The 57,375-nt window shown below is 68.8% G+C and carries 51 protein-coding genes (2 of these 51 running past the window's edge); 28 read left to right on the top strand and 23 right to left on the bottom strand.

Going from position 1 to position 57,375, the window contains the following annotated elements:
* Positions 1–854 carry the 3' end of a pyruvate, phosphate dikinase gene (locus LTV02_RS38510; protein WP_233036386.1) on the top strand. Its footprint begins 1,555 nt before the window's first position, so the window shows 854 of its 2,409 coding nt (coding positions 1,556–2,409); the start codon falls outside the window, past its left edge; the stop codon is at positions 852–854.
* Entirely contained in the window at positions 844–1,641 is a 798-nt protein-coding gene (locus tag LTV02_RS38515; protein ID WP_233036387.1) for a tyrosine-protein phosphatase, read from the top strand. Before LTV02_RS38510 ends, LTV02_RS38515 begins: the two co-directional genes overlap by 11 nt.
* 340 nt (positions 1,642–1,981) lie before the next feature.
* On the opposite strand, the gene LTV02_RS38520 is transcribed toward LTV02_RS38515, so the two are convergent.
* Complete coding sequence (locus LTV02_RS38520; protein ID WP_233036388.1) at positions 1,982–2,179, bottom strand: hypothetical protein; 198 nt, start codon at positions 2,177–2,179, stop codon at positions 1,982–1,984.
* 227 nt (positions 2,180–2,406) lie between these two features.
* Positions 2,407–3,498, bottom strand: a complete 1,092-nt coding sequence (locus LTV02_RS38525; RefSeq protein WP_233036389.1) for a winged helix DNA-binding domain-containing protein — start codon at positions 3,496–3,498, stop codon at positions 2,407–2,409.
* Between the two features lie 84 nt (positions 3,499–3,582).
* Between LTV02_RS38525 and LTV02_RS38530 the strand changes: the two genes are divergently transcribed.
* From LTV02_RS38530 to LTV02_RS38540, 3 genes are read left to right on the top strand one after another with little or no spacing between them, the layout of a single operon-like run.
* The gene (locus LTV02_RS38530; RefSeq protein WP_233036390.1) at positions 3,583–4,440 is read left to right on the top strand and encodes a glycoside hydrolase family protein; all 858 of its coding nucleotides are present in this window, start codon (positions 3,583–3,585) and stop codon (positions 4,438–4,440) included.
* A gap of 47 nt (positions 4,441–4,487) precedes the next feature.
* Positions 4,488–5,906, top strand: coding sequence for an L-fucose/L-arabinose isomerase family protein (locus LTV02_RS38535; RefSeq protein WP_233036391.1), 1,419 nt, complete (start codon positions 4,488–4,490; stop codon positions 5,904–5,906).
* A gap of 1 nt (position 5,907) precedes the next feature.
* Positions 5,908–7,383, top strand: coding sequence for an FGGY-family carbohydrate kinase (locus LTV02_RS38540; RefSeq protein WP_233036392.1), 1,476 nt, complete (start codon positions 5,908–5,910; stop codon positions 7,381–7,383).
* Between the two features lie 55 nt (positions 7,384–7,438).
* Here the strand turns inward: LTV02_RS38540 and LTV02_RS38545 are convergent, their stop codons facing one another.
* Positions 7,439–7,600: a hypothetical protein gene (locus tag LTV02_RS38545; RefSeq protein ID WP_233041930.1), complete on the bottom strand. Its 162-nt coding sequence runs from the start codon at positions 7,598–7,600 to the stop codon at positions 7,439–7,441.
* 95 nt (positions 7,601–7,695) lie between these two features.
* Here LTV02_RS38545 and LTV02_RS38550 point away from each other — a divergent pair, with 95 nt between their 5' ends.
* Together LTV02_RS38550 and LTV02_RS38555 are read left to right on the top strand one after the other, a co-directional pair.
* Positions 7,696–8,184 (top strand): SRPBCC family protein, encoded by a 489-nt coding sequence (locus tag LTV02_RS38550; RefSeq protein WP_233036393.1) that lies wholly within the window; start codon positions 7,696–7,698, stop codon positions 8,182–8,184.
* Between the two features lie 77 nt (positions 8,185–8,261).
* Positions 8,262–8,432 (top strand): ribbon-helix-helix domain-containing protein, encoded by a 171-nt coding sequence (locus LTV02_RS38555; RefSeq protein ID WP_157762149.1) that lies wholly within the window; start codon positions 8,262–8,264, stop codon positions 8,430–8,432.
* Here LTV02_RS38555 and xylB read toward each other — a convergent pair.
* The 5 genes from xylB to LTV02_RS38580 form a co-directional block, all read right to left on the bottom strand.
* On the bottom strand, positions 8,423–9,811 hold the full coding sequence (gene xylB / locus LTV02_RS38560) for a xylulokinase (protein ID WP_233036394.1): 1,389 nt from the start codon (positions 9,809–9,811) through the stop codon (positions 8,423–8,425). The two genes, LTV02_RS38555 and xylB, sit on opposite strands and share 10 nt — an antisense overlap.
* Before the next feature lie 15 nt (positions 9,812–9,826).
* Positions 9,827–10,837: a zinc-dependent alcohol dehydrogenase family protein gene (locus tag LTV02_RS38565; RefSeq protein WP_233036395.1), complete on the bottom strand. Its 1,011-nt coding sequence runs from the start codon at positions 10,835–10,837 to the stop codon at positions 9,827–9,829.
* A gap of 79 nt (positions 10,838–10,916) precedes the next feature.
* Positions 10,917–11,921, bottom strand: a complete 1,005-nt coding sequence (locus LTV02_RS38570) for a glycoside hydrolase family 172 protein (protein ID WP_218028344.1) — start codon at positions 11,919–11,921, stop codon at positions 10,917–10,919.
* 104 nt (positions 11,922–12,025) lie between these two features.
* A complete protein-coding gene (locus LTV02_RS38575; RefSeq protein WP_233036396.1) occupies positions 12,026–12,958 on the bottom strand; it encodes a tyrosine-protein phosphatase in 933 nt (310 codons plus the stop codon).
* Between the two features lie 141 nt (positions 12,959–13,099).
* Entirely contained in the window at positions 13,100–15,484 is a 2,385-nt protein-coding gene (locus LTV02_RS38580; RefSeq protein WP_233036397.1) for a PEP-utilizing enzyme, read from the bottom strand.
* A 167-nt stretch (positions 15,485–15,651) separates the two neighbouring features.
* Here LTV02_RS38580 and LTV02_RS38585 point away from each other — a divergent pair, with 167 nt between their 5' ends.
* The 6 genes from LTV02_RS38585 to LTV02_RS38610 all read left to right on the top strand — a co-directional run bounded on the left by LTV02_RS38585 (position 15,652) and on the right by LTV02_RS38610 (position 24,494).
* Positions 15,652–17,223, top strand: a complete 1,572-nt coding sequence (locus LTV02_RS38585; RefSeq protein WP_233036398.1) for an FAD-dependent oxidoreductase — start codon at positions 15,652–15,654, stop codon at positions 17,221–17,223.
* Between the two features lie 131 nt (positions 17,224–17,354).
* Positions 17,355–19,289, top strand: a complete 1,935-nt coding sequence (locus LTV02_RS38590; protein ID WP_233036399.1) for an alpha/beta hydrolase — start codon at positions 17,355–17,357, stop codon at positions 19,287–19,289.
* Between the two features lie 102 nt (positions 19,290–19,391).
* The gene (gene hsaA / locus LTV02_RS38595; RefSeq protein WP_233036400.1) at positions 19,392–20,555 is read left to right on the top strand and encodes a 3-hydroxy-9,10-secoandrosta-1,3,5(10)-triene-9,17-dione monooxygenase oxygenase subunit; all 1,164 of its coding nucleotides are present in this window, start codon (positions 19,392–19,394) and stop codon (positions 20,553–20,555) included.
* Positions 20,556–21,410, top strand: a complete 855-nt coding sequence (locus tag LTV02_RS38600; RefSeq protein WP_233036401.1) for an alpha/beta fold hydrolase — start codon at positions 20,556–20,558, stop codon at positions 21,408–21,410.
* 221 nt (positions 21,411–21,631) lie between these two features.
* Positions 21,632–22,561 (top strand): family 2A encapsulin nanocompartment shell protein, encoded by a 930-nt coding sequence (locus tag LTV02_RS38605; protein ID WP_067710807.1) that lies wholly within the window; start codon positions 21,632–21,634, stop codon positions 22,559–22,561.
* Complete coding sequence (locus LTV02_RS38610; RefSeq protein ID WP_233036402.1) at positions 22,536–24,494, top strand: family 2A encapsulin nanocompartment cargo protein cysteine desulfurase; 1,959 nt, start codon at positions 22,536–22,538, stop codon at positions 24,492–24,494. Before LTV02_RS38605 ends, LTV02_RS38610 begins: the two co-directional genes overlap by 26 nt.
* Before the next feature lie 160 nt (positions 24,495–24,654).
* Here LTV02_RS38610 and LTV02_RS38615 read toward each other — a convergent pair whose 3' ends face one another.
* Positions 24,655–25,482, bottom strand: coding sequence for an NADPH-dependent oxidoreductase (locus tag LTV02_RS38615; protein ID WP_233036403.1), 828 nt, complete (start codon positions 25,480–25,482; stop codon positions 24,655–24,657).
* A gap of 161 nt (positions 25,483–25,643) precedes the next feature.
* Here LTV02_RS38615 and LTV02_RS38620 point away from each other — a divergent pair, with 161 nt between their 5' ends.
* The 3 genes from LTV02_RS38620 to LTV02_RS38630 are packed head-to-tail and all read left to right on the top strand — an operon-like array spanning position 25,644 to position 29,918.
* Positions 25,644–27,149: an MFS transporter gene (locus LTV02_RS38620; protein ID WP_233036404.1), complete on the top strand. Its 1,506-nt coding sequence runs from the start codon at positions 25,644–25,646 to the stop codon at positions 27,147–27,149.
* 38 nt (positions 27,150–27,187) lie between these two features.
* Entirely contained in the window at positions 27,188–27,892 is a 705-nt protein-coding gene (locus LTV02_RS38625) for a flavodoxin family protein (protein WP_067710811.1), read from the top strand.
* Positions 27,893–27,935: 43 nt separating this feature from the next.
* The gene (locus LTV02_RS38630) at positions 27,936–29,918 is read left to right on the top strand and encodes a S9 family peptidase (RefSeq protein ID WP_233036406.1); all 1,983 of its coding nucleotides are present in this window, start codon (positions 27,936–27,938) and stop codon (positions 29,916–29,918) included.
* A 1-nt stretch (position 29,919) separates the two neighbouring features.
* Here LTV02_RS38630 and LTV02_RS39450 read toward each other — a convergent pair whose 3' ends face one another.
* Positions 29,920–32,223 carry an ATP-binding protein gene (locus LTV02_RS39450; protein ID WP_269821596.1) on the bottom strand — a complete coding sequence of 768 codons (2,304 nt, stop codon included), beginning with the start codon at positions 32,221–32,223 and terminating at the stop codon, positions 29,920–29,922.
* A 183-nt stretch (positions 32,224–32,406) separates the two neighbouring features.
* Between LTV02_RS39450 and LTV02_RS38645 the strand changes: the two genes are divergently transcribed.
* Positions 32,407–32,772 carry an MmcQ/YjbR family DNA-binding protein gene (locus tag LTV02_RS38645; protein WP_233041900.1) on the top strand — a complete coding sequence of 122 codons (366 nt, stop codon included), beginning with the start codon at positions 32,407–32,409 and terminating at the stop codon, positions 32,770–32,772.
* A gap of 2 nt (positions 32,773–32,774) precedes the next feature.
* Here LTV02_RS38645 and LTV02_RS38650 read toward each other — a convergent pair whose 3' ends face one another.
* Complete coding sequence (locus LTV02_RS38650; protein WP_233036407.1) at positions 32,775–33,479, bottom strand: carbon-nitrogen hydrolase family protein; 705 nt, start codon at positions 33,477–33,479, stop codon at positions 32,775–32,777.
* 238 nt (positions 33,480–33,717) lie between these two features.
* Here LTV02_RS38650 and LTV02_RS38655 point away from each other — a divergent pair, with 238 nt between their 5' ends.
* On the top strand, positions 33,718–34,908 hold the full coding sequence (locus tag LTV02_RS38655) for a lipase family protein (RefSeq protein ID WP_233036409.1): 1,191 nt from the start codon (positions 33,718–33,720) through the stop codon (positions 34,906–34,908).
* 61 nt (positions 34,909–34,969) lie between these two features.
* Here the strand turns inward: LTV02_RS38655 and LTV02_RS38660 are convergent, their stop codons facing one another.
* The 4 genes from LTV02_RS38660 to LTV02_RS38675 form a co-directional block, all read right to left on the bottom strand.
* Positions 34,970–36,199, bottom strand: coding sequence for a bifunctional 3,4-dihydroxy-2-butanone-4-phosphate synthase/GTP cyclohydrolase II (locus tag LTV02_RS38660; RefSeq protein ID WP_233036411.1), 1,230 nt, complete (start codon positions 36,197–36,199; stop codon positions 34,970–34,972).
* A 131-nt stretch (positions 36,200–36,330) separates the two neighbouring features.
* Complete coding sequence (locus LTV02_RS38665) at positions 36,331–38,046, bottom strand: MFS transporter (RefSeq protein WP_233036412.1); 1,716 nt, start codon at positions 38,044–38,046, stop codon at positions 36,331–36,333.
* Positions 38,047–38,125: 79 nt separating this feature from the next.
* A complete protein-coding gene (locus LTV02_RS38670) occupies positions 38,126–38,758 on the bottom strand; it encodes a PadR family transcriptional regulator (RefSeq protein WP_233036413.1) in 633 nt (210 codons plus the stop codon).
* Positions 38,759–38,795: 37 nt separating this feature from the next.
* The gene (locus tag LTV02_RS38675) at positions 38,796–39,629 is read right to left on the bottom strand and encodes an IclR family transcriptional regulator (protein ID WP_332909552.1); all 834 of its coding nucleotides are present in this window, start codon (positions 39,627–39,629) and stop codon (positions 38,796–38,798) included.
* Between the two features lie 233 nt (positions 39,630–39,862).
* Here LTV02_RS38675 and LTV02_RS38680 point away from each other — a divergent pair, with 233 nt between their 5' ends.
* The 7 genes from LTV02_RS38680 (at position 39,863) to LTV02_RS38710 (ending at position 46,473) form a co-directional block, all read left to right on the top strand.
* Positions 39,863–40,366, top strand: coding sequence for a flavin reductase family protein (locus LTV02_RS38680; RefSeq protein WP_233036415.1), 504 nt, complete (start codon positions 39,863–39,865; stop codon positions 40,364–40,366).
* Positions 40,367–40,451: 85 nt separating this feature from the next.
* Complete coding sequence (locus LTV02_RS38685) at positions 40,452–41,594, top strand: Rieske 2Fe-2S domain-containing protein (RefSeq protein ID WP_233036416.1); 1,143 nt, start codon at positions 40,452–40,454, stop codon at positions 41,592–41,594.
* Between the two features lie 47 nt (positions 41,595–41,641).
* The gene (locus LTV02_RS38690) at positions 41,642–41,851 is read left to right on the top strand and encodes a hypothetical protein (RefSeq protein ID WP_233036417.1); all 210 of its coding nucleotides are present in this window, start codon (positions 41,642–41,644) and stop codon (positions 41,849–41,851) included.
* A gap of 261 nt (positions 41,852–42,112) precedes the next feature.
* Positions 42,113–43,195: a ferredoxin--NADP reductase gene (locus LTV02_RS38695; protein ID WP_233036419.1), complete on the top strand. Its 1,083-nt coding sequence runs from the start codon at positions 42,113–42,115 to the stop codon at positions 43,193–43,195.
* A gap of 20 nt (positions 43,196–43,215) precedes the next feature.
* On the top strand, positions 43,216–44,094 hold the full coding sequence (locus tag LTV02_RS38700) for a VOC family protein (protein WP_233036420.1): 879 nt from the start codon (positions 43,216–43,218) through the stop codon (positions 44,092–44,094).
* A 122-nt stretch (positions 44,095–44,216) separates the two neighbouring features.
* The gene (locus tag LTV02_RS38705; RefSeq protein ID WP_233036421.1) at positions 44,217–45,440 is read left to right on the top strand and encodes an LLM class flavin-dependent oxidoreductase; all 1,224 of its coding nucleotides are present in this window, start codon (positions 44,217–44,219) and stop codon (positions 45,438–45,440) included.
* A gap of 1 nt (position 45,441) precedes the next feature.
* Positions 45,442–46,473 carry a zinc-binding dehydrogenase gene (locus LTV02_RS38710; RefSeq protein WP_233036422.1) on the top strand — a complete coding sequence of 344 codons (1,032 nt, stop codon included), beginning with the start codon at positions 45,442–45,444 and terminating at the stop codon, positions 46,471–46,473.
* 31 nt (positions 46,474–46,504) lie between these two features.
* On the opposite strand, the gene LTV02_RS38715 is transcribed toward LTV02_RS38710, so the two are convergent.
* Both LTV02_RS38715 and LTV02_RS38720 read right to left on the bottom strand, forming a co-directional pair.
* Positions 46,505–47,719: an MFS transporter gene (locus LTV02_RS38715; protein WP_233036423.1), complete on the bottom strand. Its 1,215-nt coding sequence runs from the start codon at positions 47,717–47,719 to the stop codon at positions 46,505–46,507.
* Between the two features lie 56 nt (positions 47,720–47,775).
* Positions 47,776–49,467 carry a nitroreductase family deazaflavin-dependent oxidoreductase gene (locus LTV02_RS38720; RefSeq protein ID WP_233036424.1) on the bottom strand — a complete coding sequence of 564 codons (1,692 nt, stop codon included), beginning with the start codon at positions 49,465–49,467 and terminating at the stop codon, positions 47,776–47,778.
* Between the two features lie 119 nt (positions 49,468–49,586).
* Between LTV02_RS38720 and LTV02_RS38725 the strand changes: the two genes are divergently transcribed.
* Positions 49,587–50,168: a TetR/AcrR family transcriptional regulator gene (locus LTV02_RS38725; protein WP_233036425.1), complete on the top strand. Its 582-nt coding sequence runs from the start codon at positions 49,587–49,589 to the stop codon at positions 50,166–50,168.
* A gap of 1 nt (position 50,169) precedes the next feature.
* On the opposite strand, the gene LTV02_RS38730 is transcribed toward LTV02_RS38725, so the two are convergent.
* The 6 genes from LTV02_RS38730 to LTV02_RS38755 all read right to left on the bottom strand — a co-directional run bounded on the left by LTV02_RS38730 (position 50,170) and on the right by LTV02_RS38755 (position 55,242).
* Positions 50,170–50,916 carry a short-chain dehydrogenase/reductase gene (locus LTV02_RS38730; protein ID WP_233036426.1) on the bottom strand — a complete coding sequence of 249 codons (747 nt, stop codon included), beginning with the start codon at positions 50,914–50,916 and terminating at the stop codon, positions 50,170–50,172.
* 22 nt (positions 50,917–50,938) lie between these two features.
* Positions 50,939–51,802 carry an SDR family oxidoreductase gene (locus LTV02_RS38735; protein ID WP_233036427.1) on the bottom strand — a complete coding sequence of 288 codons (864 nt, stop codon included), beginning with the start codon at positions 51,800–51,802 and terminating at the stop codon, positions 50,939–50,941.
* A 129-nt stretch (positions 51,803–51,931) separates the two neighbouring features.
* Positions 51,932–52,462, bottom strand: coding sequence for a PadR family transcriptional regulator (locus LTV02_RS38740; RefSeq protein ID WP_233036428.1), 531 nt, complete (start codon positions 52,460–52,462; stop codon positions 51,932–51,934).
* Positions 52,463–52,508: 46 nt separating this feature from the next.
* Positions 52,509–53,372 carry a ribokinase gene (locus LTV02_RS38745; RefSeq protein WP_233036429.1) on the bottom strand — a complete coding sequence of 288 codons (864 nt, stop codon included), beginning with the start codon at positions 53,370–53,372 and terminating at the stop codon, positions 52,509–52,511.
* A gap of 17 nt (positions 53,373–53,389) precedes the next feature.
* Positions 53,390–53,722 (bottom strand): GNAT family N-acetyltransferase, encoded by a 333-nt coding sequence (locus tag LTV02_RS38750; RefSeq protein ID WP_233036430.1) that lies wholly within the window; start codon positions 53,720–53,722, stop codon positions 53,390–53,392.
* Positions 53,719–55,242 (bottom strand): MFS transporter, encoded by a 1,524-nt coding sequence (locus tag LTV02_RS38755; RefSeq protein ID WP_233036431.1) that lies wholly within the window; start codon positions 55,240–55,242, stop codon positions 53,719–53,721. Before LTV02_RS38755 ends, LTV02_RS38750 begins: the two co-directional genes overlap by 4 nt.
* 83 nt (positions 55,243–55,325) lie before the next feature.
* On the opposite strand from LTV02_RS38755, the gene LTV02_RS38760 reads away from it, so the two are divergent.
* Positions 55,326–56,594, top strand: a complete 1,269-nt coding sequence (locus LTV02_RS38760) for a glutamate-5-semialdehyde dehydrogenase (protein ID WP_233036432.1) — start codon at positions 55,326–55,328, stop codon at positions 56,592–56,594.
* Positions 56,595–56,659: 65 nt separating this feature from the next.
* Positions 56,660–57,375, top strand: the 5' portion of a protein-coding gene (locus LTV02_RS38765; RefSeq protein WP_233036433.1) for an AAA family ATPase. It continues 169 nt past the right edge of the window; 716 of the gene's 885 nt are visible here — the first part of the coding sequence; it begins with the start codon at positions 56,660–56,662; its stop codon lies off the right edge, out of view.

Raw genomic sequence — 57,375 nt, forward strand, 5'->3', positions numbered from 1 at the left:
CCGAGGCCGCCGCAGCGCACGCCGACGCCTCCGTTGCCGCCGCGCACGCCGACGTCTCCGATGTGGCCGAGCAGGCCGACGTCTCCGATGTGGCCGCGCAGGCCGAGGTCTCCGATGGGGCCGCAGCGCAGGCCGGTTCCTCCGATACCGCTGCGGGGCAGGTCGTTTCCTCCGGCAGCGCGGCCGATGTCGCCGCCGGGCAGGACGCCGCGGCCGATCTGGCCGCACCCGCGCCCGCTCCTGTCACCGAACTGGCCGTGCTGCGGTTGGTCGGTATCAAGGGGCGGGTGAAGGCCGACAATCTGGCCGCCAGCCTGTTCGCCGAGGTTGCTGAAATCGATTCGTGCTGTGCCGATCTGGTCAGCGCTGGGCTGGCCGCGGCGACCCCGGCCGGGTTCCGCCTCACCCCCGAGGGGCGTCCGCGTCTGGAGCAGTTGCTCGCAGAGGAGCGCGACGGTATCGACCATGCCGCCGTCACCGCCGCCTACGACGAGTTCTGTGTGTACAACGCCGATCTCAAGGTGATCATCACCGATTGGCAGATGAAGGACCCGGCCACCGTGAACGATCACGGGGATGCCGAGTACGACGCGGGTGTGCTGGCGCGGCTGAACGCCACGCACGCGAGCCTGCGCCCGCTCATCGCCCGTATCGGCGGTATCGCACCGCGGCTGTCCGGCTACCTGGCACGCCTGGATCGCGCGGTGGAGAAGATCGCCGAGGGTGATCACACCTGGGTGGCCCGCCCCATCATGGACAGCTATCACACCGTCTGGTTCGAGCTGCACGAAGACCTGATCGGCCTGTGCGGCCTGACCCGCGCCGAGGAAGCGGCGGCCGGCCGTGCCCACTGATCCCGTGACCTCCGCTCCCCGCATTTCGCACAACCCGGCAGCGGGCGAGCGTTGGATCGAGTTCGCCCAGATCGACAATGTGCGCGATCTGGGCGGGCTCCCCGTCCACGACGGCGGCACCACCCGTTTCGGCGTCGTCTTCCGCTCCAGCACCCTGCAACAGGCCACCCCCGAGGACCTGGCGCACCTCACCGAATTCCTCGGCCTGCGCACGGTTATCGACCTGCGCCTGCCCGACGAGGTGGAGCGCGAGGGGTACGGGCTGATCGGCGACGCGAACCTGAACATCGCGAACCTGCCCATCCGCAAGTCCCCGCAATCCTCCCTGGCTGCAAGGGATCTCGTCCCCGACAAGACCCGCGTAGACCTCACCGAACTCTACGGCCAGCTCCTCGCGGGCAGCACCGAGCACATCGTCGAAGCGGTCCGCCTCATCATCGACCCCACCCAGCAGTCGGTCCTGTTCCACTGCGCCGCAGGCAAAGACCGCACCGGCGTGCTCGCCGCCGTCCTGCTCGACGCGGTCGGCGTCCCCGCGGCGGACATCGCCGACGACTACGCCCTCACCAACCTGCGCATGCAGCGCGTCCGCGACCGCCTCGACGCCCTGCCCTCCTACGAGGGACTCCCGCAAGCCAACACCGGCATCCTCGCCGTCACCGCCGAAACCATGCAGCGCTTCCTGGAAAACCTGCACGCGGAGCACGGCGGCGCCGCCGAATGGCTACTGGCGCAAGGCCTTTCCGAATCCGAACTCGAACAGCTCCGCGCCGCCCTCGTGGAGTGAGTCGACACGCTGACGCCACGAGTGCCGCACCCGTGGTGTCGCGGACAGCGAGGTCGACTGCTCGCCGCATCCGCATCCGATCGTCGCGCCGGGTGGTGTTCGGGGCGGCCAGGCGAGCGTCTTGCCGTAATGGTGGCCGCACGCGCGGCATTTCCAATGAGGCGGGCCCCGTCCATGCAGCGTCCGCACCCGCGCGTCGCACCCGTGCCATTCGGGGCGGCTAGCGCGTGTGCGCTGGCTGCGTCCGTGGCTGTTCGTCGCACCCGTGCCTTCGGGGCGGCTAGCGCGAGTGCCCTGGCTGCGCCCGTGGCTGTTCGTCGCACCGGTGGCGTTCGGGCGGCTAAGCGAGTGTCTTGCCGTAGCGGTGGCCGCACGCGCGGCATTTCCACCGGGGTGAGTCGCCGTCGATGCAGCAGCCGCCGAGCGCGACTTCGCCCAGCTCCTCGAGCTCCATGAGCTCCGGCGTCGGAAACCCGTACCGGATTTCGTGTGCGGGCGAACCGCATTCGGGGCAGGGTGCGTCTTCTGCTGCGGTCATGGCGCGAGCGTATCGAGACCGCCTGGGGGCCGCATCGCATTATGGCGCGGCCGATTCCACCGTGCCGGGCGGTCGGGCACTGGAGCCGACCGAGGCTGTTACCGGGCATGGCGAGCCGAGGCTGTTGCCGGGCATGGCGGTGCCGGGACTGTTGCCGGGTGTGAGGGTGCCGGGGCTGTTGCCGGGTGTGGCGGTGCCGGGGCTGTTGCCGGGCGGGGCCTTCGGTATCAGTGGGGCGCGATGACGATCTCGGCCTCGGCGTCGGCGGTGATCACCGGCAGCAGGCGTGCGGCCTCGGCGGTCACGTCGGCTTCGTCGGCTGCGGACAGGGGATGCCACGGGGTGATGCGAAGCGTGGAACCTTCGAGATCCCAACGGCCGTGGACGAATCCGTCGACCAGGTACATCGGGACGCCCGCTGAGGCGATCTTGTTGATCCGGGCGCGGTCCGGGTCGCTGATGATGCGGCGGCGGTCCTGGTGGCCGAGGGCGGAATTGTCGAAGGCGGGCAGGAAGCGGACCGGGGCGGGGAGGTCCGGGTCGGCCAGTGGGGCGTCGGGGAGGTCGAAGAGTTCGCGGCCGGATTCGTCGTGCAGGACTCGGAGTCGCGGTCGCAGGCGCGTCATCACCTCGGCGAGACGGGTGGTGCCGGACCAGTTCTGGACGTCGGCCACGGTGGCGGGACCGTAGGCCGCCAGGTAGCGCAGGATCAGGGTTTCCGGCTGGGGGGTGTCCAGGACCGGCACGCCCATCCAGTCCTCGGCGAGCGAGACCGATACGCGGCGATTGCGCCAGCCGCCCCACACCCCGGCCGCGGCGTCGTGGATCAGCGGCCGCATGACGCCCATGGCATAGGCCAGGCGACTGGGATGGTCGGTGGGAAAGCTCGCGGCCAGCAACTTGCCGAGTTCGGCGCGGGGGAGGGTGCGGCCGGTGAGGAGTTCTGTTCCGGCGGCTGCCAATTCGTCCGGATCCACGCCGTCGACAGCCTCGCGATAGTAGGCGGCTTGCAGCGCCGAACCGGGCACCGGCCGGACGGTGGGGTACATCCAGCGGAAGTCCGCGGCGGTGGCCAGGTGCACGGTGCGCCGGATCATGGTGGCGCGCACCACCGTTCGATCGTCGAGCAGCTTCGCCAGCTCCTCGTGCCGGAACCCGGACAGGCGCGTCCACAGCCCCACGTACGGCCAGTTCGGTTCCTGGCCCTGCACGGCCACCAGGTGCTGGATCAAGTCCGCCGCGGGCATATCGGTGCGTTCCAGCAGATGCTGACGCAGCAGCAGGGTGCGGTTCAGGGCGCGCAGCGAGATTTCCGTCATGCGCCCAGTCTGCGACCGAATTAGGTCTGTTCCTGTCCTAGTGGTGGGAGCATTGGATGTTGTCGCGAGGAGACGGAGGTCACCGTGCAGCAGCCGTTGCGGGCCGGGGAATTCAGGCGCATCTACGATCCCAGTGAACCGGGTGAACGCTGGTATATCAACGACCACACCGTGATTCGCGGACCGGACGACCGCTGGCATCTGTTCGGCATCACCCATCCGGAACCGGCCGACCCGTTCGACGAGCACGAGTTCGCGCACGCGACCGCCGAGCGCCTGCACGGTCCCTGGACCAAGCACCCCTCGGTGCTGACCGCCTCCGCCGCGCACGGCGAGACGCACCTGTGGGCCCCGTTCGTGGTCCGCCACGGCGCGCGCTACTTCATGTTCTACGACGGCGGGGGAGCGGATCGCACCGCCACCGGCATGTATCTGGCCGTGTCGCACGACCTCTTCCACTGGCAGCGCCACGGCGACGGCCCGCTCTTCCGCGACGGCTACGACGCCCGCGATCCCATGGTGCTGCGCCTGGGCAATCGCTGGGTCATGTACTACTGCGCCACCCGCAAGGCCGCCGGCGGCAATCACGTGGTCGCCTACCGCACCAGCACCGACCTGGTGCACTGGAGCCAGCGCAGCGTCGCCTACACCGATCCCACCACCGGCACCGAAGCCGGCAATACCGAATCGCCTTTCGTACTGCGCCACGACGGGCACTGGTATCTGCTCATCGGCCCGCGCCCCGACTACGACGGCACCGAGATCTTCCGCAGCGACAACCCGTTTCGCTTCCATCCGGAGGACCTGGTCGGCCGTATCCACGCGCACGCCGCCGAGGTGATCGAGGCCGACGGCCGGCTGTGGGTCACCACGGCGGGCTGGGACCGCGGCGGCGTGGCGCTGGCTCCGATCTTCGCCATTCCCTCCCGGCGCAATCTCTGAGCTGGGATTCTTGAGACGGAAGTCCACCCAGTGCGGGGAGGCAGGCAATGGCCCGTATCGGTGTCATCAGCGTTTCCGACGGCCGCGACTATGTGCACGGGGGCATCGTCGGATTCATTCGGGCAGCGGAGGATCGCCTGGTCGCGGCCCTGACCGCGGCCGGGCACACGGTGGTCCGCGGCCGAGAACCGGTCGGCAGCAATCAACAGGCGGTGGCGGTCGCCAGACGCGTGCAGGCCTCCGGCGTGGACCTGACCGTGCTGCACTACGCGGTCTGGGCCTTCCCGCATTTCACCATGCTGGCCGCCGGTGCACTGACCAGTCCGCTTCTGCTGCTGTCGAATATCGATCCGGTCCAACCGGGCATGGTGGGCATGCTGGCCGCGGGCGGCGCGCTCGATCAGATCGGCCGCGACCACGCCCGGCTCTGGGGCGACCCGGAGGATCCGGAACTGATCGCCGAGATCGGCGCGAAGGCGCGGGCCGCCGCGGCCGTGACGAGCCTGCGCGGCAGCACCTTCGGTCGCATCGGCGGCCGCCCCATGGGCATGAACACCGCCGTCGCCGCCACCGATCAATGGCAGCGCGTGTTCGGCGTGGACGTGGAGGAGATCGATCAGTGGGAGATCGTGCGCCGCGCCGAACTCGCCGACGCGGGGGAGGCCAAGGGCGCGCGAGAATGGCTGGAGCGCAATGCCGCCGGGGTGCACTACGACGGCCGCAAGCTCACCCCCGAAATCCTGGAACGCCAGATCCGCTCGTACTTGGCCATGCGCGACCTGATCGCCGAATGGCATCTGGACTTCACCGGTATCAAGGGCCAGCCGGAGCTCACCCAGTACTTCGCCACCATGGACGTCACCGAGGCGTTCCTCAACGATCCCTACGACTGGAACGGCCCCAAGCAGACTCACGTCTGCGCCACCGAAGCCGATATGGACGGCGCGCTCACCATGCAGCTGCTCAAGCAGATCGCCGGTACGCCGGTGCTTTTCGCGGATGTGCGCCACTATCACGCCGACCGCGACATCTGGGATCTGTGCAATTCCGGCCAGCACGCCACCTGGTACGCGGCCCGCAGCGCGGACGCCGAGGAGAACCTGGCCAAGGTGCACCTGTATCCGGAGGTGTTCTTCTTCCCGGCCGGCGGCGCGTCGGTGCATCACCTGGCCGCGCCCGGGGAGATGACCCTGGCCCGGCTCACCCGCAAGAACGGCGCGTACCGAATGCAGTTGATGCTGGGCGCATTCGAGAACTACGACGATCGCACCAACGAACAGCTCATGCGCCGGTCCACCTGGGAGTGGCCGCACGCCTTCGCCAGACTCGACGCCGCCGCGGGCGATTTCCTGTCCCGCTTCGGGGCCAACCACATTCACGCCGTCCCGGGCGATCATCGGGCCGCGGTGCGCGCGGTCTGCGCGCTGCTGGACGTCACCCTCGACGAATTCACCAGGGCGAGCTGACATGCTGCTGGGCATCGATATCGGCACCTCCGGATCCAAGGGCGTCCTGGTCGATCACGAGGGCCTGGTCGCCATGCGAGCCGAACGCCCGCACCGGGTTTCGACCCCGCGGCCGGGCTGGTTCGAGCACGACGCCGAACAGGTGTGGTGGGCCGACTTCGTGACCATCGCCCGGGAACTGGTGGCCGCGGCCGGCGGGAAGCCGATCGACGCGCTCGCGGTGAGCGGTATCGGGCCGTGCCTGCTACCGGCCGATGCCGCCGGACGGCCGCTGCGGCCCGCCATCCTGTACGGGGTGGACACCCGAGCGGGCGTCGAAATCGCCGAACTGGAAGCGGAATTGGGGCCGGAGACGGTGCTGGAACGCGCGGGTTCGCCGCTCACCAGTCAGGCCGTCGGGCCGAAACTACGCTGGCTCATCCGGCACGAACCGGCGGTGTGGAAGGACACCCGGATGCTGTTGATGGCCAGTTCCTTTCTGGTCCACCGGCTCACCGGCCGCTACGTCCTGGATCACCAATCCGCCAGTCAATGCGTGCCGATGTACGACCTGATGGCCCGGGACTGGGCTCGCGACTGGGCCGAATCCGTGGCTCCCGGCCTGCCGCTGCCCGAATTGGCCTGGCCCACCGAGATTGTCGGCCGGGTGACCGCCGCTGCCGCTGCCGTCACCGGTCTCCCCGCCGGACTGCCGGTCACCACCGGCACCATCGACGCCTGGGCCGAGGCGGCGGGCGTCGGCGTCCGCGACCCCGGCGACGTCATGATCATGTACGGCACCACGCTGTTCCTCACCCAGGTGCTCACCGCCCCGCGCCCGCATCCCGGACTCTGGAGCACCTGCGGAACCTGGCCCGGCACATACACTTCCGCCGCGGGCATGGCCACCTCCGGCGCGGTCACCGATTGGCTGCGCACCCTCACCGGCAGCGATTACACCGAACTGGTGGAGGAGGCCGCACTGGTGCCGCCGGGCAGCCGCGGCCTGCTGGTGCTGCCGTACTTCGCCGGTGAGCGCACCCCGCTGTTCGATCCGGATGCGCGCGGCATGATCGCCGGGCTCACCCTCAACCACACCCGTGCCGACCTGTACCGCGCCGTCCTGGAAGGCATCGGCCACGGCGTCCGCCACAATCTGGAGGCCATGACCGCCGCGGGTGGCCGGGCGCGCCGCCTGGTCGCGGTCGGCGGCGGCACCAAAGGCGGCCTGTGGACCCGCATCGTCTCCGATATCACCGGTCTGCCGCAGCAACTTCCGGCCGATACCGTCGGCGCGGCGCTGGGCGACGCGCTGCTGGCCGCCGAGGCGATCGGCCTCGGCACCGCGCACTGGAATCCGGTGATCGACACCATTCAGCCCGATCCCGCGCACACCGCCCGCTACGAGCCGTACCACCGCCACTACCGCGCGCTCTACGAATCCACCCGCGCCACCGCCCATTTCCTGGCGGCGGAACAGCATCGCGCGGCGCACTAGTCATCCCGGCGAACCGTGTGGATTCCGGCTGAACGCATGCCGGAATGACGAAGGGTCAGTCGTCGTCGCGGGTGTCGGCGGCCGGGGGTTTGCCGGTTACGCGGATGACCCCGGCGTCCAGGTCCAGGTCCAGCCGCGGGCGCACCGGTTCGCCGGTGCTGTCCGAGCTGTCGTCCTTCTCGATCTTCTTCCCGAAGAGTTCGCCCATGATGCCCACGCCTCCACGATAGTGAGCGCCCCCACCTACCGCCGAATTGGAAGGAGTGCTCCAATTGATGTGAAGCGAACATTCCAATTGAAAGGCGTTGTGTGATGGACGTAGTCAATGTGCACGCGCGCAAGCTCCCCGTTCCCGCCGGGAAGGTCGCCGACCTGCTGGAAACCTTAGGCAGCGGCGACGCCGACCGGGTCTGGCCGGGCAGCCCGTTCCCGGAGATGCGCGTCGAACAGCCCCTGGGCATCGGCGCGGAGGGCGGGCACGGCGGCGGCACCTACACGGTGGTCGGCTATCAGCCGGGGCGCTGGATTCGCTTCCGCTTCACCGGCGCTCCGGAGATGGCGGGCTTCCACGAGTTCACCATCGAGCCCATCGACGACGAGAACACCGAACTGCGTCACACCACCGCCATGCGACTGCGCGGCCTCTTCCCGCTGCTGTGGCCGGTCGCGATCCGCGCGCTGCACGACGCCTGCCTGGAAGCTCTGCTGGACCGCGTCGAGCGCGAACTCACCGGCGCGGTGCGGAAACCGCATCCCGTGGGCTGGTATCCGCGACTGCTCTTCCGGCTCGGTGTGATGTGAAGTGAATTTGTTTCAATATCTGGCCGACCGGCGCTCATCCCCGGGACACACCGCCGCCGGGATGGTATTACTTGCCGGTGGCATGGACTTTGCGGCTCAGCGAGAGTGAAGAGGCTGCGCTGACCGCGCAGGCGGTGATGGAAGGGCGATCCAAACAGGAGATCGTCCGCGACGCCCTCCGGACCTATCTGGAACGGCAGCGCGCCTGGGACGATTTCCTGTCCGACGATCCGGTCGTCTACGGATAGTAGGTATCCCGCACCTCGGCGTAGCGCTGCCGGATCGCCGCCCCGAGACCGGCCGCCGCGGAATGGAATTCGACGGCGGGCGGGGTCAGCCAGCGCGGCGGCCGCGGACCGCCGCGCAGCGCCCAGGCGGCTTGGCGGGCCGCGCCCAGCGCCACGTACTCACCCGGATTCGGCACCGCCACCGTGCGCCCGAAAATGGTCGCCGCGGCATGCGCGATGAGCCGGGACCGCGAGGCTCCGCCGATCAGCAGAATGCGGCGCGGCACCGTGGGCAGCCGGTCGAAGGCGTCGGCGATATTGCACAGCATGCCCTCGATGGCGGCCCGCGCCAGATGATGCGGGCGCATGGTGTGCGGTCGCAGCCCGTGCAGGCTGCCGGTGGCGTGCGGCAGGTTCGGCGTGCGCTCACCGGTCAGATAGGGCAGCAGGATCAACCCGTCGGCCCCCGCGGGTGATTGCGCCGCAAGCACTTCCAGCCCGGACACGTCGGTGCCCAGCAGCACGGCGGTGGCATCCAGTACGCGCGCGGCATTGAGCGTGCAGACCAGCGGCAGATACGCCCCGGTGGCATCGGCGAAACCGTTGACCGCGCCCGAGGCGTCGGCGCTGGGTTGCGCGGCGCGGGTGAAGACCGTCCCGCTGGTGCCCAGCGACACCACCACATCGCCGTCCTCGATGCCCAGACCCAGTGCGGCGGCGGCATTGTCGCCGGTGCCCGCCGCGACCAACCGGCCGCCCGGGGTGTGCCCGGCCACCTCGGCGGGCGCCAGCACCCGGGGCAGCGCGGGCGTGCGGCCGCGAAAAGCCAAGGACAGCAGATCGGTTCGATAGTGCCCGCCCGCCGGTGACCAGTAGCCGGTGCCGGAGGCGTCACCGCGATCGGTGGTGGGCTCGGTGGCCGGATCGCCGCCGCGCAATTGCCAGGTCAGATAGTCGTGCGGCAGCAGCACCCGCTGCGTCCGGTCGGCCAGTTCGGGTTCGTGATCGGCGAACCAGCGCAGCTTGGCCACCGTGTGCGCGGCCAGCGGCACCGAACCGACCGCGTCCGCCCAGGCCTGCGGGCCGCCCAGCTCGGCCACCAATTGCGTGGCGGCCTCGGCGGAGCGGGTGTCGTTCCACAGCAGCGCGTCCCGCACCGGATTGCCCGCCGCGTCGAGCACGATCAGGCCATGCTGCTGCCCGGCCACCGCGATCGCCTCCACATCCCGCATCATGCGGTCGCAGGCGGTGCGCAAGGCGTCCCACCACAGGTACGGCGGCACCTCCGTCCCGTCCGGGTGCGGAATCTGCCGCTGCCGCAATACCGTTCCGGTATCGGCGTCGCACACCACCAACTTGCAGGACTGCGTGGACGAATCCACTCCGGCAACGACCGTCATTGGCCCCTACCCGTCTTATCGCGCCGCCCGCCGCCCGGGGTGCAGCTGAATCTTGCGACCGGTGCCCGCGCGGAAGGTGCGCAGCGCCTCGTCGAACTCGTCGAGCGAGAAGTCGTGGGTGATCATGGTTTCCGCGTCGATGACGCCTTCGCCCATGAGATCCACGGCCCGGCCGAAACTGTGCAGGACCGCCATCGAACCCACGATGGTGATCTCGTCGTTGTAGATGCGGAACGGCGAGACCGCCGCCCGCGCCGTCGCCGCGGCGACGCCGAATTGCTGATAGGTGCCGCCCCGCCGAACCCGGGTCAGCCCGTCCTCCATGGCGGCCACCGAGCCGCTGCATTCGATGACGATCTCCCAGCCCTCGGGCCGGTCCAGATCGTCGGCGCCGACGGTGGCGGCGTCCGCGCCGAGCGTGCGCGCCACCGCGAGCCGGTCGGGATTGGTGTCCACCACCGATACCGATGCCGCCCCGGCCGCGACGGCCAATTGCGTCATGAGCAGGCCCATGGTGCCCGCCCCGTAGATCAGATAGTGCGTGCCCAGTTGCCGGGGCAACCGGTCGAATCCGTGCACCGCGCAGGAGAGCGGTTCCACCAATGCGCCGTGCGCGGCCGGGATATGCCCGGGTAGCCGATAACAGTTGGCGGTGGGCGCTTTCACGTATTCCGCCATGGCGCCGTCGACGGTATCGCCGATGGCGCCCCAGTTCTCGCACAGATTTCCGCGCCCGATCGCGCAGTAATGACAGCGGCCGCAGAACAGCGAGGGATCGACCGCCACCCGATCGCCCACCCGTACGCCGGCGGTTTCCGGGCCGAGTGCCACTACCTCCCCGGCGAATTCGTGTCCGGGCACGATGGGATAGGGCGTGGGCGGGAATTCCCCCTCGGTGATATGGATATCGGTTCCGCAAATCCCGACCGCGTCCACTCGTATCACCGCTTCGCCCGGACCGGGTGCGGGATCTGGGACAGTTTCGACCGAGAACCGGCCCGGCTTCTCGACGACCAACGCGCGCATAGTAATAACGATGCACCCGACTCCCGGGTAACCGGCGCTTTTTACCCAATAGCAATCGAATGGTCCGGGAAATAGGGGATCAGGGGAGCGATCGATACCAGAAGGCGGTCGTCGCCACGTGCGCGTGATCGAGGGGTAGGTAGTGCCCGTCCTCGCGCCAGCCCAGCGCCTGCACGGTGGCGCGCAGTCCGGTGTCGAAACAGATGGGGTCGGGAATGTGCCAGCGGTACATGCCGAATCGCTGGTGCGGTTCGTAGATGCGGTCGCGCGGCTGCACCTGCACCAGGCCCAGATATGGGGTGGAGTAGGGCAGTTGCGCGCCGTTGAGATCGAAATTCCAAGCGCCGCCGAAATAGTCCTCGGTACCGGTGCCGCAGATGGTCGGGAATTCGGAGTCGTCGTCCAGATAGAACTTCAGCTCGCCCTCGCCCCACCAGCCCGGAACGCGGGGTTCGATGGCCAGATACGTTCCGGCATAACGGCCCGGACCGCCGGCGACTTCGACGATGGGATGCACCGCCGGATTTCCGAGCGGATCGCTGCACCGCCAGAGTGCGTGCAGATAGCCGGAAGTGTCCGGAACATCCTCTTCCAGATAGGTGATCTGGTAGTAAACAGGTACCGACCGGTCGGAGCCATTGTGCAGGGTGATCAAGGCGTGCGAGCGGAACGGCATGGGCCAGTAGCTGTTCAGGCCGCCCGCCGGGGCCACCACGATCAGCTGCGAATTCACCAGCGCCAGCTGATCCCAGCCATTGCAGAAGAAGTCGCCCAGCGGCACCGCCACCGCGGGTTCGGGGCTGCCGTCCCAATGCATCTGGAGGGTGAAGTGCCGCAGCAGCGTGCGGTCGGTGGTGAGCCACAGATGCCGGATCACGCCGGGACCGGAAATATCGGCGAGCGTGGCGGTTTCACCCGGAGCCAGGTCGATGGACGGTGAGACCTTCCAGCCCCGGCCCAAACCCGCCGCCGCGAACGCCCCGGTACCGGCGATGGCGCGGCCACCCGCCCCGGGCGCGCCGGTCGGATTCTCCGCGCTGACCGAGCGGGTGCGCCGCCCATCGAGCTGCCAGATCTCGTGCACCATGCGAATTTTCGCATGCGCATCGGCTATATGTCTGCGGACATGCCAGAACACGACAATGCCGGCGCCGCCCCACACGCGACACCGGCATCCGAATCGGCTACTTATCCGAAGGGACCGGACCGCTCGACCAGCCGGTAGGTCAGCTTGCCCGTCACATCGCCGTTGAGGCCCAGACCCTGCTGTACGAAGGTGGTCATCGAACCGTAGGAGGCGTTGATCTGGTTCAGCGCCGCGTCCAGGAATTCCCTCTGCACGCCGAGCACCGGCTCGAACAGCGTCCGGTCCTGCACCAGGCCCTGCGCCACCAGCGCGTCCAGGGTGGCCTTGTTGCTGGCGGCCAGCTTGTCGTTGGACAGCAGGTAATTGGCGTAGATGTCGTTGTTCGAGGTGCCGAGGATGCTCATCAGGATCGCGGTCAGCACGCCGGTGCGGTCCTTACCCTGCGTGCAGTGGTACAGCACCGGGCCGTTGGCGTCGGCGATGGTCCGCAGCGCGGTCGCCAGCTGCTGCCGCGCGGTCGCATCGGTGATCATCCACTTGTAGTAGTCGACCATGTATTTCACGGCCTTGCCGTCCCCGAGCACCTGCTGCTGGTACGCCGGGCCGCCCTGCACGGCCTTGGCAAAGAACAGGTAGAAGTCGTTGGCCGGATCGTAGATCGGCAACGTCTGCACCGGGATCGACGCCGGGATCTTGTCCGGGTTGGCCGCCCGCTCGGTCGGCGAACGGAGATCGATGATGTTGGTGATGCCGGCGGAGACCAGCGCCTGCTGATCGGCGTCGGTGAGGCGGTTCAGGGCGTCGGTGCGGTACACCAGGCCCGGCTTGATCTTGCCCGCGGTGGCCGAAACCCCGCCGATGTCACGGGCGTTCGGGGCGGCCTGCAAGGCCAGCGGGGCATTGGCCGGAGCCTGGTGCGCGATGCCCGGGAGGGACGGCGCCGCGAACGCGGGGGTCACCGCGATCGGCCCGGCGGCGAGGAGTACGGCGGCGACACCGACGAGGGTGCCGCGCGCAGCGCGCGAATACGTCACTAGCGATATTCCTTTCAATCACGAGCCGGGCAGTGGGTGCCCGGCCCGGGCTCGAGACGCGCTACCTGCCGACGAACTTCGACTGCGGCGCGGGGATCGTGGCGTCGGTGCCGCGTGCTGCGCGGGGCATGACCGCGCGGGCTATTCGGGGTCGGCCAGCAGGGTGATGGTGCCGGCGGCGCCGTCCACCCGGACCCGCTGTCCGTCGCTGAGGCTGGTGCTCGCGGTCTTGGTGTCCACCACGCAGGGGACCCCGAACTCGCGGGCCACGATGGCGGCATGCGAGGCGGCGCCGCCGATATCGGTGACCACCGCGCCCGCGTAGCCGAACATGGCGGTGTGGCCGGTGTCGGTCACCGAGGCGACCAGGATGTCGCCGGGCTCGATATCGTCGTCGAGGGACAGCACCCGCTTGACGGTGCCCTCCACCACGCCCGGGCTGACGCCCAGACCGGACAGGGTGCCGCCGACCGGCAGCGCGCCGGAGACCTCTTCCGGCTCCCATTCGCCGTTCACCACATCGGGCATGCGCACGCCCTGGTAGCGGGTGCGCTCGGCGCGGCGGCGGGCCACCCGCTCCTTCAGATCGGCCGGGGCCCACAGGATCTCGTCGAGGGTCAGGAACGCCGAATCCTCGATCTCGGTGAGCTTGCCGGCCTTGATCAGGCGGGCGGCGCGCTCCTGGGTGGCCAGGCGCAGGCAATTAGTGACGCGTACGACGGCATCGCGGGCGCGTTCGCGGTAGACGGTCGCGCCGACGGCCATCTTGGCGGTGCGCGAGGTCGGGTCCGGCACCGGTTCGCGGTGCGGCGCGGGCATTTCCGCGGCCCGGCCGGCGGCGGTCACCAGCAGTTCCGGGCGATCGCCGAAGGTGGCGTTGATGAGCTCGCACTCACCCGGGCCGCGATGGCCGATCCGGGCCAGTTCCTCGTCCAGGGCCTGGGCGAACTCGGGCGACTTCTCGCGCGCGGCAGCCACGTCACCGGACTTGGCGACGCCCTGCAGGCCGGAATCCTTGCGGCACAGGGCCGCCAGGCGCTCCACGGCCAGCATGGTCTTGGCCGACTCCAGGCGCTCCAGGTTGATCTTGACTTCGCCCTTGTGGGCGGCGGTGGCGGCGCCGGTCATCATGACGCCGATGGAGGCGGCCTGCCACGCCTGGTTCAGGCGGTCGCGCCACAGCAGGGCGCGGGCGTGCAGCTGCTCGTCGGTCAGCTCGGCGATACCGTCGCGGTCGATGGCCTCCGCGTGCGCGGCGGCATTGATCAGCTCGGCGGTCTTGGCGTAGCTCATGGCGGTGCGGGCGACCCGGCCCATCGCCTTGAAAGTGCCCGCGCGCTTGGCCATTCCGGTCGGCATAGCGGGACGGCCCTTGGGATGCAGCTCCACATCGCCGATGGCGCCGTACACGTCGCGGCGCACGCTCTCCTCGTCCCAGCCGGGCATGTTCTCGGCCGAGAAGACGCCGATCGAGGCATTGATGTACATGTGATGCCCGAGCACGCCGGTGACCCGGGAAACCCAGTGCTCCAACGCGATTCCCTCGATGGCGATCATATTGCCCATGGCCTCGTTGCCGAGCCGGATGGCACCCGCTTGCAGATCGATGGTCAGCGGGGTGAGGGGGCCGGGCAGCGCCTCGGAGGTATTGGTGGCGGTGAACACCGGGATGCGGTCGTCGATCAGATCGTCGAACTCGCCCTGAAGACCCTCCGGCGCACCGGATTTCAACGCGTATCCGTCGGAGGTGGGCGCGTTCTGCGGCACCACGTGCGCGGGCAGCGGGATCGCGCCGGTGCGGCTGCGGAACCCGGAACCGGCGGCCTTGCGCCCGTGCAGGCCGCGCGCCACATCGACGATCACTTCGTTGGCGGTCCAGCCGTAGCGGAAGCCCCACTCCTCGCGGGCCGCGGTGGTGTCCAGGCGCGGCCGGTTCGCCGCCGACTTGGGCAGCCACGGCGTGTACTTCACGCCCGCCTCACGCAGGATCCGCTTCACCTCGACGCCGGAAACCTCACCGGGAGCGGCCAATTCGACGATGCCGCTGCGCTGCGACAGCGCGGCCTGCACCAGGAAGCGCTCCAGATCGTCGTAGTGCAGCACCTGGAAGCCGTCCTTGCCGGCGGTCAGCGATTCGAGCGGGCGCCAGCCGGCGCCGTCGATGCGGCGACCGGCGACCAGCGCGGTCCGCACGATCAGCGCGTCGGCTCCGCTCGCGGTGACGGCACGCTCGACCGAATCCTGGCCCGCCGCAACGGGAACCACCAGCCGCACCCCGGCTTCGGCGGCCGCCTGAGCGATACCGGCCACCGCATTGCCCGCCAGGTGCACCACGGCGTCCACGCCCGTGACGGCCCGCGCGCAGGTCCGGGCGTCGGCCGGATCGCCGACGGTCTGCTCGACCCGCGGATCGACATAGCGATCCCGCTGCCGGTCCAGCCCCGTGACCTCGTGCCCGGCCGCCAGCAGCATGCGCGCCACGGCCTTTCCGCTGGGCTCGGTGACCCCGGTGACCAGAATCCGCATTGACTCTCCTCCTCATGAAGCGCCCCCAACCACAAGTGACGCCGTTCACACACCATCGGTGGTAGGCAGGCCCGGCACGGGTCGCAGTCCCGGTCAACGGGATCACCGAGTCGCTCAGCAAGATGCGGCGCTAGGGCATGCCCTGTCGGGCGGGCACCGTCATACCCATGACAGTGCGGAATTCGGTGACGCCCCGTGCGGCGAGCACGGTGAACAGCTACGACCTCGAGACCGACGTGCTGGTCGTCGGCTACGGCGCGGCGGGCGCGGCGGCCGCTTTCGAGGCCGCCCACACCGGAGCCCAGGTGCTCGTCGTGGACCGTGCGGGCGGCCCCGGCGGCGCTTCCGCCATGTCCGGTGGCGAGATCTACCTGGGCGGCGGCACGCCCATCCAGATCGCCTGCGGCTACGACGACACCCCCGAAGCCATGGCCGCCTTCCTGAAGGCCGCCCTCGGCACCGGCGCGGACACGGCCAAGATCGACGAATATTGCGCGGGCAGCGTCGAGCACTTCCAATGGCTGGTCGACCGCGGCGTCCCCTTCAAGCCGAGCATGTGGGATGCCCCCACCTGGGTCCCGCCCACCGACGACGGCCTCATGTGGCTGGGCGAGAACAGCTGGCCCTTCACCGAACTCGCGCATCCCGCCCCGCGCGGCCATCGCCCCACCGCCAACGACTTCGGCGGCAAGCTGCTGATGGAATGCCTCACCGCCGCCGCGGAATCCGCCGGTGCGACAGCGCAATTCGACACCTACGTCACCGCGCTCATCGTCGCCGACGGCGATGCGGCCGATCTGGCTTCCGGCGATGCAGACCAGACTGCCGGGCGTCACCCGGCCGTCGCCCCGCGCGTGGTGGGCGTGGTGGCGCGCCGCTACGGCAAGGAACTCACCATCCGCGCCCGCCGCGGCGTCGTCCTCACCACCGGCGGCTTCGTCGACAACGACCCCATGCTCGCCGACCACGCCCCCGAACTCCTCGGCCACACCAAGGTCAGCGCCGGCACCGACGACGGCAGCGGCATCCGCATGGCCCAGGCCCTCGGCGCGGCCGTCCGCCATATGAACGCCGGCCAGATCGGCATGTCCCTCATCCCCGGCCTGGCCGCCCGCGGCATGGTCGTCAACGGCCTCGGCCGCCGTTTCATCAACGAGGACACCTACCCCGGCCGCATCGGCCAATCCGCCCTCTACCGCAACAATATGGGCGGCAGCTGGGCGGGCACGGACACCGCCGTCTGGGTGATCGTCGACGAAACCGGCTTCGAAGACGTCCCCGAACCCCAGCGCTGGGGCGTCCAGCCCACCCACGTCGCCGAAACCCCCTCGGAACTCGAGGAACTCACCGGCCTCCCCACCGGCTCCCTGGTCGGCACCATCCGCCGCTACAACGAACTCGCCACTGCCGGAGAGGATCTCGACCACCACAAGTCCCCGCGCTGGCTGCGCCCACTGGTTCCGCCGCTGGCCGCCATCGACGTGAAGGCCGGTATCCGCCCGCCCGCCGAATCAGGTGATCGTCGTGGCACCGGCGCTTCGGTCTTCACCCTCGGCGGCCTGCACACCGATATCGAAGGCCACGTCCTGGATCTCGACGCCCGCCCCATCCCCGGCCTGTTCGCCGCCGGCCGCGCCGCCAGCGGCCTGCACGGCTTCGGCTACATCTCCGGCACCTCCCTCGGCGACGGCACCTTCTTCGGCCGCCGAGCGGGCACCGCCGCCGCCCGAAACGCCTGACGGTTCCTACCTGTTCGGGGTGAAGTAGGGGATTCCGCTCCGCGGGCCCCCACCACGACCCGCCCACCGACGCCCTCGAACAAGGCGTGTCGCTGTCCATCCAGCCCCCACTCGCCGGTAACACTCACCTGATGAGCAACGAGCCGCGCTCCAGCGATTCGCCCGTGCCCGAATCTCACGACGACCTGCGCCCGCACCCCGGCGACGAGCTGATCCCGGAGTCCGGCGCGGACATCGTTGCCCCGCCGGTCGATTCGCCCTCCGAGCCGCCGGAGGAGAAGACACCGGAGGAGCCGGCAACGGCATCAGCCGTAGCGACCTCCACAGTAGGCATATCAGGCCGGGCGCGGGCCTGGGGTGCGGTGCTGCGGGCCGAGCGGAAGCTGCGGCCCAGCTATCCCGGGCTGCTGGTAGCGGCGGTGTTCTTCGCCTGGTCGGTATCGCCTTCACTGCTGCCGCGTAGCTGGATTTTTCAAGGTTTGGTGAGTGGTGTCAGCGCGGCCATCGGGTACGGCGTGGGGTGCGTGCTGGCCTGGGCGGTGCAGAAGTGGGTGCTGCCGCGGTTTCCGCGCGAGGCGGGGGCGATCGGGAAGTTCTGGCATCCGCCTTTACGGACCCGGGAGATCAGCCGGTTGGTGATCCTGGTGGCGTTGCCGGTGCTGGCGGCGCTGATCCTGGCGCGGTCGGCGCGCTGGCAGCGGGATCTGGAGATCCTGATGGGGATGACGCCCGATACGACGTCGAGCTATTTGCGGACCGAGCTGGTGGCGGCGGGGACGCTGGCGTTCGTCATCGCGCTGTATCGCCTGGTGCGGTGGTTGCTGCGCACGGTGATCCGGGTGCTCAATATCGATTGGCGGATTCCGCGGGTGGTCGCCGTGCCGAGTGCGGTGGTCGTGGTGGTGGTGCTGGCGGTGCTGCTGTTCCAGGGCGTGCTGGCGAAAGCGTTCTTCTCGGTGGCGAATTCGGCGTTCAGTCTGCGGAACGGGAAGACGTCGGAGTATGCGGTGCAGCCGCAGATTCCCGAAAGGTCCGGGAGTCCAATGTCTTTGGCGGGGTGGGACACGCTGGGTTCGGAGGGGCGGTGGTTCGTCGCCAATGCGCCCAGTTCGGATCGGATCGCCGGGGTGACCGGCAAGCCCGCGAAGGAACCGATCCGGGTGTACGCCGGGCTGGAGTCGGCCCAGACGCCGGAAGACATCGCGGCGTTGGTAGTTCAGGAACTGGAACGCACGCATGCGTTCGAACGGAAGGTGCTGGTGGTGGTCACGACCACCGGTACCGGGTGGGTCGATTCGACCACGGCCGAATCGCTCGAGTACATGTACGGCGGGGACACCGCCATCGCGGCCACGCAGTACTCGTACCTGCCGAGCGTGCTGTCGTTCCTGTCGGACAAGGCGAAAGCCACCGAATCGGGGCGGCTGGTCATTCACGCGGTGCACGAGAAATGGGCGAGCCTGCCCGCCGATCAGCGGCCGAAGTTCCTCGTCTACGGCGAAAGCCTCGGCTCGCAGGGTTCGGAGGGGGCGTTCACCGGACTCGATGACATTCGGACGCTGGTGGACGGCGTGCTGTGGGTGGGCCCGCCGAACTCGAACCGCATCTGGACCCAGCTCGAGCAGCGCCGCGATCCGGGCACCCCGCAGATCCTGCCCATCTACGCGGACGGCCTCATCGTCCGATTCGCCGGCGCCGCACCCGATCTGGAACGTCCCGATCGCCCGTGGGTGAACCCGCGCGTGGTGTACCTGCAGCACGCCTCGGACCCCATCGTGTGGTGGTCGCCGGATCTGCTGTTCGAACAACCGGATTGGCTGCGGGAACCGCGCGGCAGCGACGTCTCCAAATCCATCCGCTGGTGGCCCATCGTCACCTTCTGGCAGGTGAGCGCCGACCTGGCACACGCCCAGAAGGTCCCGTCCGGTCACGGCCACCGCTACGGCACCCTCGTCCTGGACGGCTGGGTGGCCGTCGCACAGCCCGCGGACTGGAACCCCGACCTCGCCGAACGCATCCGCACGGCCCTCGACGAGGACATCGACTGGGAGTACGCCCACAAATAGCCAGTGGGAGCGCTATTCCGTTGACCGGGACTTTTCCGCCTCGCCGGGCCGCCCCGACCATAGCGTCGAGGGAGACCGTACGCACGAGGAGGAAACACCCGCATGACGAACAAGGTGCTCGATCGGGTTCGGGATCTGCTGCCCGCGATCCGGGAACGGGCGGTGGAGGCCGAAGAGCAGCGGCGGGTGCCCGACGCCAGCATTGCCGAACTGACCGAGGCCGGCGTGTTCCGCATGCTGCAGCCCGCGCGCTACGGCGGCGCGGAAGCCTCCCCGGTCGACTTCTACCAGGTGGTGCGGGCGGTGGCGACCGCCTGCCCGTCCACCGCGTGGGTGACCTCGGTACTCGGTGCGCACCCGTGGCAGCTGGCGCTGTTCGACGATCGCGCGCAGGCCGACGTGTGGGGCGAGAACCCGGACGTCCTGGTGTCGTCCTCGTACGCGCCGACCGGCAAACTGACCGTGGTCGAGGGCGGTTACGAGATCACCGGCCGCTGGAGCTTCTCCTCCGGCTGCGATCACGCCCAGTGGGTGTTCCTGGGTGCGATCACGCCGAACGGCAACGGCGGCATGGACTACTACACGGTCCTGGTGCCCCGCACCGACTACGTCATCGAGGACGTGTGGCATGTGTCCGGCCTGTCCGGCACCGGCTCCAACGACATCGTCATCGAGAAGGCGTTCGTCCCGAGCTACCGCACCTACAGCGCCGCCGATCAGGCCAACCTGGTGGGTCCCGGCCAGGAGGTGAATACCGCTCCGCTGTACAAGATCTCGTTCGGCAGCGTGTTCTCCAACACCATCACCGCGCCCATCATCGGTGCGGCCGAGGGCGCGTACGAGTCGCATCTGGAGCGGCAGCGCGAGCGGGTGCGTCTGTCCTACGGCGGCCAGAAGGTGTCGGAGGATCCGTTCGCGCACGTGCGAATCGCCCGCGCCGCCAGCGAGATCGATGCCGCCATCCTGCAGATGGAGCGCAATATCTCCGAGCAGCTGCGCTATGCCGAAGCGGGGGAGGAGATCCCGTTCGATTCCCGCCTGCGCGCCCGCCGTGATCAGGTGCGCGGCACCGAACGCGCTTTGGAGGCAATCGATCTGCTGTTCAAGAACTCCGGCGGGCACTCCATCCGCCGACCGAATCCGATCGAACGGCATTGGCGCGACGCGCATGCCGGTAGCGTCCACGCCATCAACGATGTCGAGCGCGCGCTGGCCATGTTCGGCAAGGGCGCGATGGGCCTCACCGTCACGGATCGGATGCTGTAGATGACCCTGACTGCCGAGAACACCACCCGCTTCGCCACGGTCGGCGGCCACAAGGTCCGCTACCACGAGGCCGGGCAGGGCGAAACCCTTGTCCTGCTGCACGGTTCGGGCGCGGGTGTCACCGGCTGGGCCAACTTCGGCAACAATCTGCCGGTGCTGGCCGAGCATTTCCGCTGCCTGATCATCGATCAGCCCGGGTTCGGCGAGAGCGGCCGTCCCGAGGTGTACGACCGCAACTATCTGCGTATTTCCGCCGAGGCCGTGATCGGCGTCCTCGATGAGCTGGGGATCGAGAAGGCCCATCTGCTCGGCAATTCCATGGGCGGCGCGGTCGCGACCCTGACCGCGCTCGAGCATCCGGATCGGGTGAACCGCCTGGTGCTGATGGCGGCCGGCGGCGTCGGTGTCAATGTGCTGGGCCCCGAACCATCCGAAGGCATTGCGCGCCTGCTGGAATTCAATGCCGATCCCACCAAGGAGCGGGTGCTGGCCTGGTTGAAGACCATGGTCTACGACCAGTCCGTGCTCACCGACGAACTGGTGGAGCAGCGCCTGGCCACCGCCTCGGATCCGGCCGCCACCGCCGCCGTCCGCGACGCCTACGCCACCTTCTACAACCCGAAGCTGGCCGAACCGCTCCCGTTGTGGGCGCGCCTGAAGGGCCTCACCAACGAGGTCCTCATGCTGTGGGGCCGCGACGACCGGGTGTGCCCGGTCGAAGGCGCGCTCTTCCCGTCCCGCCAGCTCCCGAACGTGGACTTGCGCATCTTCTCCCGCTGCGGCCACTGGGTGCAGGTGGAGCGCAAGGACGCCTTCGAGCGCGCCGTGATCGACTTCCTGACCCACGGTCTGTAGCGGTCGCATGTCCAGGAATGGCTTGGAGCGCAGTCGTTTCTGGACACCACCGTGGCACTCTTACCGCCGGAAACCGGCGGGATTAAAGGTGGATTTCGGTTCCCTCACTGTTAGCTGGAATGACACGCCCAGCGCGTGAGCTCAGCAGGACAGCGGTTCGTCTCGGCGTTAGCATAGCGAGCGCCGGTAACGGCTAATTTGCCTATCTGAAGGCGGTTTCCATGACGAGCGCTGTACCCCAGCCGGTCGCTTTGGGTGACGAGGCCGCGAGGACGCTGGCCAATGCCACCAAGACCGTGCCGCAGATGGAGTCGATCACTCCTCGGTGGCTGGTCCATCTGCTGAACTGGGTGCCGGTGGAGGCCGGCATCTACCGGCGGAACCGGGTGACCCACGAGCAGACCGTCGATATCAAATGCGACAACTTCGACGAGTCCCCGCTGCCGGAGACCTTCATCGACTACGAGAAGGATCCGCGCGAATACCGGCTCAAGGCGGTGCACACCATTCTCGATGTGCACACCCGGGTCTCCGACCTGTACTCCAGCCCGCACGACCAGATCGCCCAGCAGCTGCGGCTGACCATCGAAGCGATCAAGGAGCATCAGGAAGGCGAGCTGATCAACAGCCCGGACTACGGGTTGATCGCGAATGCCGCCGCCAAGCAACGGATTTCGACCATCGCCGGGCCGCCGACCCCCGATGATCTGGACAATCTGATCAGCAAGGTGTGGAAGGAGCCGGGCTTCTTCCTGACCCATCCGCAGGGGATCGCCGCCTTCGGCCGGGAATGCACCCGGCGCGGTGTGCCGCCGCCGACGGTCAGCCTGTTCGGCTCGCAGTTCCTCACCTGGCGCGGCCTGCCGATCATTCCCTCGGACAAGGTTCCGGTCGTGGACGGCAAGACCAAGTTCCTGCTCATCCGGACCGGTGAATCGCGGCAGGGCGTGGTCGGGCTGTATCAGCCCGGACTGGCGGGGGAGCAGGGGCCGGGACTCTCGGTGAAGTTCATGGGCATCGATCGCAGCGCCATCGCGTCGTACCTGGTGTCGCTGTACTGCTCGCTGGCGGTGCTGACCGATGACGCGGTCGGACTGCTCGAGGGCGTCGAGGTGGACAAGTTCCATGACTACGCGCCGACCTACCGCTGACGCGCCGGTCCCGCCCGATCCGACGGTCTCGGCGGGACCGGAATGGGCGGCGCTGCTGCCCGACGAAGCCACCCTGAATCAGCTTGCCGGGCAGTTCTTCTCGGCCGTTGCCGGCGGTCGGCCCGCGAGCGGCGCCCCGCAGCCGGCAGCGCCGCTCGCGCACGTGGCGGTGCCGCCGAATCCGGTCGGAACCGCCCCGTTCGGAGCCTCGGGCGTCGCGGCCGCGGACCTGCCCGCGGCCGGATCCGGCGTGGTGCCGCCGGGAGGGCCGACACCCGAACCCACCGTGCCCGACTGGGAGCCGGGTGCGGTGGCCGGCGCCATGCCCGCCGGTCCGGGGTACGGCGGCGCGGTACACACCGATCCGCTCGCACCGGTGCTGCCGTCGCTGGACGTTCCGCGCACCCCGGCCCGCTTCACCGCGCCCGGGGCTGCGCCGGGTGGTCCGACGCCCACGCCTGCTGTGCCCGAATGGGATCCGCGACCGGCCGCCGGTCCGGTGCGGGCCGGCGGCGTGCACACCGATCCGCTGGTGCCGGTATTGCCCTCGCTGGATGTGCCGTTCGCGCCGTCGCGCTTCACCGCGCCCGCGGTATCACCGGCCGGGCCCGCGTTCTATTTCCTGGAGCGGCCGGAAGCCCCTGCGGGCCCTGCTGATTCGCCGTTCTACTTTCTCGGTGACCAGCCGGGCGGTCGGGTCGCCGACCCGCATCCTCCGTTCGATGTGAATGCGGTGCGTAGTGATTTCCCGATCTTGCGCGAGCGGGTGAACGGGCATCAACTGGTCTGGTTCGACAATGCGGCCACCACGCAGAAGCCGAACGCGGTGATCGACCGCATCGCCGAGTTCTATCGGCACGAGAATTCCAATATCCACCGTGCCGCACACGAATTGGCGGCGCGCTCCACCGACGCCTACGAGCACGCGCGGGCCACGGTCGCGCGGTTTCTCGGGGCCGGATCGGCGGAGGAGATCATTTTCGTGCGCGGGGCGACCGAGGGCATCAACCTCATCGCGCAGACCTGGGGGCGCAAACACCTCGGCACGGGCGACGAGATCATCATCTCGCACCTCGAGCATCACGCGAATATCGTGCCGTGGCAGCTGCTGGCCGCCGAGACGGGTGCGGTGCTGCGCGTCATCCCGGTCGACGACACCGGGCAGTTACGGCTCGACGAATACACCCGGCTGCTGTCGGATCGCACGAAACTCGTATCGGTGACTCAGGTTTCGAACGCGCTGGGCACCATCACCCCGGTCCGGGAAGTGGTGGCGCTGGCGCGCCGGGCGGGCGCGGTCACCCTGATCGACGGCGCGCAGTCCGTGCCGCACACCGGTATCGACGTGCGGGCGCTCGACGCCGACTTCTTCGTGTTCTCCGGGCACAAGCTGTTCGGGCCGACCGGCATCGGCGTGGTGTACGGCAAATCCGAAGTGCTGCAGGATCTCCCGCCTTGGCAGGGCGGCGGCAACATGATCAGCGATGTCACCCTGGAACGGTCGCTGTTCCAGCCCGCACCCGGCCGGTTCGAGGCGGGCACCGGCAATATCGCCGATGCCGTCGGACTGGGCGCGGCCATCGACTACGTGCAGCGGATCGGCATGGACAATATCGCCCGCTACGAGCACGGGCTGCTGGCCTACGCCACTCCCCGGCTGGCGGCCATACCCGGCGTGCGGCTGGTCGGCACCGCGGCGGACAAGGCCAGCGTGCTGTCGTTCGTGCTCGCCGGGTACGAACCCCTGCAGGTTGGAAAGGCCTTGAACGAGAAGGGGATCGCGGTCCGGGCGGGGCACCATTGCGCCCAGCCCATCCTGCGGCACTTCGGCTTGGAGGCCACCGTGCGCCCGTCGTTCGCCTTCTACAACACCTGCGCGGAGATCGACCGCTTGATCGCCGCCGTCGACCAGCTGGCGCGCGCCCGCAGGTGACAGGTAGCGGACCGGCTGGCGCTTGCCCGGTGGTGACCGGTAGCGGATCAGCCGGCGCGCGCCCGGTGGTGACCGGTAGCGGACCGGTCGGCGCTTGCCCGGTGGTGACAGGTAGCGGACCGGCTGGCGCGCGCTGTGGTGGCCGCGCGCGGGTGGGCCGCTACCGCAACGGGAATCCGTGCGCGGTGAGCTGCTCGCGCAGGCGATGGCGCCCGTTCAGTGACTCGGCCGACGCGAGCCTGGCCAGCGTCTGATCGATCCAGGAGCGCGTGAGGTTCTGCTCGGCGAAGAACGCGACGATGCGCGCCTCGTAGTCGGCGATATGCGCGAGCTGCCCGGCGGGATCGTAGGTCTCCTCGTGCAGCACCGCCGCCTGCGGCAGCCGCGGTTTGACGCGCGCGCCCTCCGCCGGATCCGGCACGCCGACCACCAGTCCCGCGACCGCGAAAACGCCCGGCGGCAGGTGCAATTCGGCCGCCACCTGCTCCGGGTGATTGCGGATCGCGCCGATGTAGACGGTGCCGTAGCCCAGTGATTCGGCCGCCACCACCGCGTTCTGCGCGGCCAGCGCGGCGTCCAGGAACGCCACGTAGCTGGTCTCGAGGTAGTCGGCCCCGTCGAGCGGCACCCCGCGCTCGGCGGCCAGCTCCCGCACCCGGGCCAGATCGGCGACCCATACCAGCAGCACCGGCGCCTGCCGGATGTGCTCCTGACCGCCGGCCAGCGCCGCCAGGCGGGCCCGGCGCTCCGGATCGCGGACCGCGATCACGCTCCACAACTGCAGATTGGACGAACTGGGTGCGGACTGCGCCGCCGAGACCAGCAGCCGCAGTACGGAATCCGGGATCGGATCGGGCAGGTAGCTCCGCACCGACCGGTGCTCGTGCAGTACCTGCAGCACGGGATTCCATGCCGGGGGCGCGGTGGATACGGGATCGCCGTAGCGTTGTGCCACCGTCTGGTCCGGTGCGGGAGCGGTCTGTGTCATGGCAGGTATCGTGGCCGTCGCGGCGCTCGTAGTCAGGTATTACCTACAGCTCGAGCCGAATTCCGCAGTGCAATGATCATCACGAGCGTAAACCTGTCGCGGCCGCGAGCGCGCCCACAGGATCATCGGATGAATTGTGTTCGGGTGGCGGCGGTCCCGCGATGACCGAGACGGTGCCCACCATCGGGGACGGCCCGCCCGAACCGGCCGCCGCGGCGCCGGCCGAACCGGCCGTCGTCTACGACGAACGCGCGACGCTGCTGTCCTGTTACGCAGCCGGTTTCGCGACGCTGCTGGACGGCGCGGTGATCGCCTTCGCCGCACCCGCCGCACAGTCCGCGCTCGCGCTCCCGGATTCCGGCGTGCAGTGGTTCCTGGCGTCGTTCTCGCTCACCTTCGGCCTCGGGCTCGCCCCGGCCGGCCGCTTGGGCGACGCCTATGGCCGCCGCGGGCTCTTCATCGCCGGACTCGCGCTGTTCCTGATCGGCGGGGTCGGATCAGCCGTCGCCACCGGCGCGTGGACCGTGATCGGCGGACGCCTGGTGCAGGGCTTCGGCGCGGGGATGATCAGCGCCCAGGTGCTCGCGGTCATCCAGGACGCCTTCACCGGCCCGGCCCGATTGCGCGCCCTGGCCGGATACACCGCGGCCGGCGCGAGCGCCGCCATCGCCGGACCGCTGCTGGCGGGTGGCGTGCTGTGGCTGCTTCCGTCCGAAATCGCCTGGCGGATAATACTTCTGCTGCCGATTCCGTTCACCGTCGCGGCGATCGTGCTCGGTGTCCGCGGCCTGCCCGGCGCGCCCCGGACCCGCCGCGCGGTAGACCTCGATCTGCCCGGCATCGCCGCACTCGGACTGCTCGTGGTCATCGTGACGATTCCGGTGATCGACCCCGGGCTGCCCGCGGTCGCCATCGCCGCGATCCTCGCCGCGTCCGCACTGCTCGTCACCGGCCTCATCGGCTGGGAACGGCGTTATGCCCGGCACGGCAGGTTGCCGCTGTTCGCACCCCAGCTCATGCGGTCCCGCGGCTACGTGATCGGAAACGCGGTGGCGGCCCTGTGGTTCGGGTCGGTGCTGGCCTTCGTCACCATCAAGACCATCTACTTCCTGCAGGTGTGCGACATTCCGGCGCTCGCGCTCGCCGTGGCTCTCATTCCCTCCGCGCTGGCGCGCATCGTGGCCGCGCGCTGGGGACAACGGCTGTTCGTCACCCACGGTCCGGCCCTGGTCACCTACGGGCTGGTGGCCCAAACCGTTTGCCTCGCGGCGAGCGCCGCGGCGACCCTGCGCTGGGACGGCTGGGCGCTGTTCGTCGTCATCTCGGCCTTGCAGATCATCTCCGGCCTGTCCGGTGGCGTCGTCGAACCTCCGTTACGGGCCGTCACGCTCGCCTTCTCCCCGCCCGCACTGCACGGGGTGGCCGCGTCCTTCCTGCAATTGACCCAACGGCTTTCGGCGACTTTCTGCATCGCCCTCACCACCGGCGTGCTGCTCGCCTTCGGGCCGTCGGCGTCGGCGGCATCGCTACGCTGGGCACTCCTGCTGTGCGGGGCCGCCGCGGCGCTGGCCACGGCGCTCTCCTTCGCTCGTTATTTCCGCGCCGGCCCGCCGACTCCGGCGGTGGCCGCGCGAAGCGATGACGAAACGCTGACCAGACCCTTGTAATCGTCCTGAATACCCCCGACGGCACCGACACTGGGTTCATGCCGACCTATGACGACCTCCGCGCCCTGTTCATCAACTGCACGCTCAAACCGTCCCCGGAGATCAGCAATACCCAGGGGCTGATCGACGCCAGCGCCCACATCATGGAGAAGAACGGCGTCACCGTCGATCACATTCGCGCCGTGGACCACGACATCGCGCCGGGCGTGTGGCCGGATATGACCGAGCACGGCGCCGCCAGCGACGAATGGCCCGCACTCCAGGAACGGGTGATGGCGGCCGACATCCTGGTCGTGGCGGGCCCGATCTGGCTGGGGGACAACAGTTCCGTCACCAAGCGCGTCATCGAACGGCTGTACGCGAACTCATCGATCCTCAATGCCGCCGGACAGTACGCCTACTACGGCCGGGTCGGCGGGTGTCTCATCACCGGCAACGAGGACGGCATCAAACACTGCGCCATGAACGTCCTCTACAGCCTCCAGCACCTGGGCTACACCATTCCGCCCCAGGCCGACGCCGGCTGGATCGGCGAAGCCGGGCCCGGGCCCTCCTACCTCGATCCCGGCTCCGGGGGCCCGCAGAACGATTTCACCAACCGCAACACCACCTTCATGACCTGGAACCTGATGCATCTGGCCCGGATCTTCAAGGACAACAACGGTTTCCCGGTGTACGGCAACCAGCGTTCGGAATGGGACGCGGGCTGCCGCTTCGACTACGAGAACCCCGAATACCGGTAGCGGCCCGAATCCGCACTTCCGGCGCGCGGGCTAACCTGGCCGGATGACGATCACCGAGTTGCCGTTCGGGTCCTGGCCCACCTCCATCACCTCCGAGAGCGTCGTCAGTGCCGCGGTGCGGCTGGGCGAGGTGCGGGTGGACGCGGCCGAGGTGTATTGGTCGGAGGGGCGGCCGGACGAAGGCGGGCGGACCCAGATCGTGCGGCGCGGCGTCGACGGCGGGCGCGTCGATCTGCTGCCGGAGGACATGAACGCCCGCACCGCCGTGCACGAATACGGCGGGGCCGCATGGTGGGTGCGCGACGGCGTGCTCTATTTCGTCAACTGGGCCGATCAGCGGGTGTACCGGATCGAGCGGGACGGGGCGCCGGTCGCGTTGACCCCGGAGCCGGAGACGCCGCGCGGGGACCGCTACGGCGACGGCGCGGTCGGTCCGGACGGGCGGACCATGGTGGCCGTCCGGGAACACCATCCGGTCGGCGGACGCGGTGCGATCGATGTGCGCAACGAGATCGTGCGGCTGGCCACCGACCGGCCCGCGGAGCCGGAAATCCTGTTCAGCGGAACGGATTTCGCCGTCGCGCCCCGGCTGAGCCCCGACGGGACCCGGCTCGCGGTGGTCACCTGGGACCATCCCTCGATGCCGTGGGACGACACCGTGCTGCGGGTGCGGGAGCTCGCGACCGGTGCGGACACGGTGGTCGCGGGCGGTCCGGGGGAGTCGGTGCAGGAGCCGCGCTGGCAGCCGGACGGGTCCCTGCTGTTCCTGTCCGATCGCAACGGGTGGTGGAACCTCTACCGCTGGACGCCGGGCGGTGCGATCGAGGCGCTCATCGAGGTGGAGGCCGAAATCGGCGTTCCGGGATGGCAGTTGGGGTCCGCGCGTTACGCCGTGCTCGGCGACGGGAGCATCGTGTTCGCGCGCTGGCGCGACGGTTACGACGGGCTCGCGGTGCGTCACGCGGACGGTTCGGTGACGGAGCTGGACCTGCCGTTCTCCGCGATCGCCGCGATCGAGCGGGCGGCCGACGACGCGGTGGTCGTGGTGGCGGGCGCACCGACCACCGAACCAGGCATCTACCGAATCGAATTCGACGGCCCGGTGGTGCGGACCGAAACACTGTGCGCACCCCGTGAACTCGGCCTCGAGACCGCCGATGTCTCCGCGCCCGAACCGATTTCGTTCCCGTCGACGGATCGCACCGGTGCGCCGCGCACCGCCCACGCGCTGTTCTACCCGCCCGCGAGCTCCGGCTACCGCGGTCCCGACGGTGCACTGCCGCCCCTGCTGGTCCTCATCCACGGCGGCCCCACCGCCCACGCCGTGCCGGTGCTGTCCCCGGCCACCCAGTACTGGACCAGTCGCGGATTCGCCGTCGTGGACGTCAATTACGGCGGCTCCACCGGTTACGGCCGCGCCTACCGCGAACTGCTGCGCGATGCCTGGGGCGTGGTCGACGTGGCCGACTGCATCGCCGCCGCCCGCTGGCTCGCCGACAACGGCCGCGTCGACCCGAACCGCCTCGCCATTCGCGGTGGTTCGGCCGGCGGCTACACCACCCTCGCCGCGCTGGCCCGCCCCGACACCCCGTTCGCCGCGGGCGCGGACCACTACGGCGTCGCCGACCTGGAAGCCCTCGCCGCCGAAACCCACAAGTTCGAGAGCCGCTACCTGGACGGCCTGATCGGCGCATACCCCGCCCAGCGCGACCGCTACCGCGAACTGTCCCCGATCCACCAGGTCGACCGCTTCCGCAGCCCCTTGATCGTCCTGCAAGGCACCGAGGACGCGGTGGTGCCGCCGAACCAATCCCAGATGATCGTCGACGCCCTGCGCGAGCGCCGCATCCCGGTCGCCTACCTGCTCTTCGAAGGCGAACAGCACGGCTTCCGCCAAGCCGACAACATCCGCAAGGCCCTGGATTCCGAATTGAGCTTCTACGCCCAGGTATTCGGCTTCGACCTGCCCGCCGACGAGAAGATCGAACCCGTCACCGTCGAGAACCTCGCCCCCGGAGCGCGCTGAATCACAGGTCGTGTTCGTGGGCCCAGGCGGCCAGCTGGGTGCGGGAGGTGAGGCCGAGTTTGGTCAGGATGTGTTCGACGTGGGTTTCCGCGGTGCGGATGGAGATGACCAGTTCGGTGGCGATGCGTTTGTTGGTGTGGCCCGCGGCTACCAGGCGGGCCACATCCTTTTGGCGGCGGGTGAGGACGTCGGCGGCCATGGGGGAGGGGGATTGCTTGGCGCGTAGCGGTTTTCGGGGCGGAGCCGGATCTACGGCGGGGGTGGCGGACTCGCGGCGGAGCGCGTAGTCGATGGCTTCCTCGAGGCGGAGGTTCGCCCCGGCGCCGAAGGCTTCGCGGAAGGCTTTCTCGCCGAGGGCTTCTCGGACGGATTGGCGTTCCTTGTCGGCGATGACGCCGGTGATGGAGTGGGCCAGGCGGACGGTGCTGCGTTGCAGGGATTCGGCGGCGCCCATGAGGCGGGCGGCTCGCTCCAGGTCGCCGCGGGCGGCCTCGGTCCAGGCCAGGCCCTCGAAACCCGAGGCGAGCCAGATACAGCGTTCGAAGAGGGCCAGTTGTTCGATGGCGCGGGTGTGGAAGTCGGCGGAGACGTCGTTCTCGCCGCGCCGCCAATGGTCGATGCCGACCGTCCACAGCGCCAGGCCGCCCAGCAGGTGGGAGCCGGAGGCGGTGGTGAGTTTCAGGAAACGTTCGGCCAATTCGCTGCTGTCGCCCGCCTTGGTGATCTGTGCGCACATGAAAGCGAAAGCGAGACTGTCCATTTCGATGGCCAGCTGACCGCTGTCGGCCGCGAAGCGGATGGCATTGCGGGCCAGTTCCAGCGCGGAGACCGGTTTGTTCTCGGAGAAGGCCAGCAGCGCCTCGTCCAGGGTCATCTCGGCCATGATGTGGGTATTGCCCACGGACGCCCCGAGTTCCACACATTCGACCAGCAGTGCGCTTGCCGCCTCCACATCGGAGAGCAATGCGGCCAGGGAAGCCGCGGAGGACAGCGCGCGGGCCCGCTCCGCGGTCGGCTCCGGATTGCGGTCCAGGGCTTCGGTGAGCCAGCGGTAACCCTCGGACAGGAAGCGATTGTGCTCCCAGAACGGGCGCAGCACCGAGGCCATCTCCATGGCGGTGAGCGGGGAATCGGCGAGGCCGGAGCGCAGGGCCGCACGCAGATTCGCGTGTTCGCGGGTGAGGTCGCGGAACCAGGCCACATCGTCGCCGGTGGGGTAGGCGGCATTGCCGCGCAGCGCCAAGCGCCGGTAGTGCTCGTGATGGCGGGCCCGGGCGGCCGGAGCCTCGCCGCGCTCGGTCAAACGGTCCGCGCCGAACTGGCGGATCGGCTCCAACATCGAATACCGGCCCACCGCATCGTCATAGCGCGCCATCAGCACCGACTTGTCGACCAGCCCGGTGAGCGCCTCCATCAGCGACGCACCGCCCAGATCGCAGACCGCCTCGGCGGCATCGATGTCGAAACCGCTGGCGAACACCGAAAGCTGTTCCCACAGCAGCTGTTCCGCCGGAGCGCAGAGGTCGTAGCTCCAGCGGATCGCGCCCTCGATGGTCTGCTGCCGCTGCGGGGCGGTGCGCGGGCCCGCGCTGAGCAGTTCCATGGTGTCGTCGAGCCGGGCCAGGATCTGCTCGGGGGAGAAGACTCGCAACCGCAGCGCCGCCAGCTCCAGCGCCAGCGGCATACCCTCCAGACGGCGGCAGATCTCTTCCAGGGTGGCCCGATTCGCGGCGGTCGCGGTGAACCCGGGATTGGCCGCGGTGGCGCGCTCGATGAACAACCGCAGCGCGTCGCTGTCCTCGCCCGGGTCGGCGTCGTGCACCGACAGCGGCGGCACCGGCATCACCTGTTCCCCGGGAATGCCGAGCACCTCCCGGCTGGTGGCCAGCACCCGCACGTCCGGGGTGGTGGCGATGATCCGCCCGACCAGCGCCGCGCACGCGTCGATCAGATGCTCGCAATTGTCCAGAATCAGCAGCAGCCGCTTGTCGGCCAGGAACTCGGTGAGCCGGGGCAGCGGCGCGGTCGATTCGTCGCGCAGCAGCAGCGCCTCGGCCACGCTCAACGTGACCAGATTGGGGTCCTGCACATCGGCCAGCTCGACCAGCCACACCCCGTCCGGGAAGGCCCGCGACACCAGCTGCCCGATCTGCCGCGAAAGCCGCGTCTTACCCATCCCACCGGGCCCCAGCAGCGTCAGCACCCGGGTGGTCGGCAGCAGCCGTTTGGCGGTTGCGAGTTCGTCGCGGCGGCCGACGAAACTAGTGACCTCTTCGGGGAGGTTTCCGTTGACACGCCGCGCCATGTGCTCCAACCTATGTGATTTGCCCGGTTCCAAGCCAGCGCCCAGGCCTAAAACGCCCAATACAACCATGCTTTACAGCTATTACCGGTTGGTAGTTGGACCGGCTCCGGTCGCCTTAAACTCGATTCCGTGCCGAGACCACGCCGGGCCAGCCTCGACGACGTGCATCAGCTCGCGCTGGGCATGCCGCACGTGACCCTGATCCACGGCCCGAAGGGCAATCCCGTCTATCAGGTGGGCGGCAAGTCCTTCGTCTACTTCCGCACGCCCAGCCGCGACGCCGCCGATCCGGACACGGGGGAGCGCTGGGACGACGTCATCATCTTCTGGGTGCCGTCCGAAGCCGACAAGCTCGCCCTCACCCAGGACCCGGACTCGCCGTTCTTCACCACCCCGCATTTCGCCGGACACCTGTCGGTCCTGCTGCGCGGCGCGCACGTCGGCCAGGTGTCCCTGGCGGAACTGACCGAAGTCGTCCAGGACGCCTGGCTCGCGCGCGCCTCGGCCACCCGGGGGCGCAAGTGGCTGGCCGAGCATTCGATGCGGTGAGGTCAGCCGATATCGGCCGCCACCGCCATCGCGCTGGTCCCGTCGGCCTCGGCGAGTAGTTCGCCGCCGGCTGCCCAGATGGCCGAGCGCCCGCAGCCGATCCATTCGCCGGCCGCGCCGACATGGTTGGCCAGCGCCACGAACATCCGATCCCGCTCGGCGATGGCCGGGTACACGGTCGCCCGCTCGGTCATCCCGGCTTCGGAGCCGTAGAGGGAACTGGCCAGCAGTACGTCGCAGTCGTCGTCGTGGGCGCGGGCCGTGAGTTCCGGGAAGTGATTGTCGAAGCAGGTCGCCAATCCGAAACGGACACCGCCCAATTCGAAGCGGCCGTCGGTGTTTCCGGGCGTGAACACCCAGCGTTCCTCGGCGTACAGATGCTGTTTGCGATAGGTGGTGAGCAGGTCGCCGTCCGGTCCGAACACGAAAGTCGTAATGGCCGGGCCGTTCTCGGTGGCGGCCACGCCATTGACGACGGTGGCGATGCCCGCCGTGCGCAAGGGCGTGAGCCGCGGATCCTTCGGATGGGTCCACCGGGTCGGGTCGTGGGCGAGATCGTCGGGCTCGTATCCGGTCAGCGCCAGTTCCGGATACACGACCAGCTCGGCCCCGAGCTGTGCCGCCTCCTTGGCCAGCGCCGCCATCTGCTCCACATTGGCGTCGATGTCGACTGGAACGCAGGACAATTGGGCTACTGCGATTCTCATGCAGGAAAGATAGACGATGCGGCGGACGCGATGAAGGCGGCTCCCGCCGCATTTCCGTTGTGATCGATGACATCGGCGGTGGGTCGCCATTGTCGTTTCGCCAAGTTCCCGCACCCTGGATTGGGCACTTTGACAGAAGAACGCTATTTTCACAGCGTCCTGTTGCGCCGGTCACTGTCGACCGGTGCACCGGATCGCTAGTCCCCCTAGGGTGTTCCCGCTGTTTCCGAAGGTTGGCATGTTGAGATCCGCTATCAAGATCATGATCTTGGTATTGACCGTTGCCGCGTCCGCCGCGTTGCTGAGCGCGCCCGCCGGCGCGAATCCGCTGTACCCCACCCCCGATCCGGACCCGTTCTTCCAGGCCCCGAGCGACCTGGCCGACAAGAAGCCGGGTGACGTGGTGCGGGTGCGCCGCATCGACCCGGGCTTCTACGTCCACACCGACGGCTGGCAGGTGGCCTTCCGGTCCACCAATTCGGCCGGCAATCCGATCATGGGCATGACCACCGTGCTCATGCCGCAGGGCGTGAAGAACCCGCCGCTGGTGTCCTACCAGGCGCTGATCAATTCCCTGGGCACGCAATGCAGTCCGTCGCGTTCGCTGTTCAACGGCGAGCTGCAGGACTCGGCGGGCGCCATGCTGCCCATCGGCCGCGGCTGGGCCATCTCCATGCCCGACTATCTCGGTCCTACGGTCGCCTACGGCGCGGCCAAGCTCGGCGGCATGGTCACCCTGGACAGCGTCAAGGCGGTCAAGCAGGTCAGCGAACTCGGTCTCGCCGATGTGCCGACCGTGCTGGCCGGCTACTCCGGCGGCGGGATGGCGACGTCGTGGGCGGGCGCCATGCAGCCGACCTACGCGCCGGACCTGAAGCTGACCGCCGTGGTGGCGGGCGGCATCCCGGCCGATCTGCGGGAAATGGCCCTGGCCTTGGGTTTCGATCCGCACCCGGGCTTCGGTCTGGCCTTCGCCGCCGCCATGGGCCTGGAGCGGGAGTACCCGGACCGACTACCGGTCTCCGATCAGCTCAACGAGAACGGGCTCTGGTTCCGCGATTTCACCAAGGACGCCTGCCGTCGCTTCCTGCTCTTCCACGGCATCACCCGTAATGCCGCGCAGCTGGCCGCCTCCCGCGACATGATGAGCAGCCCCGAAGCGCACGCCGTGCTGCGGGAGAACAGCCTGCGCTACTCCGATCTGCTGCCGACGGTGCCCACCTTCTTCTGGCAGGGCCGTTTCGACACCATGACCTTCTTCGGCCCGGTCGAGGAAGTGGCGCAACGCTATTGCCAGGCCGGTGTTCCGCTCACCTTCAAACCGTACGAGATCGCCGAGCATCTCACCACGGCCGTCGCGGGTTTCCCGGAAGCCTGGGAGTACGTGGAGGCCCGTTTCCGCGGTGATCCGGTGACCACCACCTGCTGAGACAGCGCTGTGCCCCGCCGCGAGTAATCATGGCGGGGCACAGTCGTTTTCGGACGGGGCGTCAGCGGAAGCCGACCGCGACATCCGCCTCGGCCAGCTCGTGCCGCATCCGGTCGCGCTTGGTGCGCAGGTAGTGCACATTGTGTTCGGTGGGCTGGGTGACCAGCGGAATACGGTCGGTGACATCGACCCCGTGCGCGGTCAGCCCCGACTGCTTGGCGGGGTTGTTGCTCAGCAGCCGAACCGAATTCACGCCCAGATCCAGCAGGATGCGCGCCGCCGCACCGTAGTCGCGGGCATCGATGGGCAGGCCCAGGCGCACATTGGCGTCCACGGTGTCGGCCCCGCCGTCCTGAAGTTCATAGGCGCGCAACTTGTTCAGCAGTCCGATGCCGCGGCCCTCCTGCCCGCGCAGGTAGACGACCACGCCCTGCCCCTCCGCCGCAACGGCTTCCAGCGCCGCGTCCAGCTGTTCGCCGCAGTCGCAGCGCAGTGAGCCGAAGGCATCGCCGGTGAGGCATTCGGAATGCACGCGCGCCAGCACGCTTTCGCCCGATGGCGCGCCGTACACCAGCGCCAGATGCTCCGCGCCGGAATGCTCGTCGCTGTAGCCGATGACCCGGAAATCACCGAAGCGGGTCGGCAGCCGCGTCTCCACCACCCGGGAAATGCCGTGCTCCAGCCGTTTCCGGTACTCGATCAGGTCGGCAATGGAGATGATCGGCAACTCGTGCTCGCGCGCCATGACCAGCAGTTCGGGCAGGCGGGCCATGGTGCCGTCGTCGTTCACCACCTCCGCGATCACCCCGGCCGGCCGCAACCCGGCCAGCCGCATGAGATCCACCGCGGCCTCGGTATGACCCGGACGGCCCAGCACCCCACGGGGATTCGCGCGCAGCGGGAACACGTGCCCGGGCCGCGACAGCTGATCCGGGGTGGTGCGCGGATCGGCCAGCACCCGCATGGTGCGGGCGCGGTCGGCGGCCGAGATGCCGGTGCTCACCCCGGCGACCGCGTCCACCGACACGGTGTAGGCGGTGCCCTTGGGGTCCTCGTTGACCGCGGTCATGGGCGGCAGCTGCAGCCGGTCGCAGTCCTCGCCGGTCATCGGCACGCAGATCACGCCGCTGGTGTGGCGCACCAGGAAGGCGATGTTCGCCGGCGTCGCCAGTTCGGCGGCGAGGATCAGATCGCCCTCGTTCTCACGGTCCTCGTCGTCCACCACGAGCACCATGCCGCCGCGCGCGATCGCGGCCACCGCGGTTGCGATGCTGTCGAGTTCACCGGTCATCGTCGACCACCTCCTTCAGTACTTCTAATCGAAATATGACTGACGGAGAACAACGAGGTGGGGTCCCGCTCACCGGTACGAAAAAGGCCCGGAAGCCGAAGCTTCCGGGCCTTGGACGAGGCAGCGGCGACCTAGTGGGCCGTACCGCCGGTGGCCGGGGTGCGGCCGTGCTTCATGATCACCGTGCCGATCAGGGCGACGACCGCCGCGATCGCGATGAAGTAGAAGCTGATCTCATAACCCTTGTCGGCGTAGAGCAGATCCACGTCCTTGGTGACCGTGGGCGCGCCCATCACCGCCACATCCACCTTGACCGGATTGGCATTGAGGAAGGCCGTCGCCACCGCGAGACCGATCGCCGCGCCCATGGCCTGCATGACGCCCAGCATGCCCGCGCTGATGCCCTGCTGTTCGGCGGGCACGCCCTCGACTATGAGATTGGGCGTGGCCGCGTAGTAGAGGCCGAAGGCGATGCCGAACACGGCGCTCACGATGGCCAGCACGCCCCAGGTGTGGGCGAGCAGCGCGTAGGCGATCGACGAGCCGACGAAGATGACCAGCGCCAGGATGAGCGGTTGGCGCGCACCGAGTTTGCGGATCCACAGACCGCCGAGGAAACCGAAGACCATGGAGATGATCGACTGCAACAGGGCGATATGGGTGGCGAACTTCAGCAGCGAGAAACCGTCACCGTAGGTGTAGCCCGGATTCAGATCCACCTTCACCATGTCCGGCGGCAGCTGCGAGAGCACCATTTCCTCCGGCACCTTCACCGCGCCCGGCGGCAGTTCCACGCCCGGGGGCAGCTGCGCCTTGGCTGCGGCCTCGGCCTGCGCCTGAGCCTGTTGCAGCGCACCGGTCTTCACCTGTTCCCAGGTGGCGGCCTTGACCTGCTCGACCACCTCGGAGGCCGGCGGCGACTGGGTCATGTAACCGACCGCGTAGGACTGGTAGCCGATGGTGAAGGAGGCCAGCAGCGCGATGAACAGCACCACGCTCACCCGAGGGGTGAACAGCAGCTTCATATCCATGATCGGCTGCTTGACCCGCAACTCGATGACCGGGAACAGCGCCAGCAGCGCCAGGCCGCCGATCAGATAAGCCAGCGAGGACGGCTTGGTCCAGCCCCACGCCTGACCGTTGTCCAGGTACACCAGCGTCAGCACCAGGCCCGCGCCGAGCACGGCCGCGCCGATGAAGTCCAGCTTCTGCGGCACCCGCAGTTTCGACTCCGGGACGATCGCGATCACCAGCGGAATCATCACGACGGTGAAGACGAACAGGAACCAGAAGATGGCCCGCCAGCTGTAGTGCTCCACGATCCAGCCGCCGATCAGCGGACCCGCCAGCGCGGAGACGCCGAGACCGGTGGAGGCGATGCCCAGGCCGACCGGCACCAGATGCCGCGGCATCAGATCGCGGATCAGGCCGTAGGAGATGACCGCCGTCGCGATGGCCGTCGCCTGCAGACCGCGGCCCACCAGGAACAGCATCCAGTTGCTGGTGACCGCGCAGATGGCGCAGCCGATCATGAACAGCACGCCGCAGACCAGGAACATCCGCTTCTTGCCCACGATGTCGCTGAGCTTGCCGATCAACGGGGACGCGGCGGCGCCGATGACGCCGAAGATGATGATGGCCCAGTTGATGTTCGCGCCGTGACCGGGGAAGGTCGGCGCGATCTGGCGCAGCGCCGCGGAGACCATGACGTACTGCATGGGCGCGACCTCGGTGAACAGCACGATCACCGCGAGAACAGAGAAGATCCGCAGTTTCGACGCACCGTCGAGACGGCCGGTGTCGTCAACGGGGCCCGAAGGCACCGCGGTGTCGACGGAGGTGGACATATTGCGTCCTCCAATGGGTAGGTAACACGATTCGTGAACCGTGTCACACCCTGGTTTAGCCGACTATCGCTGTGCCCATTCAGTGGGAATCTTCCGAAAACTGCTTGCCGGTGGCTTTTCGGCGGCTACGCTTCCTGGCCAGTTTCTCCATATCGGCGAGCAAGTCCTCGGCGAATTCCTTCTCCGCCTCGTAATGCCTTACACACCACTTCAATACCGCGCTCGGATACGCCCAGTCCGGATTCGCTTCCGCGCCGTCGGCGTCGGCCTGCGCCCGGCGGCGCATCTTCTCGGTGTATTCGATGTGCTGGGTGAGGATCTCGCGCATGCGCTCCGGTTCGGCCAGATGGCCCAGCCAGGCTCGCAGCATCACACTGTGTTTCAGCACCGGCGCCTCCACCGGTGAATGATTCACCCAGTGCGAGGCGGCTTCCCGGCCGCTCTCGGTAATGGCGTACATGCGTTTGCCGCGCATGCCGTCCTCGGACACCACGGTTCGCGAAACCGCGAAGCCGTGCTTCTCGAGCCGTTTCAGCTCGGCGTAGATCTGGCTGAACGACGGGCTCCAGTAGAAGAACTGCAAACTCCAGTCGGCCCACTTCTTCAGGTCGTAACCGGAGAGTTCCTCTGCGTGCGAGAGCATTCCGAGCACGGCCCAGGCCGTGGTGGGCAGCTCCGGAATCGCGTCGGATTCAGCGACACCATCGGTCATCATCGAACTGTATCGCCCCCGCAAATTCCCGCTCCGCTCAACGCCAGTGCGCACGACGCGGGAACAGCGTGCGACCGGCCTCGTGCGCGACCTCGAGCACGACGCGGGCCAGCCGGTCGTAGCTCATGCCGTCCGCGCGACCCGACAGCGACAGCGCGGCCGGCGCGGTGCCGCGGCCCCGCAACGGCGCTGCCACGCAGGCGATTCCGACGACGGCCTCTTCGCGGTCGATGGCGACGCCCTGGCGCATGCGGATCTGCTGCAGTTCGCGGGCCAGGGCTTCCGGCTCGCAAATGGTGCGCGGGGTCAGCCGCGGCAGCCGGGTGCGCAGCGCGGCCTCGGCGATATTCGGCTCCAGACAGGCCAGCATGGCCTTGCCGACACCCGTTGCGTGCGCGGGCATCCGGCCGCCCAGGCGGGTGGGCAGGCTGGCGGCGAACCGGCCGCCGGCCTTGTCCAGGTAGACCACGTCGCGGCCGTCGAGCACCGCCAGGTGGCCGACCATGCCGGTGCGCTGGCTCAGCTCGTGCAGCAGCGGGCTCACCGCGTCGCGGATCTCGTTGTGGTCGGCGGTGAGTCCGCCGAGCTCGAGCGCGCGCATGCCCAGGCGGTAGCCGCCCGAGGTGTGGGCCAGCCAGCGCAGCTTGATCATCTGATCCAGGATCCGGTGCACGGTGGACCGCGGCAGCCCGGTGCGCTCGACCAGGCCGAGCAGCGTGAGGGTGGGGGTGGAAGCGTCGAAAGCGTCCAGGATCAAGGTCATTCGCTCGATCATCGAGACGGGAACCTCGGCGCTGGCGCGAGAGTCCTTGGCGCGCATGGGGGTGTGGGTCTTACGTGTCTCCGCCGAAGGCAGCAGGGCGACGGACATATGTACCTCCGTTGGTTCATATCCAGTCTAGGAGTATTCCGACTAGGCATGTGACGAAGCCGGACCTTGTGCTACCCATCACAGTGCCCTGGCCCACACCCGGAGAAATCGGGAGAACTACGTAGGTTCTACGGATCCATGTCTCGGTGACCGAACCCTGTTGTTGACGCCTCCTGGCCGCGACCTGCTGTCATGACTGACAGCTATATTTCTGATCGAAATAAGGAGGCCCCGTGGAACCGGTGCTCCAGTCAGCCCCGGCGATCGACGAGACCGCTTTCAAGACCGTGCTGAGTCGCTTCGCCTCGGGCGTCACCGTGATCACCGCGATCGACGAGGGCGAGCCCATCGGGTTCGCCTGCCAGTCCTTCGCGTCGCTGTCCATCGACCCGCCGCTGGTGAGCTTCTTCCCGGCGCGCACCTCGAGCACCTGGCCGCGCATGCGGGAGGTCGGCAAGTTCTGTGTGAACATTCTGGCCGACCATCAGAACGACATCTGCCGGCAGCTCGGCCGGCCGGGCGCGGACAAGTTCGCGGGCGTCGAGTGGACGCCGTCGGAGAATGGGTCGCCGCTGCTCACCGGCGCCATGGCCTCCATCGACTGCTACCTCTACGACGAGGTCGACGGCGGCGACCACACCATTGTCATCGCCCGGGTGAGCGGCCTGAACGAGCACTCCGAGGCCACCCCGCTGCTCTTCTACCGGGCCGCCTTCGGGCGTCTCGCACACCAGTAGCTACCTCCCGGCCAGTGGGACAGCCATTGTCGTCGGCGTCACATCGGCCGCAACCATCGAAGCAAGGCAAGGGAGAGGAATTCACATGACCACCACGGACAGCGAAGTGCGTGTCATCGACGCGGGCGCGCCGCCCACTCGATTCGCGCGCGGCTGGCACTGCCTGGGCCTGGCCGACTCCTTCCGTGACGGAAAGCCGCACGCCATCAAGGCCTTCGGGACCGAGATCGTGGTGTTCGCGGCCGAGGACGGCGCCCTCAATGTGCTCAACGCCTACTGCCCGCACATGGGCGGCAATCTGGCCGACGGCACCGTCAAGGGCGATTCGCTGGCCTGCCCGTTCCACGACTGGCGCTGGAACGGCAAGGGCAAGTGCACCGGCATTCCCTACGCCCGGCGCGTTCCCCCGCTGGCGCGCACCAAGGCGTGGCCGACCATGGAGGAGAACAAGCAGCTGTTCGTCTGGCACGATCCGGAGAACAAGCAGCCGCCGGCCGAGCTCGCCATTCCGCGCATCGACGCCGCCTTCGACGACCAGTGGACCGATTGGACCTGGAACTCGATGATCGTGGACGCCAACTGCCGCGAGGTGGTGGACAACGTGGTGGACATGGCGCACTTCTTCTACGTGCACTACGGCTTCCCGACCTTCTTCAAGAACGTCTTCGAGGGCCACACCGCCAGCCAGTACATGACCTCGGTCTCGCGCGAGGACATGATGGGCGAGACCGCGAAAGCGCTGGGCGGCAAGAATGTGCTGCAGTCCGAGGCGTCCTACTACGGCCCCTCCTACATGATCGATTACCTGAAGAGCGAGAGCGCGAACGGTCTCGTGGTCGAGGGTTACCTGATCAACTGCCACTTCCCGATCAACGAGAACCAGTTCGTGCTCATGTACGGCGCGATCGCCAAGAAGCCCGAAGGCGTCTCGCCGGAGCAGGCCGAGGAGATCGCCCAGAAGTTCGTCGGAGGCCTCGGCAAGGGCTTCGAGCAGGACGCGAACATCTGGAAGCGCAAGTCCCGCATCAACAACCCGCTGCTGTGCGAGGAAGACGGCCCCGTCTACCAGCTCCGCCGCTGGTACGAGCAGTTCTACACCGACGCCGCCGACGTCAAGGACGAGATGACCGACCGCTTCGAATACGAGGTCGACACCACCCGCGCCGTCACCGCCTGGGAAGCCGAGGTCGCCGAGAACCTCGCCAAGCGCGCCGCGGCGAACGCCTGAAAGGCACCGCGATGGACCAGGTCTCATGCCGCTCCTGCGGAACGTGCGTGCTCGTCGAGAAATTCAGCGACCAGCACACCAGCGTGCAGTGGAACGCCGCCGCACGAGCGGCATGCACCGAATTGTCCGGCAGCGGACTGGTGTCGCACACCTGCAACGCGCTACGAGCCAGCATCGACGCCGCAGTGGCGGCGGGCGGGGTCAGCGTGAGCACCCGCGACGTGGACGTCCGCACCCGCGGACGAACACTGGCCTGACCCCGGCGCGGGCCCGGCCCTCCACAGCCGCAACCCGGTTGTCGGCGGGCCACGGCGTTCGGGGCCTGCGGCGCCACGGCCCGGCCGCCCGCAGGGACTAAGGGAGTTCGGCGCCACGGCCCCGGCCGCCCGCAGGGCTAAGGGAGTTCGGGGCCCGACCCGGCCGCCCGCAGGGCTAAGGGGGTTTGGGGGCTTAGCCCCCACCCCCTCTACCCGGCCCGCAGGGCCGAAAGACTTTGAGCAACAGGACTGGTGGAACGGATGACGGTCATAGATATCGAGCCGGATACGGCGGAGCTCGCCGCTGCGGGCGTCGCGACCATGCGCATCGTGCGGGTGGTTCGCGAGACCGACGACGCGGTTTCCATCGAGCTGACTCCGGACGAGGCGCACGCGGATCGGTTCGGGTACAAGCCCGGTCAGTTCCTGACGCTGCGGATTCCGAGTGACCTCACCGGGTCCGTCAGTCGCTGCTACTCGCTGTCGAGCGCACCCCACGAGGGTGGTCCGCTGAAGGTGACGGTGAAGCGCACCGTGGCGGGCTACGGCTCGAACTGGTTGTGCGACAACGCCGCCGAGGGCATGAGCATGCAGGTGCTGCCGCCTTCGGGGATCTTCGTGCCCGGGTCGCTGGACACCGACCTGTTGCTGTTCGCGGGCGGCAGCGGCATTACGCCGGTGTTGTCGATTCTCAAGGAGACCCTGGCGCGGGGCACCGGGCATTGCACCTTGATCTATGCCAATCAGCACGAGAACTCGGTCATCTTCGCGACCGAACTCGCGGAATTGGCTGCCGCACACCCTGATCGGCTGCTGGTCGTGCACTGGCTGCAGTCGGTGCAGGGGCTGCCCAGCGTGGAACAGCTCGCCGCGCTGGCGCTCCCGTGGGCGGGCCGGGAGGTATTCGTCTGTGGTCCCGGCCCGTTCATGGACGCCGTCGGCAATGCCATGACCGCCCTCGGCGCGGACCGCAAGCGCGTGCACATGGAGAAGTTCGTCTCGCTGTCGGGCAATCCGTTCGAGATCGACACCAGCGCAGCCGATATCGAAGCGGCGGCAGCCGAGGGCGACAACGCCACGGTCCAGGTCGAACTCGACGGCGAGAACCACGAGGTCACCTGGCCCAAGCAGCAGACCCTGCTCGATGTGCTGCTGGCCAAGGGCCTGGACGCCCCCTACTCCTGCAAGGAAGGCGCGTGCAGCGCCTGCGTCTGCCGGGTGGTGTCCGGCGAAGTTTCCATGCGCCGCAACGAGATCCTGGAGGAAGAGGACATCGCCGAGGGCTATGTGCTCGCCTGCCAGGCCGTTCCGGTCACCGACGACGTCTCCGTCACCTATTCCTGATTCAGCTAAGGAGCAACCCCATGGCCGCGTTCGCTTCGCTCGGCTACGTCCGCGCCCGCATCGCCGATGTGGACGCCTGGCGCAAGTTCGCCTTCGACACCATCGGTTTCGCCGAAGGCTCGGGCCCCAACCAGGATTCGATCTACCTGCGCGTGGACGAGCACACCTACCGCCTGGAACTGGTGCCCGGCGAACACGACGAGGTCATCGCGGTGGGCTGGCAGGTCGCCGACCGCCGCTCCCTGGAACTGGTGCGCGAGACCCTGGAGAAGGCGGGCATCGCCGTCGCCACGCTCTCGGTCGCCGAGGCCGTGAACCGGCACGTCGAGGAGGCCATCAGCTTCGTCGACCCGTCCGGCTTCACCATCGAGGTCTTCCACGGCCCGCTGCTCGACCACTCGCCGGTGGTCGGCAAGTTCGGAAACCGTTTCGTCACCGGCGATCTCGGCCTCGGGCACGTGGTGCTGCCGGTGCGCGATATCGAGGAAGCCCGCAAGTTCTACACCGAGGTGCTGGGGTTCGCCTCGCGCGGCTCGTTCCGCGTGGGCCCGCCGGAGCATCCCATCTGGATTCGCTTCATGGGCGTGAACCCGCGCCATCACAGCCTGGCGCTGATCCCGGGCAGCCGCCCGGACGGCCCCGGCATCGTCCACATCATGGTCGAAGTGGACGCGCTCGACGATGTCGGCCGCGCTCTGGATCGCGTGAACAAGGCGGGCTACCACCTGTCCTCCACGCTGGGCCGGCACACCAACGACAAGATGATCTCCTTCTACGTCCGGACTCCCGGCGGCTGGGACCTCGAATTCGGTTGCGAGGGCATGCTGGTCGGCGCGGATTACGTGGCGGAGGAAATGACAGCCGACAGCTACTGGGGCCACGAGTGGGCTAGAGGCTGACAGAACCGGTCCGCCGTCTCGCGCGCGACGGCGGGCCAGTCGTCACGTCTCCACTCAGAGCCGATGGGGAGACGGGGCAGTTCGGAGCACAACTGAATATCCCCGCAAAGGAGCGTCGAAAGTTGAATCAGCCCAACCCCGTTTCGAACGTGGCCGCCGGACCCACCCGGTTCGGCTTCTTCATCGCCCCGTACCACCCGCTCACCGGCAACCCCACCCTGCAGATCCAGCGCGATCTGCAGTTGGTGCAGCTCGCCGACGAACTCGGCTACGCCGAAGCCTGGGTCGGCGAACACCATTCGGCCGGCATGGAGATCATCGCCGCGCCCGAGGTGTTCCTGGCCGCCGCGGCCGAACGCACCAAGCGGATCCGCCTGGGCACCGGCGTGAATTCCCTGCCCTACCACCAGCCCATGATGCTGGCCGACCGGTTGTGCCTGCTCGACCATCTCACCAAGGGCCGCGTCATGATGGGCATCGGCCCCGGCCAGCTGGCCTCTGACGCCTCCATGATGGGCATCCCGCAACCGCGTCAGCGCGACATGATGCACGAATCCATGGATGTGCTCGCCCAGCTGCTGCGCGGTGAGGTGGTGAGCGCCAAGACCGACTGGTTCGAGCTCAACGAGGCCCGCCTGCAACTGCTGCCGTATCAGCAGGGCGGCCTGGAAATGGCTGTCGCCTCGACCATTTCGCCCTCCGGCGCGGTGCTGGCCGGGCGGCACGGCGCGGGCCTGCTCTCCCTGGCCGCTTCCGATCCGAGCGGCTACGACGCGCTGCTGCCGAACTGGAAGATCTACGAGAAAACCATGGGCGACAACGGTTTCACCGTCGATCGCGCCACCTGGCGGCTGGTCGCGCCCATGCACATCGCCGAGACCCGCGAGCAGGCGCGCCGCGAAGCCGAATGGGGCGTGGGCCATCTCGTCGACTACATCAAGCGCCTGTCCGGCATGGACGTCCCGTGGGGCGACACCGCCGCCGAGGCTGTCGAACAGTGGACCGGCCCGGGCTTCCCCGCCTTCGGCCGCGCCACCATCGGCACCCCCGAGGACGCCATCGCCACCATCGAGGCGCTGGCCCAGCAGTCCGGCGGCTTCGGCACCTTCCTGGTGCTGGCGCTGAACATCGCCGATCCGGCGGCCACCCGGCGGTCCGTGGAACTGTTCGCCGAGCACGTGATTCCGCACTTCACCGGTGCCAACCGCAATCGCACGGCCTCGCTGGACTGGGCCAATGCCAACAGCGAACGGCTCATGTCGGGTATGCGCGCCGGGGTGGAGGCCGCTTTCGAGCGCCACGCCGCCGCGCTCCAGGCCGCTTTCGCCCCCGAGGAAGGGAAGTGACATGCGCGCGGTAGTCATGCGCGATCGCAAGCTCGTCGTGGACGAGGTGCCCGAACCGGTACCGGGTCCCGGTCAGGTGCTGGTCGAGACCATCGCCTGCGGGGTGTGCGGATCCGACAAGCAGGCACTGGACTGCACCGACGAGTTCCTGCAGGCATCCCGCGACAGCGGCGTGCCGACCTTCCTGTTCGATCCGCATCGCGATCTGGTGATGGGACACGAACTGGCCGCCCGGGTCATCGGCGCGGGACCGGACACGCCGTTCACCGAGGGCCAGAACGTGGTCGCCCTGCCGTGGGCGCTGGACGCGGCCGGCGGCATCCACGGTGTCGGATACTCCAATGATTTCCCCGGTGGTTACGGCGAGCGCATGGTGTTGCAGGCCATGGCGCTCGAACCGATCCCGGAGCACGTGCCGCCGCACGTGGCCGCCATGACCGAACCCCTGGCCGTCGGCTTCGGCAATGTGGCGCGCACGGGCATCGGCCCGGAGGGCACCGGCATCGTGATCGGCTGCGGCCCGGTCGGTTTGGGTGCGGTGGCGGCGCTGGTCGAACGCGGCGTCGCGCCGATCGTCGCCTCGGATCCGTCCAAGCTGCGCCGCGAGGCCGCGCTGCGGCTGGGCGCGCACCGGGTGGTGGACCCGAATGCCGAAGACCCCGTGGAGGTTTGGCAGGAACTGGCCTCGCCGGGCCAGAAACTGCACGTGTGGGTGTGCGCCTCGGTGCCCGGCCTGCTCAACGACCTCATGTACAAGGTGCCCCGCGAGACGGCGATCCTGCAGATCGGCGCGGTCATGACCGATGACGTCATCCGGCCGATCGTCGGCATCTACAAGGACATCTCCTTGCAGATGTGCATGGTCTACCCGCACGAGGAATACGCGAAGACCCTGCACCGCATCGCCGACGGCACGGTGGACGCCGCCTCGCTCATCACCGACGAGGTCGGACTGGACGGGGTCGCCGGGGCGATCGAATCGCTGCGCAATCCCGACGACCACATCCAGATCCTGGTGCGGCCCAACCTCTAACGGCACCCGATCGGCCCTCGGGCGGCGTGATTCACGCGCCGCCCCTCGGCCGGGCGGGAAAGGCGTGCTTGCGCGCGCCGAGCACCACCAGCAGGGTGGGCGCCAGCAGGATCGGGACGGTCCACGGCAGGGCCGTCGCGCCGAACACCGTCAACAGCACGCCGCCGAGCACTCCACCGCCCGCCATGGCGAGATTCCACAGCGTGACCAGCATGGCCTGGGCAGCGTCGGCGGCGTCGCCACCGGCCATCGCCGCCGCGGTCTGCAACAGCGTCGGCACGCCGCCCCAGCCCAGCCCCCACAGCACGGCCGCCACATAGATGACCGCCGAATTGTGCGACTGGACGGCCAGCACGGTGGTCGCCACGGCCACCAGAATCGTTGCGGCAATGGTCAATCCGCGTAGCCGCCGGTCGATGTGCACACCCGTGAACCAGATGCTCGCCATCGACGCGATGCCGTAGACCAGCAGCACCACGCCGGTGATCCCGGGCAGTCCGGCGGCATCGAGGAAGGCCGCGATGTAGGTGTAGAGGATGGTCTGCGCGAGCACGAAGACCAAGGTCACGAACAGCACCGCGCCGACCCCGGGGATGCGCGCGGTCGCTAGCATCCGGATGCGGCCACCGCCCGTCTGCCCGGGAAAGTCCGGTACCGCCAGCGCGATCCAGGCCAGCAGCGCCACCGCGAACACCGACATGGCCGCGAAGGTCACCTGCCAGCCGACCGCGTCGCCGAGGAAAGTGCCCAGCGGGATACCCAGTGACAAAGCCAGCGGAATGCCCGCCATCACGATCGCGATCGCCTTGCCCCGCAACGCTTCCGGAGCCAAACGTCCGGCATACCCCGCCAGCAGCGCCCACACCACGCCCGCCGCGATACCGGCGACGAACCGCGCCACCAGCGTCAGCGGATACGACAGCGATACCGCCGTCACGGTATTCGCCACCGCGAACCCGGCCACCCCGGCCAGCAACAGCCGCTTGCGCCGCCACCCGGCCGTGGCCGCCGACAGCGGAATCGCCGATACCGCGGTGCCGATGGCATAGACCGTGACCAGCTGTCCGGTCGCGGACTCGCCGACCCGCAGGCCGGCGCTCATACCGGGCAGCACTCCGGCGGGCAGCGCCTCGGTGAGCACGGTGATGAAAGCCGCCGTGGTCAAGGCCAGCAGCGACGGAATCGGCAGCCGCCGAGTATCTTTCGCGGCCGCCTCGTGCGCAGCGACCTGTGTTCGATTCACCATGCGGGCATGGTCAACCCTGACACTGGTGTCAGGTGCAAGGAATTCGCTCGCCCCGGTCAGTTGTCGAAGGTGATGCGCACGGTGACGGGCGTGGTCTCCAGTGCCGCGAACATGCCGCGCGCCAGCGGAGCCAGCAGTGGATGCGGAGCGAAGGTGCGCGAGCGTGCCACCACATCGTCCTCGGGCAGGAATTCGGCGGTGCCGGTGCGCCAGATATCGCCTTGGCGGACCCGGATGCTCGGGTTCGCGGTGAGGTTCAGGCCCCAGCCCGAGCGGGTGCCGTGCTGGCAGATTGCCCACGCGCCGCCCTCGTCGAAGAGCACGCTGACCGGAACCCGGCGCGGCAGGCCGGATTTGCGGCCCACGGTTTCGATCTCGGTGGCGAAGGCGGTGCGTACGCCGACCTTGTCCAGGCCGCGTACCAGGGGGTTCATCACGTAGCGGCCGACGGCGCGTTCGCGTTGGAACTTGCGTGCGGTCTTGTCCGGCTTCGGACCCGATTGCCCGCGCTTGCTGCGGAAGGCGTCGATGCCGTGGTGGCGCAACATGTTCGCGGCGGTCAGCCACGGCGAGCGGGCCGGATCCGGGTCGCTGCCCGCGCCCAGCAGGGCGAGTTGGTCGGTGTGCCACTGCAGGTCGAGCGCGCCCTCGACCGACTTGAGGTTCTTGTTGGCCGCCAGGCGCGGCGGCAGGCCCAGGGTGACCAGCGGCGGGCGCAGTTCGTCGGTGCGCTCGGCGAGCAGATCGGCTGCGGCCGTGGGGAATACGGCGGTGGGGCGGCCCAGGCCGACCACATCGCAGGTGCCGCCGGTGACCGCCTCGGTCATGCCGCTGCGGGAACGGAAGCCGCCGGTGACCGCGATCGGCACCGCGCCCGCCGCCTGCCGCGCGGTTTCGGCGTAGTCCAGGAAGTACGCCTCCCGCGCCCGGGTTCGCTCGGACACTTGCGGGCGATTCAGCATCGCGGGCGATTCGTAACTGCCGCCGCTGATTTCGATGAGATCCACCTGTTCCGCGGACAGCTTCTCGATCACCACCCGCGATTCGTCCTCGGTGAAGCCGCCGCGCTGAAAGTCCGCCGAATTCAGCTTGATGCCCACCCCGAAACCAGGACTCACCGCCGCGCGAATGCTGCGCGCCACCTCGATCACGAAGCGCCGCCGCCGCTGCGGATCGCCGCCCCAGGCATCGGTGCGCTGATTCGACAGCGGCGAGAGGAACTGCGACACCAGATAGCCGTGCGCGCCGTGGATCTGCACACCGTCGAAACCGGCCGCCTCCGCCACCCGGGCCGCCGTCCCGAACCGGCGCACGATATCGAGGATCTCCTCCTCGGTGAGCGCGCGCGGGGCGGGCCAGCCCGGAATGCTCACCCCGATGGCCGACGGCCCGACCGCCCGGTTCCGGGTCACCATCGGATTGGACTGCCGCCCGGGATGGTTCAGCTGCACCCAGACCTTGCTGCCGCCCTCCTTGGCCACCTTCGCCCATCGGGTGAGCGCGTCCAGGTGCCGTTCGTCCTCGATGGCCACATTGCCCGGTTCCCCGCAGTGCCGGCGATCGACCATCACATTGCCGGTGACGATCAGTCCGTACCCGCCCTCGCTCCAGCGCGCGTACAGTCGCTGCAGACGCTCGTCCGGAGCCATATCGGCATTGCCGAGGCCCTCGCTGAGCGCGGACTTCATCAGTCGGTTGGGCAGGACCTGACCGCTGGCCAGGGGCAGGGGATCGTGCAGGGTCGGCATCGCTGGGCCCCGATTCCTCGTCGGTGGGATGGGCGGCGGTCTATCATTCATAGGTAGACCAATCGGTATATCGAGAACGGTAGAGCACCGATCGGTATACGACAAGGAGGAGACACGCCATGGGAGCCCGGGACCGCCTCATCGACAGCGCCATCGCACTCATGCGCTGCCAGGGCATCGCGGGGACGGGGATCGCGCAGTTACTCGAGCACAGCGGCATCTCGCGGCGCTCGGTGTACCTGAACTTTCCCGGGGGCAAATCCGAACTGGTCGCCGAGGCCACCCGCACCGCCGGGCAGGCCTCCAGCGCGCTCATGCGCGCGGTCACCGGGACCACCGATATCGCCAGCGCGATCGCGGCTTTCCCGGGGATGTGGCGGGAGGTGCTGGTGTCGAGCGATTTCACCGCGGGCTGCCCGATCGTGGCCGCCGCGCTGGGCCGCTCCGAATCGCCCGAGGCCGCCGACGTGGCGGGGGAGACCTTCGGGGAGTGGGAGGACATCCTGAGCGAACGCCTCGAAGCGGAGAACGTCGCGCCCGAGACCGCGCGTTCGCTGGCCACCACCATCGTGGCGGCGGTCGAGGGGGCGGTGGTCATGTCGCTGGCCTCCCGGTCGATCGCGCCGCTGGAACGCACCGGCAGTCAGCTGGCCGACCTCGTCGCCCTCTATACGGGCACGAAGCCGACCGCCGCCGTCTGATTCACGAGGCGCTGAGACCGCCGTCGATGGTCAGGATGGTGCCGGAGGTGTAGGCCGAGCGGTCCGAGGCCAGAAACGCGGTGGCATCGGCGATTTCGCTTGGACTGGCCGGGCGGCCGAACGGGAATTCGGCCGCCATGGCCCGGAACCGCTCGTTGGAATCGATGAGCTGGGCGATGCGCGCCGTCGCCACCGGTCCCGGATTGATGCCCACCACGCGAATGCCGTCGCGCCAGCTCTGGCTGCCCAGCGCCTTGGTGAACGCCATGAGTGCGGCATTACCCGCGCTGCCCGCAAGGTAATTCGGGTCGGGGCGTTCACCGGCCGCGCCGATATCGTTGACGATGACCCCGCGCCCGCGTTCCCTCATGGCCGCGTAGATCAGCCGGGTGAGGTCGATATAGCCGAAGACCTTGAGATCCCAGGCGTGCCGCCAGGTCTGTTCGTCGATGGCGTCCAGCGATCCGCCGGGAATGTCACCGGCATTGTTGACCAGGATGTCGGGTGCGCCGACCACTTCGGCCAGCCGGTGCAATTCCTCGGATCGGCGCAGATCGGTTGGGTGCGTGTGAATGTCGACGCCGTGTTCGGCGCGTAAGCGGCCGGCGAGTTCGTCGAGCCGGTCCTTGTCGCGGGCGGCCAGGTGCAGATGGCAGCCTTCGGCCGCGAATACTTCGGCGATGGCGGCGCCGATGCCCGCCGACGCGCCCGTGATGAGCGCGGTCCGGCCGGTGAGTCCGAGATCCATGATGAGATTGTCCTCCGGGGAGTCAGTGCGTGCGGGCCGGTTCGATACCGGACAGGCCGAGGGCGCGGACGAGCAGTCCATCGCGCCACCGGGGTGGGATGCGGGCGAGCCAAACCGCCTGCCGCGCATCGGGTCCGGCGGTGTAGTACGCCTTGGGACGCCGCGCTTCGACCGCCTTGCGGATGACCTCCACCACCGTCTCGACGGGCGAGAACCGCTGCCCGGCGACCGCCTTCTCGAAGGCGATGCGCTGCTGCTCGTAGCGTGCGACCGCGCGCGGATCACTGTGCGCCAGTGCGTCTTCGGCGGCCGCGCTCGCCTTGTCGAAGATGGCGGTCCGCATCGCGCCCGGCTGGACGACCGAAACCGGAATCCCCCACGGGGCCAGCTCGATCCGCAGCGCGTCCGAAATCGATTCCAGCGCAGCCTTGCTCGCCGCGATGGGGCCGAGGAACGGCAGCGCTACCCGGGCGCTGGCGGCGCTGATGTTCACGATCCGCCCGCCGCCCGCGCGCAATGCGGGCAGGAAGGCCTGGGTCACGCGCACCGCACCGTGCACGTTGACCTCGAACTGGCGCTGCCATTCCCGGTCGGGGACCAGTTCGGCCGGGCCCTGGACCAGCACGCCGGCATTGTTGATCAGCGCGTACAGGCCCGCGCCGTCCTGTCGCTTGCCGACCTCCTCGGCCGCCGCGGCGACGCTGTCGGGGTCGGTGACGTCGAGGGGGATCTGGGTGATGCCGGTGGCGTCGAGCGCGGGGGTGCTCGCGCGGACTCCGGCGTAGATGTGAAAGCCCTTGCCTGCCAGCGCTTTCGCACAGGCCGAGCCGATGCCGCCGGAGGCGCCGGTGAGCAGGATCGCGGGTGGGGGAGTGGCTGTGGTCATGAGAAGCCTCGGATCGAGTAGGTGCCATTACGCATACCCGGGTACATGAATCAGCGTACATGTCCCTAGGTACATGTCAAGGCGTGCGAGTACCCGTCGCGATCGCGAATTCCCATGGAAATCAGCCGTTTACGGTTGTTCGTCGATCTCGTCGCGAGCCCATTCCGCCCACTCCGCGAGGGCCTCGTACAGCCGGATCCCGGCCTCGATCGCGATCCGTTTGGACTTGTTGTGCGGTGCCACGCCGAAGTCCCCGCGGTCCTTGGCATCGGCCAGCTCGCGGTACATGGCCGCGGTATCGCTGAAGAACTTGGCCTCGCGTTCCAGATGCGCGTCCAGCGCCCGGGGCTCCATCAGCCAGAAGAAGAACGAGCGCAGCAGCGGCTCCAGCCGCAGCGTGTGATCCACCTCGTCCTCGCCGAGCCAGCGCCGCACCTCGGCGAGCCCGGCCGGGGTGATCCGATACGACTTACGCCCGCGCGCACCCTCGCTCTCCAGCTCGATCAATTCCGCGTCCAGCAGGCGCGCCAGTTCGGAGTAGATCTTGGGGTGCCGGGCGGGCCACACCGGGCCCAGGGCCTCCTGGAACCGTTGCGCCAGGTCGTATCCGCTGGCCGGGCCTTCGGCGAGCAACCCGAGCAGACCGTGCCGCAGCGACATGTCGGAACCTTTCCTCGAACCCCGGACCCATCATCACACCCGCCCGTCAGGCGATGCCGGCGAGTGCCGCCAGGATCTCCGCCCGGGTCGGAATGGCCGCGCTGGCCCCGAGTTTGGTGGTGGCCAGCGCACCCGCCGTACATGCCCAGGCCAGCGCGGTATCGGCGCCTTCGTGCCAGTGCGCGGCGAGCGCGCCGGTGAAGGTGTCGCCCGCGCCGGTGGTGTCGACCACCTCCACGGGCACGCCGAGCTGGGTCAGGATGCGGCCGTCCGGATCCCGGTAGGCGGCGCCGGCCGCGCCGAGGGTGGTGATCACGTGCGGGACGGGCGCCAGCGCCGCGCCGAAGCGGGCCGCCTCGCCCTCGTTGACCACGGCCACGTCCACATCGCTCCAGACCGCAGCCGGAAGTTCGCGCACCGGTGAGGGATTCAGCATGACCACGGTGCCGTGGGCGCGGGCGTGCGCGGCGGCGGCCCGCACGGTGCGCAGCGGAATCTCCAACTGGCACATGAGCACATCGGCCGCGGCGATGGTGTCGAGATCGGCGTCGTCGAGTTCGGTCATGCGGGCATTGGCCCCGCCCACCACCACGATGGTATTCTCACCGGACCCGTCCACCACGATGGTCGCCACGCCGCTCGGGCCCTCGACCGTGCGCAGCCGCGCAACACCCACGCCCGCCTCGGACAGCACCCCGCGCAGGGCATCCGCGAACACGTCCGCGCCGACCGCGCCGACGAAATCCACCTCGGCCCCGGCCCGCCGCGCCGCGATCGCCTGATTGGATCCCTTGCCGCCGGGCACCAGCGCGAAACCCTCGCCGGCCACCGTCTCGCCGGGCTCCGGGCGCACCGCCACGGTCGTCACCAGATCCATATTGATACTGCCCACCACCACGATTCGCGCCATGGCTGTTCGCTCCCCGGTCAGTTCAGCGCGGCCTCGACCGTGGCGATGGCCTCCGGGGTGACCTTGTCGAGAATGTCGTCGAAGTCGTGGTGCTTCTCCACGAACGCCTTCACGAACGGACAGACGGGCACGATGCGCAGGCCCTGCTCGCGGGTGCTGTCCAGGGCGGCGCGGATGAGCGTGCTCGCCAAGCCGCGCCCGCCGAACTCCTGGCCGATCTCGGTGTGGAAGAAGATGCGTTGTTTCTCGGTGTCCACATAGTCGGTCTGCCCCGCGCGGACGCCGTCCACGCCGATTTCGTATCGGGTGGGGAGGCCGGTGGTGACCTGGGTGACGATCGGATCGGTCATGACTGCTCACTTCCGGTGCTCGGTCGATTGGATTGGCTCGCGGCCGGTTCCAGCGGAGGCGCCCCGACCGCGCAGTTGATCTTGCACTGCGGTTCTGCCGCCGCCGGGGCGGTGCGCAGGGCATCGTCGCGGACGGTGAGGAAGGCCAGCGCCGCGGCGGCCACCATCAGTACTACACAAAAAAGCAGCGCGGTGCGGAAGCCGTCCCCGAAGCGCGCCGGGTCGTTGTAGGCGTCGCCGGTCAAACCGGCCAGCGGCGGCACCGCGGCCACCGCGAGCAGACCGGCCGCGCGGGCCACCGCATTGTTGACGCCGCTGGCCACGCCCGCGTGCCGTTCCGGCGCGGAGGCCAGCACGGTCGCGGTCAGCGGGGCCACGGCCAGGGCCAGGCCCGCGCCGAAAACCAGTGCGGCGGGCAGCACATCGCGCAGGTAGGAGGTGTGCGCGCCGACCCGCGTCATGAGCAGCATGCCGCCCGCCGCCAGCAGCACGCCGATGGTGATGGGCCGGCGGGGGCCGATGCGCTGGGCGAGCGCGCCGGCCCGCGCGGAGAACAGCAGCATGAGCACCGTCACCGGCAGCAGCGCGGTGCCGGCGGCGATGGGACTGAAGCCGGACACCAATTGCAGGGTCAGCACCAGCAGGAAGAACACCACGCTCATCGCCCCGTACATGACGAAGGTGACGGCGTTGATGGAGCTGAACTGCTTGGAGGCGAACACATCCACGGGCAGCATGGCGGGCGGATCGGCGTCCGGGGCGGTGCGGCGGCGTTCCAGCACCACGAAGGCCACCGCGCACGCGACGCCGAGCGCGGCCGCGGCGATCACCAAGGGAAGATTCGCGCCCTTCTCCGGAGCCTCGGTGAGCGCGTAGGTGATTCCGGCCAGGCTCAGCGCGGCCAGCACCGCGCCGAGCACATCGAACCGGCCGTGCGATTCCTCGTCGAAGGTCTCCGGCACGTGCCGCGCGGTCACCGCCAGCACCACCGCGGCCAGCGGCAGATTCAGCAGGAACACCCAGCGCCAGCCCGCGGCGTCGACCAGCCAGCCGCCCAGAAACGGGCCGATGGCGCCCGCCACGCCGCCCAATCCGGACCAGGCGCCGACCGCCTTGGCCCGATCCTCCGGCGCGAACGAGGCCTGAATGATGGCCAGCGAGCCGGGCGTCAGCAGCGCGCCGCCGATGCCCTGCAGGGCGCGCGCCGCGATCAGCATCGAAATATCCTGCGCCACACCGCACAACGCGGACGCGATGGCGAACCACACCACGCCGATCATGAAAATGCGCCGCCGCCCGTAGCGATCCCCGAGCGAACCGCCCAGCAGGATGAACCCGGCCAGCGTCAGCGTGTAGGCGTTGACGGTCCATTGCAGACCGGCCATGGACGCCCCGAAATCCTCGGCGATGCGCGGCAGGGCCACGTTCACCACGGTGGCGTCCAGCATGGCCATACCCGAACCGAGCACGGTCGCCAGCAGTACCCAACGCCCGGAACCGGACGACACCCGGACACTCATGCGCCCCACGGTAGACCGACCGGGACAATTCGACAGGGCATCCACGCCGCCGGTGGCTTATGACCGGTCAGTAGGCTGTACCCATGACTGCTTCACCTGCCGCCGACCTGGACAACGTCCGCGAGACGGTGCACGAGGCGGCGCGCCGGGCCCGGGTGGCGTCGCGCGCGCTGGCCCGGCTCACCACCGCGCAGAAGGATCAGGCGCTGCACGCCGCCGCCGACGCGCTGCTCGCGGCCAAGGACGCGCTGCTCGCGGCCAATGCCGAGGACATTCTGCGCGCCAGTTCGGGCGGGACCGCCGAGGCTCAGCTGGACCGGCTGCGGCTGACCGAATCGCGGATCGACGGCATTGCCTCCGGGCTGCGGCAGGTCGCCGGGCTACCGGATCCGGTCGGCGATGTGGTGCGCGGTTCGACGCTGCCGAACGGTCTGGAGATCCGCCAGGTGCGGGTGCCGCTGGGTGTGGTCGGCATGGTGTACGAGGCGCGGCCGAACGTCACCGTCGACGCCTTCGGGCTGGCGCTCAAGTCGGGCAACGCGGCGCTGCTGCGCGGGTCGTCCTCGGCGGCGGCCTCCAATGCCGCACTGGTCGAGGTGCTGCGGGAAGCGCTTGCCGCGCAGGGGATCCCGGCCGACGCGGTGCAGCTGCTGCCCGCCGAGGACCGGTCCAGCGTGACGCACCTGATCCAGGCGCGCGGGCTCGTCGACGTGGTGATTCCGCGCGGCGGGGCCGGGCTGATCAATGCCGTGGTGCGCGATGCCACGGTGCCGACCATCGAGACCGGGACCGGCAACTGCCACGTGTACGTGCACAGCGCCGCCGACCTGGACATGGCCGAATCGATTCTGCTGAACGCCAAGACGCGGCGGCCGAGCGTGTGCAACACCGCCGAGACCGTGCTCATCGACGCCGCCATCGCCGACGTCGCGGTACCGCGCCTGATCAAGGCCCTGGAAGGCGCGTCGGTCACCATCCACGGCGACCTGCCGGGGCTGGTGCCCGCCACCGAGACCGACTGGGCGGACGAATATCTGTCTCTCGACATCGCGCTCAAGGTCGTCGAAGATCTGGATGCGGCCGTCGAGCACATCAATCACTGGGGCACCGGGCACACCGAGGCCATCGTGACGGGTGAGCTGAAGGCCGCACGCGAATTCACCGATCGGGTGGACGCCGCCGCGGTCATGGTCAACGCCTCCACCGCGTTCACCGACGGTGAGCAGTTCGGCTTCGGCGCGGAGATCGGCATCTCCACCCAGAAGCTGCACGCCCGCGGGCCCATGGGCCTGCCGGAACTGACCTCCACCAAGTGGATCGTGTGGGGCGACGGCCAGATTCGTCCGGTGTAAAACCGGTACCAGCAGCATGGGAACCGGGGGCAGTGCCCCCGGCCCCGGAAGAAGGGAAGCAGGTCGTGGCTCCTAGCTCCGCACCTATCCAGGAGCCGATCTTCTCGTCGGTCGACGATGTGATCGAACGTCTCGCCGGCACCGGCTACCTGGCTGACAAGGCCACCGCCACTTCGGTATTCCTGGCCGACCGGCTCGGCAAGCCGCTGCTCATCGAGGGCCCGGCCGGCGTCGGCAAGACCGAACTGTCCAAGGCCGTCGCGCAGGTGGCGGGCGCGGAACTGGTGCGCCTGCAGTGCTACGAGGGCGTGGACGAGGCGCGGGCGCTCTACGAGTGGAATCACGCCAAGCAGATCCTGCGCATCCAGGCGTCCTCGGAGAACGATTGGGCCGAAACCAAAGCCGACGTCTTCACCGAGGAATTCCTGCTGGAACGGCCGCTGCTGACCGCCATCCGGCGCAGTGAGCCGACCGTGCTGCTGATCGACGAGACCGACAAGGCCGACGTCGAGATCGAGGGCCTGCTGCTGGAGGTGCTCAGCGACTTCTCGGTCACCGTGCCGGAATTGGGGACCATCGCCGCCACCCGCAAGCCGTTCGTGGTGCTCACCTCCAATGCCACCCGCGAACTGTCCGAGGCGCTCAAGCGGCGCTGCCTGTACCTGCACATCGACTTCCCGGACGAGGAACTGGAGCGGCGCATCCTGGCCAGCCGGGTGCCCGAGCTCAAGCCCGCGGTGTCGGCGCAGCTGGTGCGGATCGTGCACGTGCTGCGCGGGAT

The sequence above is a fragment of the Nocardia yamanashiensis genome, assembly GCF_021183565.1.
Classification (GTDB): Bacteria; Actinomycetota; Actinomycetes; order Mycobacteriales; family Mycobacteriaceae; genus Nocardia; species Nocardia yamanashiensis.

Bases quoted from the DNA above. Each gene is read 5' to 3' on its own strand.
- LTV02_RS38520 (WP_233036388.1), bottom strand. From the start codon at position 2,179: ATGACCGCAGCAGAAGACGCACCCTGCCCCGAATGCGGTTCGCCCGCA.
- LTV02_RS38660 (WP_233036411.1), bottom strand. From the start codon at position 36,199: ATGACCGGTGAACTCGACAGCATCGCAACCGCGGTGGCCGCGATCGCG.
- LTV02_RS38615 (WP_233036403.1), bottom strand. From the start codon at position 25,482: ATGACACAGACCGCTCCCGCACCGGACCAGACGGTGGCACAACGCTAC.
- LTV02_RS38670 (WP_233036413.1), bottom strand. From the start codon at position 38,758: ATGACCGATGGTGTCGCTGAATCCGACGCGATTCCGGAGCTGCCCACC.
- LTV02_RS38655 (WP_233036409.1), top strand. From the start codon at position 33,718: ATGTTGAGATCCGCTATCAAGATCATGATCTTGGTATTGACCGTTGCC.
- LTV02_RS38550 (WP_233036393.1), top strand. From the start codon at position 7,696: ATGGACGTAGTCAATGTGCACGCGCGCAAGCTCCCCGTTCCCGCCGGG.
- LTV02_RS38685 (WP_233036416.1), top strand. From the start codon at position 40,452: ATGACCACCACGGACAGCGAAGTGCGTGTCATCGACGCGGGCGCGCCG.
- LTV02_RS38730 (WP_233036426.1), bottom strand. From the start codon at position 50,916: ATGGATCTCGGACTCACCGGCCGGACCGCGCTCATCACGGGCGCGTCG.
- LTV02_RS38540 (WP_233036392.1), top strand. From the start codon at position 5,908: ATGCTGCTGGGCATCGATATCGGCACCTCCGGATCCAAGGGCGTCCTG.
- LTV02_RS38610 (WP_233036402.1), top strand. From the start codon at position 22,536: ATGACTACGCGCCGACCTACCGCTGACGCGCCGGTCCCGCCCGATCCG.
- LTV02_RS38580 (WP_233036397.1), bottom strand. From the start codon at position 15,484: ATGCGGATTCTGGTCACCGGGGTCACCGAGCCCAGCGGAAAGGCCGTG.
- LTV02_RS38650 (WP_233036407.1), bottom strand. From the start codon at position 33,479: ATGAGAATCGCAGTAGCCCAATTGTCCTGCGTTCCAGTCGACATCGAC.
- LTV02_RS38720 (WP_233036424.1), bottom strand. From the start codon at position 49,467: ATGCCGACCCTGCACGATCCCCTGCCCCTGGCCAGCGGTCAGGTCCTG.
- LTV02_RS38630 (WP_233036406.1), top strand. From the start codon at position 27,936: ATGACGATCACCGAGTTGCCGTTCGGGTCCTGGCCCACCTCCATCACC.
- LTV02_RS38645 (WP_233041900.1), top strand. From the start codon at position 32,407: ATGCCGCACGTGACCCTGATCCACGGCCCGAAGGGCAATCCCGTCTAT.
- LTV02_RS38725 (WP_233036425.1), top strand. From the start codon at position 49,587: ATGGGAGCCCGGGACCGCCTCATCGACAGCGCCATCGCACTCATGCGC.
- LTV02_RS38760 (WP_233036432.1), top strand. From the start codon at position 55,326: ATGACTGCTTCACCTGCCGCCGACCTGGACAACGTCCGCGAGACGGTG.
- LTV02_RS38745 (WP_233036429.1), bottom strand. From the start codon at position 53,372: ATGGCGCGAATCGTGGTGGTGGGCAGTATCAATATGGATCTGGTGACG.
- LTV02_RS38535 (WP_233036391.1), top strand. From the start codon at position 4,488: ATGGCCCGTATCGGTGTCATCAGCGTTTCCGACGGCCGCGACTATGTG.
- LTV02_RS38600 (WP_233036401.1), top strand. From the start codon at position 20,556: ATGACCCTGACTGCCGAGAACACCACCCGCTTCGCCACGGTCGGCGGC.
- LTV02_RS38735 (WP_233036427.1), bottom strand. From the start codon at position 51,802: ATGACCACAGCCACTCCCCCACCCGCGATCCTGCTCACCGGCGCCTCC.
- LTV02_RS38585 (WP_233036398.1), top strand. From the start codon at position 15,652: ATGACAGTGCGGAATTCGGTGACGCCCCGTGCGGCGAGCACGGTGAAC.
- LTV02_RS38715 (WP_233036423.1), bottom strand. From the start codon at position 47,719: ATGGTGAATCGAACACAGGTCGCTGCGCACGAGGCGGCCGCGAAAGAT.
- LTV02_RS38625 (WP_067710811.1), top strand. From the start codon at position 27,188: ATGCCGACCTATGACGACCTCCGCGCCCTGTTCATCAACTGCACGCTC.
- LTV02_RS38710 (WP_233036422.1), top strand. From the start codon at position 45,442: ATGCGCGCGGTAGTCATGCGCGATCGCAAGCTCGTCGTGGACGAGGTG.
- LTV02_RS38620 (WP_233036404.1), top strand. From the start codon at position 25,644: ATGACCGAGACGGTGCCCACCATCGGGGACGGCCCGCCCGAACCGGCC.
- LTV02_RS38755 (WP_233036431.1), bottom strand. From the start codon at position 55,242: ATGAGTGTCCGGGTGTCGTCCGGTTCCGGGCGTTGGGTACTGCTGGCG.
- hsaA (WP_233036400.1), top strand. From the start codon at position 19,392: ATGACGAACAAGGTGCTCGATCGGGTTCGGGATCTGCTGCCCGCGATC.
- LTV02_RS38605 (WP_067710807.1), top strand. From the start codon at position 21,632: ATGACGAGCGCTGTACCCCAGCCGGTCGCTTTGGGTGACGAGGCCGCG.
- LTV02_RS38665 (WP_233036412.1), bottom strand. From the start codon at position 38,046: ATGTCCACCTCCGTCGACACCGCGGTGCCTTCGGGCCCCGTTGACGAC.
- LTV02_RS39450 (WP_269821596.1), bottom strand. From the start codon at position 32,223: ATGGCGCGGCGTGTCAACGGAAACCTCCCCGAAGAGGTCACTAGTTTC.
- LTV02_RS38695 (WP_233036419.1), top strand. From the start codon at position 42,113: ATGACGGTCATAGATATCGAGCCGGATACGGCGGAGCTCGCCGCTGCG.
- xylB (WP_233036394.1), bottom strand. From the start codon at position 9,811: ATGACGGTCGTTGCCGGAGTGGATTCGTCCACGCAGTCCTGCAAGTTG.
- LTV02_RS38565 (WP_233036395.1), bottom strand. From the start codon at position 10,837: ATGCGCGCGTTGGTCGTCGAGAAGCCGGGCCGGTTCTCGGTCGAAACT.
- LTV02_RS38750 (WP_233036430.1), bottom strand. From the start codon at position 53,722: ATGACCGATCCGATCGTCACCCAGGTCACCACCGGCCTCCCCACCCGA.
- LTV02_RS38590 (WP_233036399.1), top strand. From the start codon at position 17,355: ATGAGCAACGAGCCGCGCTCCAGCGATTCGCCCGTGCCCGAATCTCAC.
- LTV02_RS38740 (WP_233036428.1), bottom strand. From the start codon at position 52,462: ATGTCGCTGCGGCACGGTCTGCTCGGGTTGCTCGCCGAAGGCCCGGCC.
- LTV02_RS38675 (WP_332909552.1), bottom strand. From the start codon at position 39,629: ATGTCCGTCGCCCTGCTGCCTTCGGCGGAGACACGTAAGACCCACACC.
- LTV02_RS38525 (WP_233036389.1), bottom strand. From the start codon at position 3,498: ATGACGGAAATCTCGCTGCGCGCCCTGAACCGCACCCTGCTGCTGCGT.
- LTV02_RS38700 (WP_233036420.1), top strand. From the start codon at position 43,216: ATGGCCGCGTTCGCTTCGCTCGGCTACGTCCGCGCCCGCATCGCCGAT.